This is a genomic window from Streptomyces sp. NPDC020875, from assembly GCF_040641415.1.
Taxonomy (GTDB): domain Bacteria; phylum Actinomycetota; class Actinomycetes; order Streptomycetales; family Streptomycetaceae; genus Streptomyces.
Genome location: NZ_JBFADP010000023.1, coordinates 1 through 54,423, shown reverse-complemented (window position 1 = coordinate 54,423; position 54,423 = coordinate 1). Strand labels below are relative to the sequence as shown.

56 protein-coding genes, 1 tRNA gene, 1 CRISPR repeat array and 2 riboswitches are annotated in these 54,423 nt (G+C 71.6%); of the genes, 17 read left to right on the top strand and 40 right to left on the bottom strand.

Annotated elements, in window-relative coordinates; genetic code table 11:
- Positions 1–8: 8 nt before the first annotated feature.
- Positions 9–87: riboswitch (guanidine-III (ykkC-III) riboswitch) on the bottom strand.
- 77 nt (positions 88–164) lie between these two features.
- The 3 genes from AB0G74_RS15610 to AB0G74_RS15600 all read right to left on the bottom strand — a co-directional run bounded on the left by AB0G74_RS15610 (position 165) and on the right by AB0G74_RS15600 (position 1,780).
- Entirely contained in the window at positions 165–896 is a 732-nt protein-coding gene (locus tag AB0G74_RS15610; protein ID WP_361145883.1) for a DJ-1/PfpI family protein, read from the bottom strand.
- Between the two features lie 131 nt (positions 897–1,027).
- Positions 1,028–1,330: a co-chaperone GroES gene (locus tag AB0G74_RS15605; protein ID WP_361145880.1), complete on the bottom strand. Its 303-nt coding sequence runs from the start codon at positions 1,328–1,330 to the stop codon at positions 1,028–1,030.
- Positions 1,331–1,459: 129 nt separating this feature from the next.
- The gene (locus AB0G74_RS15600) at positions 1,460–1,780 is read right to left on the bottom strand and encodes a DUF3618 domain-containing protein (protein WP_361145758.1); all 321 of its coding nucleotides are present in this window, start codon (positions 1,778–1,780) and stop codon (positions 1,460–1,462) included.
- Positions 1,781–1,939: 159 nt separating this feature from the next.
- On the opposite strand from AB0G74_RS15600, the gene bcp reads away from it, so the two are divergent.
- Complete coding sequence (gene bcp / locus AB0G74_RS15595) at positions 1,940–2,407, top strand: thioredoxin-dependent thiol peroxidase (protein WP_361145755.1); 468 nt, start codon at positions 1,940–1,942, stop codon at positions 2,405–2,407.
- 118 nt (positions 2,408–2,525) lie between these two features.
- A tRNA-Leu gene (locus AB0G74_RS15590) sits at positions 2,526–2,600 on the top strand.
- A 98-nt stretch (positions 2,601–2,698) separates the two neighbouring features.
- Here AB0G74_RS15590 and rdgB read toward each other — a convergent pair.
- The 4 genes from rdgB to AB0G74_RS15570 form a co-directional block, all read right to left on the bottom strand.
- On the bottom strand, positions 2,699–3,301 hold the full coding sequence (gene rdgB / locus AB0G74_RS15585) for an RdgB/HAM1 family non-canonical purine NTP pyrophosphatase (RefSeq protein ID WP_361145752.1): 603 nt from the start codon (positions 3,299–3,301) through the stop codon (positions 2,699–2,701).
- Positions 3,302–3,985: 684 nt separating this feature from the next.
- Entirely contained in the window at positions 3,986–4,369 is a 384-nt protein-coding gene (locus AB0G74_RS15580; RefSeq protein WP_361145749.1) for a hypothetical protein, read from the bottom strand.
- A gap of 189 nt (positions 4,370–4,558) precedes the next feature.
- Positions 4,559–5,299, bottom strand: a complete 741-nt coding sequence (rph, locus tag AB0G74_RS15575; RefSeq protein WP_358824086.1) for a ribonuclease PH — start codon at positions 5,297–5,299, stop codon at positions 4,559–4,561.
- Positions 5,300–5,576: 277 nt separating this feature from the next.
- Positions 5,577–5,888, bottom strand: coding sequence for a PTS glucose/sucrose transporter subunit IIB (locus tag AB0G74_RS15570; RefSeq protein WP_361145745.1), 312 nt, complete (start codon positions 5,886–5,888; stop codon positions 5,577–5,579).
- Positions 5,889–6,037: 149 nt separating this feature from the next.
- Between AB0G74_RS15570 and AB0G74_RS15565 the strand changes: the two genes are divergently transcribed.
- Positions 6,038–7,333, top strand: coding sequence for a PTS transporter subunit EIIC (locus tag AB0G74_RS15565; protein WP_361145742.1), 1,296 nt, complete (start codon positions 6,038–6,040; stop codon positions 7,331–7,333).
- Positions 7,334–7,707: 374 nt separating this feature from the next.
- Positions 7,708–8,979, top strand: coding sequence for a PTS transporter subunit EIIC (locus tag AB0G74_RS15560; protein ID WP_361145739.1), 1,272 nt, complete (start codon positions 7,708–7,710; stop codon positions 8,977–8,979).
- 110 nt (positions 8,980–9,089) lie between these two features.
- Here AB0G74_RS15560 and AB0G74_RS15555 read toward each other — a convergent pair whose 3' ends face one another.
- Positions 9,090–9,842, bottom strand: coding sequence for an MBL fold metallo-hydrolase (locus AB0G74_RS15555; protein WP_361145737.1), 753 nt, complete (start codon positions 9,840–9,842; stop codon positions 9,090–9,092).
- A 324-nt stretch (positions 9,843–10,166) separates the two neighbouring features.
- Between AB0G74_RS15555 and AB0G74_RS15550 the strand changes: the two genes are divergently transcribed.
- A complete protein-coding gene (locus tag AB0G74_RS15550; protein WP_361145734.1) occupies positions 10,167–10,643 on the top strand; it encodes a type II toxin-antitoxin system PemK/MazF family toxin in 477 nt (158 codons plus the stop codon).
- Between the two features lie 330 nt (positions 10,644–10,973).
- Here the strand turns inward: AB0G74_RS15550 and AB0G74_RS15545 are convergent, their stop codons facing one another.
- The 10 genes from AB0G74_RS15545 to clpS form a co-directional block, all read right to left on the bottom strand.
- Entirely contained in the window at positions 10,974–11,924 is a 951-nt protein-coding gene (locus tag AB0G74_RS15545) for a cysteine synthase (protein WP_361145731.1), read from the bottom strand.
- Between the two features lie 6 nt (positions 11,925–11,930).
- A complete protein-coding gene (locus tag AB0G74_RS15540; protein ID WP_361145728.1) occupies positions 11,931–12,218 on the bottom strand; it encodes a MoaD/ThiS family protein in 288 nt (95 codons plus the stop codon).
- Between the two features lie 141 nt (positions 12,219–12,359).
- Positions 12,360–12,464 carry a putative leader peptide gene (locus AB0G74_RS15535; protein WP_358824078.1) on the bottom strand — a complete coding sequence of 35 codons (105 nt, stop codon included), beginning with the start codon at positions 12,462–12,464 and terminating at the stop codon, positions 12,360–12,362.
- Between the two features lie 213 nt (positions 12,465–12,677).
- A complete protein-coding gene (locus tag AB0G74_RS15530; protein WP_361145877.1) occupies positions 12,678–13,448 on the bottom strand; it encodes an ABC transporter ATP-binding protein in 771 nt (256 codons plus the stop codon).
- A 113-nt stretch (positions 13,449–13,561) separates the two neighbouring features.
- Positions 13,562–14,788: an iron ABC transporter permease gene (locus AB0G74_RS15525; protein ID WP_361145726.1), complete on the bottom strand. Its 1,227-nt coding sequence runs from the start codon at positions 14,786–14,788 to the stop codon at positions 13,562–13,564.
- Positions 14,785–15,816 (bottom strand): ABC transporter substrate-binding protein, encoded by a 1,032-nt coding sequence (locus AB0G74_RS15520; protein WP_361145723.1) that lies wholly within the window; start codon positions 15,814–15,816, stop codon positions 14,785–14,787. The genes AB0G74_RS15525 and AB0G74_RS15520 overlap by 4 nt, the downstream gene beginning before the upstream one ends.
- 38 nt (positions 15,817–15,854) lie before the next feature.
- Positions 15,855–16,002: riboswitch (cobalamin riboswitch) on the bottom strand.
- A gap of 5 nt (positions 16,003–16,007) precedes the next feature.
- Complete coding sequence (locus AB0G74_RS15515; RefSeq protein WP_361145720.1) at positions 16,008–16,430, bottom strand: M67 family metallopeptidase; 423 nt, start codon at positions 16,428–16,430, stop codon at positions 16,008–16,010.
- Between the two features lie 206 nt (positions 16,431–16,636).
- Positions 16,637–18,079, bottom strand: a complete 1,443-nt coding sequence (locus AB0G74_RS15510) for an amino acid permease (protein WP_361145717.1) — start codon at positions 18,077–18,079, stop codon at positions 16,637–16,639.
- Positions 18,080–18,561: 482 nt separating this feature from the next.
- Entirely contained in the window at positions 18,562–19,191 is a 630-nt protein-coding gene (locus AB0G74_RS15505) for a DUF2017 domain-containing protein (RefSeq protein ID WP_361145714.1), read from the bottom strand.
- Positions 19,191–19,505, bottom strand: a complete 315-nt coding sequence (gene clpS, locus AB0G74_RS15500) for an ATP-dependent Clp protease adapter ClpS (RefSeq protein WP_358824073.1) — start codon at positions 19,503–19,505, stop codon at positions 19,191–19,193. Before clpS ends, AB0G74_RS15505 begins: the two co-directional genes overlap by 1 nt.
- Positions 19,506–19,671: 166 nt before the next feature.
- On the opposite strand from clpS, the gene AB0G74_RS15495 reads away from it, so the two are divergent.
- Positions 19,672–21,000 carry a nicotinate phosphoribosyltransferase gene (locus AB0G74_RS15495; protein ID WP_361145711.1) on the top strand — a complete coding sequence of 443 codons (1,329 nt, stop codon included), beginning with the start codon at positions 19,672–19,674 and terminating at the stop codon, positions 20,998–21,000.
- A gap of 302 nt (positions 21,001–21,302) precedes the next feature.
- Positions 21,303–21,887, top strand: a complete 585-nt coding sequence (locus tag AB0G74_RS15490) for an isochorismatase family protein (protein ID WP_361145708.1) — start codon at positions 21,303–21,305, stop codon at positions 21,885–21,887.
- A gap of 74 nt (positions 21,888–21,961) precedes the next feature.
- Here AB0G74_RS15490 and AB0G74_RS15485 read toward each other — a convergent pair whose 3' ends face one another.
- Positions 21,962–22,273, bottom strand: a complete 312-nt coding sequence (locus AB0G74_RS15485) for a hypothetical protein (protein ID WP_361145705.1) — start codon at positions 22,271–22,273, stop codon at positions 21,962–21,964.
- A gap of 157 nt (positions 22,274–22,430) precedes the next feature.
- Positions 22,431–24,827, bottom strand: a complete 2,397-nt coding sequence (locus AB0G74_RS15480; RefSeq protein WP_361145873.1) for an immune inhibitor A domain-containing protein — start codon at positions 24,825–24,827, stop codon at positions 22,431–22,433.
- 750 nt (positions 24,828–25,577) lie between these two features.
- On the opposite strand from AB0G74_RS15480, the gene AB0G74_RS15475 reads away from it, so the two are divergent.
- Positions 25,578–25,859, top strand: coding sequence for a hypothetical protein (locus AB0G74_RS15475; RefSeq protein ID WP_361145702.1), 282 nt, complete (start codon positions 25,578–25,580; stop codon positions 25,857–25,859).
- On the opposite strand, the gene AB0G74_RS15470 is transcribed toward AB0G74_RS15475, so the two are convergent.
- Entirely contained in the window at positions 25,852–26,709 is an 858-nt protein-coding gene (locus AB0G74_RS15470; RefSeq protein WP_361145699.1) for an RDD family protein, read from the bottom strand. The two genes, AB0G74_RS15475 and AB0G74_RS15470, sit on opposite strands and share 8 nt — an antisense overlap.
- A 163-nt stretch (positions 26,710–26,872) precedes the next feature.
- Complete coding sequence (locus tag AB0G74_RS15465; protein WP_361145696.1) at positions 26,873–28,180, bottom strand: RDD family protein; 1,308 nt, start codon at positions 28,178–28,180, stop codon at positions 26,873–26,875.
- Positions 28,181–28,537: 357 nt separating this feature from the next.
- On the opposite strand from AB0G74_RS15465, the gene AB0G74_RS15460 reads away from it, so the two are divergent.
- Positions 28,538–29,008, top strand: a complete 471-nt coding sequence (locus AB0G74_RS15460) for an SsgA family sporulation/cell division regulator (protein ID WP_361145692.1) — start codon at positions 28,538–28,540, stop codon at positions 29,006–29,008.
- Positions 29,009–29,072: 64 nt separating this feature from the next.
- On the opposite strand, the gene AB0G74_RS15455 is transcribed toward AB0G74_RS15460, so the two are convergent.
- Together AB0G74_RS15455 and AB0G74_RS15450 are read right to left on the bottom strand one after the other, a co-directional pair.
- A complete protein-coding gene (locus AB0G74_RS15455) occupies positions 29,073–29,462 on the bottom strand; it encodes a VOC family protein (RefSeq protein WP_361145689.1) in 390 nt (129 codons plus the stop codon).
- A 153-nt stretch (positions 29,463–29,615) separates the two neighbouring features.
- Positions 29,616–30,704, bottom strand: coding sequence for an AraC family transcriptional regulator (locus AB0G74_RS15450; protein ID WP_361145686.1), 1,089 nt, complete (start codon positions 30,702–30,704; stop codon positions 29,616–29,618).
- 81 nt (positions 30,705–30,785) lie between these two features.
- Here AB0G74_RS15450 and AB0G74_RS15445 point away from each other — a divergent pair, with 81 nt between their 5' ends.
- The gene (locus AB0G74_RS15445; protein WP_361145683.1) at positions 30,786–31,685 is read left to right on the top strand and encodes an NAD(P)H-binding protein; all 900 of its coding nucleotides are present in this window, start codon (positions 30,786–30,788) and stop codon (positions 31,683–31,685) included.
- 53 nt (positions 31,686–31,738) lie between these two features.
- Here AB0G74_RS15445 and AB0G74_RS15440 read toward each other — a convergent pair whose 3' ends face one another.
- On the bottom strand, positions 31,739–33,229 hold the full coding sequence (locus tag AB0G74_RS15440) for an FAD-linked oxidase C-terminal domain-containing protein (RefSeq protein ID WP_361145680.1): 1,491 nt from the start codon (positions 33,227–33,229) through the stop codon (positions 31,739–31,741).
- 97 nt (positions 33,230–33,326) lie between these two features.
- Between AB0G74_RS15440 and AB0G74_RS15435 the strand changes: the two genes are divergently transcribed.
- Positions 33,327–35,114 (top strand): tetratricopeptide repeat protein, encoded by a 1,788-nt coding sequence (locus AB0G74_RS15435; RefSeq protein ID WP_361145677.1) that lies wholly within the window; start codon positions 33,327–33,329, stop codon positions 35,112–35,114.
- Positions 35,115–35,117: 3 nt separating this feature from the next.
- Here AB0G74_RS15435 and AB0G74_RS15430 read toward each other — a convergent pair whose 3' ends face one another.
- The 5 genes from AB0G74_RS15430 to hppD all read right to left on the bottom strand — a co-directional run bounded on the left by AB0G74_RS15430 (position 35,118) and on the right by hppD (position 41,042).
- The gene (locus AB0G74_RS15430) at positions 35,118–35,744 is read right to left on the bottom strand and encodes a class F sortase (protein ID WP_361145674.1); all 627 of its coding nucleotides are present in this window, start codon (positions 35,742–35,744) and stop codon (positions 35,118–35,120) included.
- Between the two features lie 107 nt (positions 35,745–35,851).
- Positions 35,852–36,295 (bottom strand): hypothetical protein, encoded by a 444-nt coding sequence (locus AB0G74_RS15425; protein WP_361145673.1) that lies wholly within the window; start codon positions 36,293–36,295, stop codon positions 35,852–35,854.
- Positions 36,296–36,852: 557 nt separating this feature from the next.
- Positions 36,853–38,916, bottom strand: coding sequence for a HAMP domain-containing sensor histidine kinase (locus tag AB0G74_RS15420; protein WP_361145869.1), 2,064 nt, complete (start codon positions 38,914–38,916; stop codon positions 36,853–36,855).
- 112 nt (positions 38,917–39,028) lie between these two features.
- The gene (locus AB0G74_RS15415) at positions 39,029–39,763 is read right to left on the bottom strand and encodes a response regulator transcription factor (RefSeq protein WP_361145866.1); all 735 of its coding nucleotides are present in this window, start codon (positions 39,761–39,763) and stop codon (positions 39,029–39,031) included.
- Between the two features lie 133 nt (positions 39,764–39,896).
- The gene (hppD, locus tag AB0G74_RS15410; protein ID WP_361145670.1) at positions 39,897–41,042 is read right to left on the bottom strand and encodes a 4-hydroxyphenylpyruvate dioxygenase; all 1,146 of its coding nucleotides are present in this window, start codon (positions 41,040–41,042) and stop codon (positions 39,897–39,899) included.
- A 121-nt stretch (positions 41,043–41,163) separates the two neighbouring features.
- Here hppD and AB0G74_RS15405 point away from each other — a divergent pair, with 121 nt between their 5' ends.
- Together AB0G74_RS15405 and AB0G74_RS15400 are read left to right on the top strand one after the other, a co-directional pair.
- Positions 41,164–41,640, top strand: a complete 477-nt coding sequence (locus AB0G74_RS15405; RefSeq protein WP_361145667.1) for an Lrp/AsnC family transcriptional regulator — start codon at positions 41,164–41,166, stop codon at positions 41,638–41,640.
- A gap of 73 nt (positions 41,641–41,713) precedes the next feature.
- Positions 41,714–42,523, top strand: coding sequence for a winged helix-turn-helix domain-containing protein (locus tag AB0G74_RS15400; protein WP_361145664.1), 810 nt, complete (start codon positions 41,714–41,716; stop codon positions 42,521–42,523).
- A 330-nt stretch (positions 42,524–42,853) separates the two neighbouring features.
- On the opposite strand, the gene AB0G74_RS15395 is transcribed toward AB0G74_RS15400, so the two are convergent.
- Complete coding sequence (locus AB0G74_RS15395; protein ID WP_361145661.1) at positions 42,854–43,648, bottom strand: S16 family serine protease; 795 nt, start codon at positions 43,646–43,648, stop codon at positions 42,854–42,856.
- A gap of 201 nt (positions 43,649–43,849) precedes the next feature.
- Between AB0G74_RS15395 and AB0G74_RS15390 the strand changes: the two genes are divergently transcribed.
- Entirely contained in the window at positions 43,850–44,410 is a 561-nt protein-coding gene (locus tag AB0G74_RS15390; RefSeq protein WP_361145658.1) for a hypothetical protein, read from the top strand.
- Between the two features lie 26 nt (positions 44,411–44,436).
- Here AB0G74_RS15390 and AB0G74_RS15385 read toward each other — a convergent pair whose 3' ends face one another.
- On the bottom strand, positions 44,437–45,078 hold the full coding sequence (locus tag AB0G74_RS15385; protein ID WP_358824051.1) for a helix-turn-helix domain-containing protein: 642 nt from the start codon (positions 45,076–45,078) through the stop codon (positions 44,437–44,439).
- Between the two features lie 336 nt (positions 45,079–45,414).
- Here AB0G74_RS15385 and AB0G74_RS15380 point away from each other — a divergent pair, with 336 nt between their 5' ends.
- A complete protein-coding gene (locus tag AB0G74_RS15380; protein ID WP_361145655.1) occupies positions 45,415–45,885 on the top strand; it encodes an NUDIX domain-containing protein in 471 nt (156 codons plus the stop codon).
- A 25-nt stretch (positions 45,886–45,910) separates the two neighbouring features.
- Here the strand turns inward: AB0G74_RS15380 and AB0G74_RS15375 are convergent, their stop codons facing one another.
- From AB0G74_RS15375 to AB0G74_RS15350, 6 genes are all read right to left on the bottom strand, one after another.
- Complete coding sequence (locus AB0G74_RS15375) at positions 45,911–46,231, bottom strand: hypothetical protein (RefSeq protein WP_361145653.1); 321 nt, start codon at positions 46,229–46,231, stop codon at positions 45,911–45,913.
- A 9-nt stretch (positions 46,232–46,240) separates the two neighbouring features.
- Positions 46,241–46,405 (bottom strand): hypothetical protein, encoded by a 165-nt coding sequence (locus tag AB0G74_RS15370; RefSeq protein ID WP_361145650.1) that lies wholly within the window; start codon positions 46,403–46,405, stop codon positions 46,241–46,243.
- Between the two features lie 74 nt (positions 46,406–46,479).
- Entirely contained in the window at positions 46,480–47,520 is a 1,041-nt protein-coding gene (locus AB0G74_RS15365; protein WP_361145647.1) for a methyltransferase domain-containing protein, read from the bottom strand.
- Between the two features lie 143 nt (positions 47,521–47,663).
- Complete coding sequence (locus tag AB0G74_RS15360; protein ID WP_361145644.1) at positions 47,664–47,816, bottom strand: hypothetical protein; 153 nt, start codon at positions 47,814–47,816, stop codon at positions 47,664–47,666.
- Positions 47,817–48,157: 341 nt separating this feature from the next.
- Positions 48,158–48,548: direct repeats of the CRISPR family, unit length 24 nt; unit sequence GTGCTCCCCGCGCGTGCGGGGTTG.
- 58 nt (positions 48,549–48,606) lie between these two features.
- A complete protein-coding gene (locus AB0G74_RS15355) occupies positions 48,607–48,801 on the bottom strand; it encodes a DUF397 domain-containing protein (protein WP_361145863.1) in 195 nt (64 codons plus the stop codon).
- Positions 48,802–48,855: 54 nt separating this feature from the next.
- Complete coding sequence (locus tag AB0G74_RS15350) at positions 48,856–49,728, bottom strand: MerR family transcriptional regulator (RefSeq protein WP_361145641.1); 873 nt, start codon at positions 49,726–49,728, stop codon at positions 48,856–48,858.
- A gap of 287 nt (positions 49,729–50,015) precedes the next feature.
- Between AB0G74_RS15350 and AB0G74_RS15345 the strand changes: the two genes are divergently transcribed.
- Positions 50,016–51,695, top strand: coding sequence for an NAD(P)/FAD-dependent oxidoreductase (locus AB0G74_RS15345; protein WP_361145638.1), 1,680 nt, complete (start codon positions 50,016–50,018; stop codon positions 51,693–51,695).
- A gap of 104 nt (positions 51,696–51,799) precedes the next feature.
- On the opposite strand, the gene AB0G74_RS15340 is transcribed toward AB0G74_RS15345, so the two are convergent.
- Together AB0G74_RS15340 and AB0G74_RS15335 are read right to left on the bottom strand one after the other, a co-directional pair.
- Positions 51,800–52,165, bottom strand: a complete 366-nt coding sequence (locus AB0G74_RS15340) for a hypothetical protein (RefSeq protein ID WP_361145635.1) — start codon at positions 52,163–52,165, stop codon at positions 51,800–51,802.
- Positions 52,166–52,179: 14 nt separating this feature from the next.
- Positions 52,180–53,433 (bottom strand): helix-turn-helix domain-containing protein, encoded by a 1,254-nt coding sequence (locus AB0G74_RS15335; protein ID WP_361145632.1) that lies wholly within the window; start codon positions 53,431–53,433, stop codon positions 52,180–52,182.
- A 757-nt stretch (positions 53,434–54,190) separates the two neighbouring features.
- Here AB0G74_RS15335 and AB0G74_RS15330 point away from each other — a divergent pair.
- Positions 54,191–54,355: a hypothetical protein gene (locus AB0G74_RS15330; protein ID WP_361145629.1), complete on the top strand. Its 165-nt coding sequence runs from the start codon at positions 54,191–54,193 to the stop codon at positions 54,353–54,355.
- Positions 54,356–54,423 lie beyond the last annotated feature (68 nt).

Below are 54,423 nucleotides of genomic sequence, written 5' to 3'. Positions count from 1 at the left end.
GTATCCGGGGTGCGTCGTCTTTGCTGAAGTCCCGGTACGGCGCGTCTCGTCGGGGTGATCCCCAGCTTAGCAAAGCAGGGGCAAAGCCCCCGGTGACCTTGGTCACCGGGGGTATTTCGGCCATCCGGGTCCGCTGTTCCGAGGCGATACTCCGGTGCCCAGGACTACCGCCGTAGCGGTCCCGGGGTCCAGACCGTGCCTCGGGCCTCGTACTCCAGCATGGCCTCCAGCTTGGTCGCCGGGTCCGCGCCGAGTTCCCGGCGGGTCAGCCAGAGGGCGAGTTCCAGTCCGGAGGTGACACCGCCCGCCGTGACCAGATCGCCGTCGTCCACCACCCGGGCGTCCTTGAGGATGCCGCCCCGCCGCTCCAGGTCCGCGCGGGCTCCCCGGTGGGTGGTGCAGGGGCGGCCCCGGGTGAGTCCGGCGGCGGCGCAGAGGATCACCCCGGTACAGAGGGCGGCGATCGTGAGCCCGGGGCGGACCGCGCGGGCCAGCGCCCGGGGCAGGGTGCCCCGGGCTATCTCGGTCGCCACCCCGGGCTTGCCGGGCCGCCGGTAGCCGCCGCCGGGGACCACGAGGACATCGGCCTCGTCGGGCTCCCAGGGGCCGATGCCCCGGATCCGGGTGCCGTACGCGCCGGTGACCGAACCGGAGCCGGCCACGGCCGTGTAGCGGACCTCGACCGGGCGGTCGGTGAAGTACCCGGCGGCGGCGAAGACCTCGTACGGCGCGGCGAAGTCCAGCTCCTCCACACCGTCGAACATGACGACCTGGACGCGGAGGGGACCGGTCCCGGCCCGTCCCGACGCGGCGGCCGGGGCCGTACCGGCGGTGGCGCCGAGCGCTCCGACGGCGCCCAGGGCGGTCGAGGTACGGAGGGCGTCCCGGCGGTTCATGGGCGGCATACGGATCTCCTGTCCGGCGCGGTGTCGGTCGCGTCAGGAGTCGGACACCGCGGCCGGGGAGTTCCCCCCGGGCCGGGGCACGTCCCGATCCGAGGGCGATCGGCCCGTACCGCCATCCGGTCCTACAGATACAGACCGGTACTGTCCTCGGAGCCCTGGAAACGGTCGGCGGCCACGGCGTGCAGGTCGCGCTCCCGCATCAGGACGTACGCCACACCCCTGACCTCGACCTCGGCCCGGTCCTCGGGGTCGTAGAGCACCCGGTCACCGGTCTCCACGGTCCGCACGCTCTGACCGACGGCGACCACCTCGGCCCAGGAGAGCCGACGGCCGACCGCCGCCGTCGCGGGGATCACGATGCCGCCGGTGGAACGCCGCTCGCCCTCCGGGATGTCGGTCCGCACCAGCACACGGTCGTGCAGCATCCGGATGGGGAGCTTGTCGTGCTGGGTGCCCGGGTCTCGGGTGGTGTCGGCGCTCACGCGTGCAACCTACCCGTACTCCCGGCGGACGGTGGCCGCCGGGGCCCCGGGAGGCGGCGGTTCACCCCCGGGTCAGCCCCGGCCCCTGCGGGACGAGACGGCGAGCAGTCCGACCACCCCGACCACCACCAGGGCGACCGGCACGACCCGGTCGAGCCGGGCGGCGCCGTCCTCGGTGACGAACCGGGACCGGATGTCGTCCACGGTGCGCTGCACCGCGTCCAGCGCCCGGCCTCTGACCTGGTCCACCTGCGACGCGACCTTGGCCTTGGCGTCACCGACGATGGTCTTGGGGTGTACCCGTACCCCGATCTCGTCCAGCGTCTCGGCCAGCCGGTCGCGCCGCTGGACGATGTCCGCCTCGATCTGCGCTGGGGTCCTCGCGTCCGACACCGCGCCGCCTCCGTGGTTGATTCCTGGTTCGTCCGGTTCCCGTACGGATCCGGTAGCTCCTCGACAGTCTGTCAGCTCTGCCGCCGTCGCACCCCACGGCACCCCCATTACGCTCGACCGCGTACACCACGCACACCTTCCGAGGAGAGCCCGAAGAGCATGAGCGACCGCCTCAAGCCCGGTGACCTTGCCCCCGACTTCACCCTGCCCGACGCGGACGGCAAAGAGGTGTCCCTCGCGGACCACCGGGGCCGCAAGGTCATCGTCTACTTCTACCCGGCCGCCCTGACGCCCGGCTGCACCAAGCAGGCATGCGACTTCACCGACAATCTGGACGTCCTGGCCGGGGCCGGTTACGACGTGATCGGTGTCTCGCCGGACAAGCCGGAGAAGCTGGCCCGGTTCCGGGAGCAGGAGAGCCTGAAGGTGACCCTGGTCGGCGACCCGGAGAAGGAGGTACTGCGGGCGTACGGCGCGTTCGGCGAGAAGAAGCTGTACGGGAAGGTCGTGACCGGCGTCATCCGGTCCACGGTCGTCGTCGACGAGGAGGGCAAGGTCGAACGGGCCCTCTACAACGTCCGGGCCACCGGCCATGTCGCCAAGATCATCAAAGATCTGGGGATCTGACCCGAAACCCAGGCGGGGCAGCCTGCCGGGGCACCCGGCGGGGCATCCGGCGGCATCGATCACGGGCCGATATCCGGCGAGGGCGCGGGCCCGCAGCCAGTAGAGTGAGCTGCGACGGGGGCCCGTACCCCAGCTGGCTAGAGGGCGCCGGTTTAGGTCCGGTGTGTCGTGGGTTCGAGTCCCACCGGGCTCACGGTCGAACACGAGGGCGCGGCCCCCTTTCGAAGGGGAGCCGCGCCCTCGGCGTGTGCCGCGCCGTCGGCGGGTGGTGGCCCTCGGCGGGTGGTCGCCTCAGCCCGCCAGCTCGCGGACGACGGGCACCAGGGCCCGGAACGCCTTGCCCCGGTGACTGATCGCGTTCTTCTCATCCGATGTCAGCTCGGCACAGGTCCGGTCCATGCCGTCGGGCTGCAGGATCGGGTCGTAGCCGAAGCCGTTGGTCCCTGCGGGCACATGGCGCAGTGTGCCGGTGAGCCGCCCCTCGACGACCCGCTCCGTACCGTCGGGCAGCGCGAGGGCGGCGGCACAGAAGAAGTGCGCGCCGCGGTGCTCCGGGGCGATGTCGGAGAGCTGGGCCAGCAGCAGATTCAGATTGGCCGGGTCGTCGCCGTGGGTCCCGGCCCAGCGGGCGGAGAAGATCCCCGGCGCGCCGCCGAGGACGTCCACACAGAGCCCGGAATCGTCGGCGACGGCGGGCAGCCCGGTCGCCTTCGCCAAGGCATGCGCCTTGAGCAGGGCGTTCTCGGCGAAGGTCACCCCGGTCTCCTTGACGTCCGGAACCTCCGGATAGGCGTCGGTACCGACGAGGGTGTGCGGAAGTCCGGCATCGGCGAGGATGGCCCTCAGCTCGACGATCTTCCCGGCGTTGCGGGTGGCGAGAACGATACGGCTCATCCCCCGATTATCGTCCTCCCGACGGGTCCGCCTCACTCGACCCGGGCCACGCGTTGTTCGCCGCGGGCGGCCCGCGTGGGGCTATGCCTTCGGCGATGGGGACCCCAGCGCCTTGGCCCTCCGGCTGAGGCCCACAACCCGGGCCGCACCCAGCGACCCTATGTTGTCGGCGGCCTGCGGACCGTGGCTGGCTGGTCGCGCAGTTCCGCCCCCTATGCCTTCGGCAATGGGGGGACCCCCAGCGCCTTGGCCCTCCACGGCATCGCCGACAGACCCGGGCCGCGCCCGGCGGCCTGATGTAGTTCGCGGTCCGCACCACCGTCGTGGCTTGTCGCGCAGTTCCCCGCGCCCCTAAATGCTCTCCCCGGCACCGCCCTGAAAGGGTTGACGGTCTTGGAGGGCCCGTCTCTTGGGAGGAGCGGTCAGGAGGGCAACCTAGGGGCGCGGGGAACTGCGCGACCAGCGACGGGCGGGCCGCTGACCGCCGACGACATCAGGCCGCCGGGCGAGACCGGGTTGTGGGCCTCAGCCGGAGGGCCAAGGCGCTGGGGGTCCCCCCATTGCCGAAGGCATAGGGGGCGGAACTGCGCGACCAGCCACGACGGTGGCGCGGACCGCGAACGACGCCAGGTCGCCGGGCGCGGCCCGGGTACTTGGGGCGATGCCCCGGAGGGGCAAGGGATGTCAGGGGGTGCAGACCTTGCGGATTTCCTTGCTCGCGTCCTTCAGCGGGGCGATGTCCACCGTGTTCTCGTTGTTCTCGATCGCCCGGCGGATGTTGTCGATGCCCTTGTCGAGGTCCTTGACGGCCTTCTCCAGGTCGGCGTTGTCCGTCTTGTCGTCGAGGGTCTTCAGTTCCTTCTCGATGTCTTCGAGGGACTGCCGCGCCTCGGTCGGGTTGTCCGCGGCGTTGGAGACGGCGCTCTGGAGGTTGTCGAGGCTGCGGGTGATGGTCTCGGCGGTGTCGAGGCAGTCGAGGGCGGTGTCGACGGCGTCGCACCCGGTGACGACGGGCACGGTCAGCGCGGCTGCGGCGAGCGTGACGACGATTCGGCGGCGCGCGGTCATGGTGGTTTCCTCCCCCGGGCGCACCGGGGTCCCTCCCCGGTGTCGGGGCGTACGACCGGTGGCGGTACGCCCGTGCCCCCGAAGACGCCGGGCCGGGCGGTGGGGGTTGCTCGCCGTCCGGCCCGTAGGAGGGGACGGCCGGAACCGTCCGGCCCCGTACGGCCGGACGGCTGGAACCGCCCGTACGGGTCAGGCGTCGGCGCCGGTCTCGTCCAGTGCGGCGCGCTGGAGTGCGGCCAGGTCGGCGCAGCCCCCGGCGGCCAGGTCGAGGAGGGCGTTGAGTTCCTTGCGGTCGAAGGGCTCGGCCTCGGCGGTGCCCTGGACCTCGACGAAGCGGCCGTCGCCGGTGCAGACGACGTTCATGTCGGTGTCGGCGCGGACGTCTTCCTCGTAGCGCAGGTCGAGGAGGGGTACGCCGTCGACGATGCCGACGGAGACGGCGCCGACGGTGCCGGTCAGCGGCTGCCGTCCGGCCCGGATCAGCTTGCGGCCCCGGGCCCAGGTGACGGCGTCGGCGAGGGCGACGTAGGCGCCGGTGATCGCGGCGGTTCGGGTGCCGCCGTCGGCCTGGAGGACGTCGCAGTCGAGGACGATGGTGTTCTCGCCGAGGGCCTTGGTGTCGACGACGGCGCGCAGGGAGCGGCCGATCAGCCGGCTGATCTCATGGGTGCGTCCGCCGATCCGGCCGCGGACGGACTCCCGGTCGCCGCGGGTGTTGGTGGCGCGCGGCAGCATCGAGTACTCGGCGGTCACCCACCCCTCGCCGCTGCCCTTGCGCCAGCGGGGTACGCCCTCGGTGAAGGAGGCGGTGCAGAGGACCTTGGTGTCGCCGAAGGAGACGAGGACGGAACCCTCGGCGTGCTTGCTCCACCCGCGTTCGATGGTGACGGGACGGAGCTGTTCGGCGGTGCGGCCGTCGATGCGAGACATGACCCGAGCCTATCGGGAGCGGGGGACTGCTCCGTCCGGCGTACGGCTCCGGTCCCGGGCGCCGCCCGGCGTACGATCCGGCGCGCTCCGGGCGTACGGATCCGGCCCGCGGTACAGGTCGCCGGACTCGCCCCGGGGCGCCGTCGGCGTACGGCCCGGGTCGCTGCCGGCGTACGGCCCCCGAGCCGCCCCGGGCGTCACCGGCGTACGGCCCCGGACATGCGTACGGGCCCGCTCCGGCTCGGCGGAGGGGGCCCGGGCGTGGTGACCGCGCAGGTCACATCATGTCTTCGATCTCCGCGGCGATCGGGTCCGCGTCCGTACCGATGACGACCTGGATCGCGGTACCCATCTTGACGACACCATGGGCACCGGCGGCCTTCAGACCGGCCTCGTCGACCTTGTCCGGGTCGATGACCTCGGTCCGGAGACGGGTGATGCAGCCCTCGACCTCTTCGATGTTGTCGACTCCGCCGAGCGCGGCGACGATCTTCTCAGCCTTCGTGGCCATGTCTTCTCCCTGGTGTTCCCCGGCGACCTCGACGGGTCGCTCGGCGCTGCGACGGCCCGCGATCGGCCGCTCGGTCACGGTAACGCACGGTTGGCCCAACTTCACGGGCGATGTGCCGCTTCGTACCCAATGATGACGATCACGGTCCGCGCGGCCGTACGGCAACTGGTCTACACCAGTCTGCCCGACCTGCCAAACCAGGCCCGTTCGAGCCGGGAGGAGTGCCGATGGCGTCCGAGAGTGTGGCGGCCCGGGGACGGTCCCCCTGGAGCGGATTCTTCCAGGGGCTCCAGAAGATGGGGCGCAGTCTCCAGCTCCCCATCGCCGTCCTGCCCGCCGCGGGCATCATCAACCGGCTCGGCCAGCCCGATGTGTTCGGCGCCGAGGGGCTGGGCTGGAACGACGTCGCCAAGGTGATGGCGGGGGCGGGCGGGGCGCTGCTCGATCCCGAGCTGGGGCTGCCGCTGCTGTTCTGTGTGGGTGTCGCCATCGGGATGGCGAAGAAGGCGGACGGCTCCACGGCGCTCGCCGCCGTGGCGGGCTTCCTGGTCTACCGGGGCGTACTGCGCCAGTTCCCGATCGACTGTACGCCCGGGTCGAAGGCGGCGGGCGGCGGCTGCGCCCACGCGGACGGCACGTTCAGCCTCTTCCAGTACCAGAATCCGGGGGTGTTCGGCGGCATCGTGATGGGTCTGCTGGCCGCGTACTTCTGGCAGCGGTTCCACCGCACCAAGCTGGTGGACTGGCTGGGCTTCTTCAACGGCCGGCGGCTGGTGCCGATCATCATGGCGTTCGTGGCGATCGCGTTCGCCGCGCTCTGCCTCTGGATCTGGCCGCCGATCGGTACCGGTCTGGAGCACTTCAGCGACTGGCTGGTGGGGCTCGGGGCGTGGGGTTCGGGCATCTTCGGGGTGGCCAACCGGGCGCTGCTGGTGATCGGGCTGCACCAGTTCCTCAATGTGCCGATCTGGTTCCAGCTCGGGAGCTACACCAAGCCCGACGGTACGACGGTGCACGGCGATATCTCGATGTTCCTGGCGGGCGACCCGAACGCGGGCCAGTTCACCAGCGGCTTCTTCCCGATCATGATGTTCGCGCTGCCCGCGGCGGCGCTGGCGATCACACATACCGCGTTCCCGCACCGCCGCAAGGAGGTCGGCGGGCTGATGCTCTCGGTGGCGCTGACATCGCTGGTCACCGGGATCACCGAGCCGATCGAGTACTCGTTCCTCTTCGTGGCGCCGGTGCTGTACGTGATCCACGCCGTGCTGACGGGTGTCTCGATGGCGGTGACCTGGGCGCTCGGCGTCCATGACGGCTTCAGCTTCTCGGCCGGGCTGATCGACTATGTGATCAACTGGAGTCTGGCGACGAAACCGTGGCTGATCATCCCGATCGGGCTCTGTTTCGCGGTGGTGTACTACGTGATCTTCCGGTTCGCCATCACGTTCTTCAAGCTGCCGACCCCGGGCCGGGAACCGGAGGACGTGGGCGAGCAGCAGGAGAAGGACAACATCAAATAGCGCACCGCGAACGGCGCTCGGCCCCGTTCGCCCGGCCCCGGCCCCCGCCCCTTCGGCGGGGGCCGGGGCTTTTCCGGGTTCGGGCGCCCCGGTGCCCGAAATCGGGCCGCACCCCGGCCGACCTCGGGCCCAACCCCCCATCGCGCCCGAATTGTTACGTATGTTCCACGCCACAATATTTGAAGGTTCCTTATCTATCCCCGACCCGCACAGCCGTGCTACAACAGGTCTAAACCACTCAGTGGTGTAGACCAGAGGCACGCTCCTGGTCGGTCCCACTGGGATGGGTCTCCGTCATACCCCGATTCCCCTCAAGGCGTCGTCGTCCCCCCTGCCATGCCGCCGGGCGCCGCCTTGCCCACTGGAGGATGCACATGTCCACGGCGAGTGACGCCCCCGCGGCGCAGAAGAAGAAGGGCGCGGGCGCGATGGCTGTTATGCAGCGCATCGGCCGCAGCCTGATGCTGCCGGTCGCGGTGCTGCCCGCGGCCGCGCTCCTGGTCCGCTTCGGCCAGCCCGACATGCTGGGACGCGAGTCGTTCCCGGAGCTGATACAGAAGATCGCCGGTTATATGTCGGCGGGCGGCAACGCCCTCCTCGACAACATGCCGCTGCTCTTCGCCGTCGGCATCGCGATCGGCTTCGCCAAGAAGTCCGACGGCTCGACCGCCCTCGCGGCCGTCACGGGCTATCTCGTCTTCAAGAACGTCCTGGCCCAGTTCACCGACAAGAACCTGCCCGAGGTCGCCAAGGTCGTCGACGGCAAGATCGTCATGACCGAGGCTCCGGTGGACGCCAAGGTCCTCGGCGGTGTGGTGATGGGCCTCGTCGTCGCCCTGCTCTACCAGCGGTTCTACCGGACCAAGCTGCCCGACTGGGCGGGCTTCTTCGGCGGTCGCCGACTGGTGCCGATCCTTTCCGCCTTCGCGGGTCTGGTCATCGCGATCGTCTTCGGTCTGATCTGGCCGGTCCTCGGCACCGTGCTGCACAACTTCGGCGAGTGGCTGGTCGGCTCCGGCGCGGCGGGCGCGGGCATCTTCGGTGTCGCCAACCGGGCGCTGATCCCGATCGGCATGCACCACCTGCTGAACTCGTTCCCGTGGCTCCAGGCCGGTGAGTACGACGGCAAGAGCGGCGACATCGCGCGCTTCCTGGCGGGCGACCCCGAGGCGGGTCAGTTCATGACCGGCTTCTTCCCGATCATGATGTTCGCCCTCCCGGCGGCCTGTCTCGCGATCGTCCACTGCGCCCGCCCGGAGCGGCGCAAGGTGGTCGGCGGCATGATGTTCTCCCTTGCGCTGACCTCGTTCGTCACGGGTGTCACCGAGCCCATCGAGTTCACCTTCATGTTCATCGCCCCGGTGCTCTACGCGGTGCACGCCGTCCTCACCGGTGTCTCGATGGCCCTGACCTGGGCACTCGGCATGCGGGACGGATTCGGCTTCTCGGCCGGCGCGATCGACTACATACTGAACTTCGGCATCGCCTCCAACCCCATCGGTCTTGCGCTGGTCGGAGTCGCCTTCGGCGCGCTCTACTACGTGGTCTTCCGGTTCGCGATCACCAAGTTCAACCTGCCGACGCCGGGCCGTGAGTCCGACGACGAGCTGGCGGAGCTGCAGAAGGCGGAGTCGGGGTCGAAGTAGGCCACCGGACCCGATCGACGGTACGGCCCCGGGCGCTCGCCCGGGGCCGTACCGTTCTCGCGTTCCGGGCCGGGTGCCGTCCGCCCCGGACGGACCCCGGCGGCACCCGCTCACACCTCGTACGCGACCCCGGCCGCCGCCAGCTCCACCGGACCGGGGTACGTCTCCCGGGCGTCGGCCAGATTCCGCCCGGCGTCGGTCCACGGCGGGATGTGCGTCAGCACCAGCCGCCCCACCCGGGCCCGGTGCGCCAGCTCACCGGCCTCCCGCCCGTTGAGATGGAGGCCCGGGATGTCCTCCTTGCCGTGGGTGAAGGACGCCTCGCAGAGAAAGAGGTCCGCGTCCGCCGCCAGTTCGTACAGCGGCTCGCAGACCCCGGTGTCGCCGGAGTACGCCAGGGTCCGGCCGCCGTGCTCCAGCCGGATCCCGTACGCCTCGACGGGGTGGGCCACCCGCTCGACCCGGACGGCGAAGGGCCCGATGTCGAAGCTGCCGGACTTCAGGGTGTGGAAGTCGAAGACCTCGGCCATCGCGGAGGGCGCGGGTGTGTCCGCGTACGCCGTGGTCAGCCGCTGCTCGGTGCCCTCGGGGCCGTAGACCGGGATCGCCGGGCAGCGCCCGCCGTCATGGCGGTAGTAGCGGGCCACGAAGTACCCGCACATATCGATGCAGTGGTCGGCGTGGAGATGGCTGAGGAAGACCGCGTCGAGGTCGTAGAGACCGATATGGCGCTGCAACTCGCCGAGGGCTCCGTTGCCCATGTCGAGCAGCAGCCGGAAGCCGTCGGCCTCGACGAGGTAGCTCGAGCAGGCCGATTCCGCGGACGGGAACGACCCCGAGCAGCCGACGACGGTGAGCTTCATGGAGCTGGGACCTCCGTTGACGGGGAGGGTGACGGGTGCGGGCCGGGCACCCCCGGGCCCGAAGGCGCGGGGGTGAGGTCCGGGTCGTGCGGTCCGTCGAGCGTAAAGCGCAAAAGAGGTGGCCGCTCCTCCTGCGCCGGGCGTTGTGGGGGAACTCACCTGGGCTGTCACCGATTCGGACGGCACAAGGGCGCGCGTACGGGGCACGGGGCGCGTTTCGTAGCGGTACGGGGCGCGTAATGCGGGCCGCGCCGGGGGCCGGGCCGCGCGCCCGGGGCTCCCCGCCGGGTGCGGGGTCCCGGCGGCGTCGGTACGGTCGGTGCTGTGAACGAGTCGTGGTGGCCGTATCTGGCCGGTGGGGTGATTCTGCTCGCCCTGCTCGTGGCGGTGGCCGAAGCCAGGGGCCGGACCGGCCGCGGGGGCGGGCCGGGCCGTCCGGCTTCCCGCCGCCCGCCGGAGCGCCGCCCGCCGGGCCGGGCCCCGGTGCTGCGGGGCCGCCGCCTCCGCCCGGGGGACATCTGGTGGGCCGATGTGCCCTACGAGGACGGCCCCGGGTCGAAGGACCGCCCCTGTCTGGTGCTCCGGGTCGGCTCCGCCACGGCCCGCGTCGCCAAGATCACCAGCCGCCCCGATCCCCGGCCCGGGGTGATCCCGCTGCCGCCGGGGACGGTCGGCGACGCCCGTGGGCGCGCCAGCTATCTGGAGACGGACGAACTCCGCGACGTCCGGGTCTCCGCCTTCCGCCGCAAGGCGGGCACGCTCCCGCCGGAGCTGTGGGACCGCGTCCGGCACCTCGCCTGATCGCGGGCGCCCGAACGGCGATCGGCGATCCGCCGCGCGGACTCCGCGGTGTAGGCCGGGCTCACCGCGCGGGCGGTACGGCCCGTCACCACGGCCGGCCGCGGCCCGTACTCCGGCCGTTCCGGCCCGGGCGGAGCGATCGAATCCGTGATCGAGCCGACGACCGTCGACGGGGGGACGGAGCGGAGCCGGGGACCCCGCGCGGGCGCCCGATCCGGGTCGCCGCCGTCCACGACGGGCCCATCCCGCCCGTCGCCGCCCTCGCGCACCCTCCGGTGCCGGGGGCCACTCGACACCGGGCACCGGGCGGGCGGTGGGCGATCGCGGGCGTCAGGCCCAGAGCTGGCCCTGGAGCGTCTCGATCGCCGCCTCCGTCGTCGGGGCGGTGTAGACACCGGTGGAGAGGTACTTCCAGCCGCCGTCGGCGACCACGAAGACGATATCGGCGCTCCGGCCCGCCTTGACGGCCTTCGTACCGACGCCGATCGCGGCGTGCAGCGCGGCGCCCGTGGAGATGCCCGCGAAGATGCCCTCCTGCTGGAGCAGGTCGCGGGTACGGCGGACCGCGTCCGCCGAGCCGACGGAGAAGCGGGTGGTGAGGACGGAGGCGTCGTACAGCTCGGGCACGAAGCCCTCGTCCAGGTTGCGCAGCCCGTAGACCAGGTCGTCGTAGCGGGGCTCGGCGGCCACGATCGAGACGCCCGGGACGTGTTCGCGCAGATAGCGGCCGACGCCCATCAGGGTGCCGGTGGTGCCCAGGCCCGCCACGAAGTGGGTGACGGACGGCAGGTCGGCCAGGATCTCCGGGCCGGTGGTGGCGTAGTGCGCGGCCGGATTGGCGGTATTGCCGTACTGGTAGAGCATCACCCAGTCCGGGTGCTGCTCCGCCAGCTCCTTCGCCACGCGGACGGCGGTGTTGGAACCGCCGGCCGCCGGTGACGAGATGATCTCGGCTCCCCACATCGCGAGCAGTTCACGACGCTCCTGGCTGGTGTTCTCCGGCATGACGCAGACGATGCGGTAGCCCTTGAGGCGGGCCGCCATCGCCAGGGAGATGCCGGTATTGCCCGAGGTGGGTTCCAGGATCGTGCAGCCGGGGGTGAGCCGGCCGTCCTTCTCCGCCTGCTCGATCATATGGAGCGCCGGGCGGTCCTTGATCGAGCCGGTGGGGTTGCGGTCCTCCAGTTTCGCCCAGATCCGGACGTCGTCGGAGGGGGACAGCCGGGCCAGCCGGACCAGCGGCGTATTGCCGACGGCCGCGAGCGGGGAGTCGTAACGCATCGTGGGTCAGCGCATTCCGCCGGCGACCGCCGGGAGGATGGTGACGCTGTCGCCGTCGGAGACCTTGGTGGCGATGCCGTCGATGAAGCGGACGTCCTCGTCGTTGAGGTAGACGTTCACGAAGCGGCGCAGCTGGTCGCCGTTCTCCTTGTCCACGATCCGGGCCTCGATGCCCGTGTGCCGGGTCTCCAGGTCGGCGAAGAGTTCGGCGAGCGTCGCGCCGTCGGCCTGGACGGCCTTCTCGCCGCCGGTGTAGGTGCGGAGGATGGTCGGAATGCGGACCTCGATGGCCATGGGGTGGACTCCAGTCGACAGTCGAAGAGGCGGGGGCGCGGCTCGGCCCCCGCGCCGAGGGCGGTGGATCGGATGTTCCGGACGAATCGTCCGGCGGTGCTCGGAACGCGGAACGGGCTCAGGGCACGGATCAGGACACGCTCAGGTACACATCGCGCTGGCGAGACGGCACAGGTCGACATGGAGCCGCGCGACGAGCAGTACGGCACCGCTCCGCGTCTTGTCGCTCATGTCGTGGAGAACCATGCGGTCATCGTAACGATTCCCGATCCGGGGTTCGGAATAGCATCTCGTATGCCGGACGGACAGTGCTCACCTGTCGGACGAATGGTCTTCTCCGGCCACCGGACGGTCCCTCGGAGACCCCGTGAACGGCTGTACGGAGACCCCGCGGACACCCTGCGGACACCCTGCGGACGCCCGTACGGACAGCTTGTCCGTACGGGCGTCGCGCGGGTCCTACGGAAGCCCCGGCGGGAGGTAGGTGATGGTGGGGGCGCCCGTCCTCGGGTGGACCGCCACCTCGGCCGTGACCTGGTACACCTCGGCCAGCAGCTCGGCCGTGAGGACCTCGGCGGGCGGCCCGGCGGCGACGATCCGGCCGCCGTGCAGGACATGGATCCGGTCGCAGTAGTACGCGGCCAGGTTGAGGTCGTGCAGGGCGAGCAGGTTGGTGGTGCCCAACTCCCGTACCAGGCCGAGGATCTCCAGCTGGTACCGGATGTCGAGATGGTTGGTCGGCTCGTCGAGGACGAGCAGCGCCGGGTCCTGGAGCAGGGCGCGGGCGACCAGGGCGCGCTGCCGCTCCCCGCCGGAGAGCGACGGGAAGGCCCGCCCGGCCAGCTCGGTGATGCCGAGCCGGGCCATGGCCTCGTCGGCCGCCCGGCCGTCGGCGGCGCTGTCGGGCTCCCAGAAGCGCTTGTGCGGGGCCCGGCCCATCAGCACGATCTCGCGGACGGTGAGTTCGAACTCGGGCCGGTTCTCCTGCGGTACGGTCGCGACCCGCCGGGCCCGGTCCTTGGGGCCCATGGCGAGCAGATCGGCGCCGTCGACGGTGATGGTCCCGGCGGTGGGGCGCAGGGTGCCGTAGACACAGCGCAGCAGGGTCGTCTTGCCGCTGCCGTTGGGGCCGACGAGGCCGGTGGTCTCGCCGGGGCGGAGGTCGAGGTCGGCGCCTTCGAGGAGCGGGCGGCCCTCCGGGGTGGTGTACGAGAGCCCGCGTACCCGCAGTTCGGCCGGGCCGGGCCCGCGGGCACCGGGTCCGGCGCCGGTCGTGGCCGGGCTCTCGGCCGGGGCCTTCGCCGTGGTCGCGGTCAGGGCCCCGCCCTGGGTCGCGGTCGGGATCACGTCCGGCCTCCTTCGGTGCCGTCGACCGGGCGGCGGCGCATCAGCCACAGGAACAGCGGGCCGCCGATCAGCGCCGTCAGCACCCCGACGGGGACGTCCTGGGGCGCGGCGACGGTACGGGCCCCGAGGTCGGCGACGACCAGCGCGACCGCGCCGATCAGCGCGGCCACCGGGAGCAGGGCCCGGTGGGCGGCGCCGACCAGCAGCCGGGCCGCGTGCGGGACCATCAGGCCGATGAAGCCGACCGCGCCGCTGGCCGCGACGAGGACCGAGGTGACCAGGGAGACCAGGACGAAGACGGCGGCCCGGAACCGGGCGACGTCCAGACCGAGCACGGTCGCGCCCTCCTCCCCCACCAGCAGCAGGTCCAGCGGGCGGGCCAGGGCCAGCAGCAGCGGCAGCAGCAGGCCGACCACGGCGGCGGGCAGCCAGACCGTGTCCCAGCGGGCGCTGCCGAGCCCGCCGAGCGACCAGTACAGGGCCTCGCGGAAGTGCTCGGGGCGGGACGAGGCGACCAGGACGAGGGTGGTCAGCGCCGTGAAGACATAGCTGATGGTGACCCCGGCGAGGACCAGCCGGGTCCCGGTCATCGAGCCGCCGTGCCGGGCCAGTCCGTAGACGAGGACGAGCGCCGCGAAGGCGCCGATGAAGGCACCGGCGGGCAGGGCGACGGCGGTGGTCGCGCCGATGCCGAGGACCAGGACGACGACCGCCCCGGTGGACGCCCCGGAGGAGATCCCGAGCAGGAAGGGGTCGGCGAGCCGGTTGCGGACCAGGGCCTGGAGGACCGCGCCGACGACGCCGAGCCCGGCGCCGACGACGATACCGAGCAGGACCCGGGGCAGCCGGACGTCCAGCACGATCGTCCGGAACGGGCTGGGCTCGGCACCCGGCAGCAGCGCCGCGACGACCTCGCCGGTCGGGATGCGTACGGAGCCCAGCCCGAGGGCCGCGAGGACGGCCGCCGCCAGGGCGGCCAGCAACCCGGCCAGGACGGCCCCGAACCGCAGCCGGGAGGGCGTACCGGGGGCACCCGGCGCGTCGGGGCGCCCGGTCCCGGCGGGGACCGGGGCGACCGCCGTGGCGCCCTTGCGGAACACCATCCGGCGCCCCGGCTCGTCCCCGGACCCCTCGGCACTCTTCGCGTCGGCCCCGCCGGTACCGGACCCGGGCGCGGTGCCGGGGCCCGGCACCGCCCGCCGGCCGTCCGTCGGGGTCGTCATCGGGCGAGCTGGGGGGCCAGCTTGGCGATCGCGTCCGGGGCGCGGACGCCCACGACCGCGTCCGAGAGCGGCAGTACGGCGAACTTCTTGTTCTTGATCGCCGGGACGTCCTTCAGCGCAGGGTCCTCCAGCAGCCGCCGCTTCTTCTGGGCGAGGCTGGTGGCGCCGTAGTCGTAGATCACGATCACCTCGGGCTTACGGGCCACGACCTGCTCCCAGGTCGCGTCGCCGAAGCTCTTGGGAATGTCGGCGAAGACGTTCCGGCCGCCCGCGCGGGCGATCAGCTCATTGCCGATGCCCTTGCCGCCGACGGTGAACGCGGTCTTGTCGCCGCTGTCGTAGACGAATACGGGCACCGGCTCGGAGGTGGTCTTCTTCAACTCCGCCTCGGTCTTCGCGACCGTCGCCCGGGACGCGGCGATCCACTTCTCGGCCCGGTCGCGGACGCCGAAGGTCCGGCCGACCTCCTCGATCTCGCGGTAGACGTCGTCGAGGCCGGTCCGCTTCTCGGTGCAGTACTCCAGATTGAGCCGGGAGTCGATACCGGACTTCTTCAGCTCGTCGCGGGTGCGGCCGTCCTTGGCCTCGAAGGCGCTGGCGTAGCCGCCGTAGACGAAGTCCGGGTTGGCGGCGAGGAGCTTCTCCTTGGAGGGGTACTCCTTGGCGATCACCGGCACCGACTTGTACGCCTCCGCGTAGCGGGGCAGCACCTGGTCGTCCAGGTAGGCGGTGCCGACCAGGGACTTCTCCAGGCCCAGCTCCAGCATGATCTCGGTGACGTGCTGGTTCATGGTGACGGCCCGCTTCGGGGGCGCCTTGTAGGTGGTCTTCACACCGCAGTTGTCGACGGTGTACGGGAATCCGGCGGCCGTGGCCCCGGACTTCCCCGAACCCGAACCCGAGCCCGAACCGGAACCGGAGTCCGAGCCGCCGCAGGCGGTCAGGACGATCGGGAGCAGTGCGGCGGCCGTACCGGCTATGAGGGTACGGCGGCGGGCGGAACGGCGCCCTGACGTGCGTCGGGACATGCTGACGGCCTCCTCCGGGGATTTCCGCGTCCCCTGGGTGGTGGAAGAGGGCGATGGGTCAGTTCCTGGCTGACAGCCGTCGCCACGCGCCCGAGGGCACGTGTCAACGACCGGTAACAGTGGCGGGACCGCGCCGGATTCACACCGGCTTCCTGGGTCCCACCGCCCCGTATGGAATTGAAGCTGCCGGGTCAGTATGCCTCTACTACCCGGACCTCCTCCTCCGTGACCTCTCCGGCGACGATCCGGAAGGACCGGAACTGGAACGGTCCGGCCGCGTCGGAGTCGGCCGTGGAGACCAGGACGTAGTGCGCGCCGGGCTCGTTGGCGTAGGTGATGTCGGTCCGGGAGGGGTACGCCTCGGTCGCGGTGTGCGAGTGGTAGACGATCACCGGCTCCTCGTCGTTGTCGTCCATCTCGCGGTAGAGCTTCAGCAGATCACCGGAGTCGAACTCGTAGAACGTGGGCGAGCGGGCCGCGTTGAGCATCGGGATGAATCGTTCCGGCCGGTCGCTGCCCTCGGGGCCGGCGACCACGCCGCACGCCTCGTCGGGGTGGTCGGCCCTGGCGTGCGCGACGATCCGGTCGTAGAGGTCCTGGGTCAGGGTCAGCATGCGGATCAGGATAAGCGGGGGTCGTCCGGATGGCGGAAGGGCCGGTCCGTACCGTGCCGAGGTACGGACCGGCCCGTCTCGCGATTCGGACAGCCGGGCGGGGAGGCAGGCAGTTCCCCGCCCGCTGCCGATCAAGGGCCCGGCCCTCGGAGGGGCCGGGCGGCCGGTGACCGGTGCGGTCGGGCGGCCGGTGGCGGGCGGCGCCGTCAGCGCTTGGCGAAGGCCGCGCCCTCCGGGTTCTTGGACCGCAGGACGAGATACGAGACCAGCAGCACCAGGGCCCAGACCGGGGCCACGTACAACGAGATCCTGGCGTCCTTGTCGATCCCCATCAGCACGATCACCAGTCCGATGAAGGAGAGGGCGAACCAGCTGGTCCACGGCGCGCCGGGGGCCTTGAAGGAGGACTCGGCGACCTCGCCCCGGGCGACCTTGGCCCGGTAGCGGATATGGCTCACCAGGATCATGATCCAGGCCCACATACCGGAGATGGTGGCGAAGGAGACGATCTTGTGGAAGGCGTCGCCGGGCCACTGGTAGTTGATCCAGACGCCGATCAGCATCAGCCCGGCGGAGAAGGTGGTGCCGATCAGCGGGGTGCCGTGCTTGGTCAGCCGGGTGAAGAGCTTGGGCCCCTGGCTGTTGAGCGCCAGGTCGCGGAGCATCCGGCCGGTGGAGTACATCCCGGAGTTGCAGGACGACAGGGCCGCGGTGAGGACCACGAAGTTGACGATGCCCGCACCGATCTGGAGGCCCATCTGGTCGAACGCGGCCACGAACGGCGAGACGCCCGGCTGGAAGTTGGTCCAGGAGACCACCGAGAGGATCATGATCAGGGCGCCGACGTAGAAGACGGCGATCCGCCACGGCACGGTGTTGATGGCCTTGGGGAGGTTCTTCTCCGGGTCCTTCGACTCTCCGGCGGTGACGCCGACCAGCTCGACCGCGAGGAAGGCGAACATCACGATCTGGAGGGTCATCAGCGTGCCGCCGAGGCCCTTGGGGAAGAAGCCGCCGTCGCTCCAGAGCAGGGAGAAGGAGGCGGTGTCACCGGCGTCGCTGAAGCCGAGGGTGATGATTCCGGCGCAGATCAGGATCATGCCGACGATGGCGGTCACCTTGATCATGGAGAACCAGAACTCCAGCTCGCCGAAGATCTTCACCGAGATCAGATTGGCGAGGTAGAGCACGATCGTGAAGCCGAGCGCCGAGACCCACTGCGGGATGTCGAACCAGTACGTCATGTACTCGGCCGCCGCGGTGACCTCGGTCATCCCGGTGACGACCCAGAACAGCCAGTACGTCCAGCCGGTGGCGAAGCCCGCGAAGGGGCCGACGAACTCGCGCGCGTACTCCGAGAACGAACCCGAGACCGGGCGGTACATCAGCAGTTCGCCGAGGGCCCGCATGATGAAGAAGATGACCACGCCCGCGATGGCGTAGGCGAGGATGAGGCTCGGCCCGGCCTTGGAGATGCCCTTTCCGGCCCCGAGGAAGAGCCCGGTCCCGATGGCTCCGCCGATGGCGATCATCTGGATCTGCCGGGCCCCGAGTGCCCGGTGGTAGCCCTGGTCCTCGGCGGTGGCCGCCGGGGCTCCGGCCGGCTTGCCCGGCCCGTCCTTGCTGTCGTCGACCTGCACCGAGGTCATAAGCTGCTGCGCCCTTCTCTCCATGCCGATCCGCGCGCCCCGCCTCTCGGCGAGCGACCGCGGACCAGTTCCTGATCCCCCCGGATATGGATGGAGTGCCACCGGCGATCCGCCGGCTCAAGCGCCTCCAGGGGCATGGGTGGCGCCCCTGGCGGTCGTGAAGATCTATCACGGTTGCGACAAAGATCGATCCGGCTTCTTGTGCCTTATCCCACATATAGAACCGGACAAAAGACTCCCCGAGGGGTAAACCACCTCGGGGATGTCACGCGATCGTTATTCGGATTTGAGCGTCCGTTGAGCGAACAACCGAACGGACGGACGGGAGGAGGGGCCGAGGGTGCCCCGGCGGCCGGCCGGGACAGGAGAGGCCCGGCCCCGGACGGCGTACGGAACCGGACCGCCGCGGCCCGAGAGCCGGAACCGGCCCGCCCGGCGCGCTCAGCCGGACAGCCGGACAGCCGGACAGCCGCTCGGCCGCCTCAGGGCAGCAGCGTCTCGACCAGGGTCTCCTGGAGGACCCCCAGCCAGAGGTAGGCCATCACCATCGGCTTGCGCGGATCGTCGTCCGGCAGGCGGTAGAGGCCCGTCTCGCCCGCGTCGTCCTCGTCGGAGACCTCCAGCCGGGTGCCGATGGTCAGCCGCAGGTCGTTGAGAGCGCCCAGCCAGTAGCGGCAGTCGTCGGGCGGCAGCTTCAGTACGGCGGCGGAGTCGCCGCCCGGCTCCAGCCCGTCCAGGGCCCGGACGACGGCGAGCGCGTTGGCCCGTTTGCCCGCGCGCAGATCGTTCTCGGTGTAGCGGCGGAACTCGGAGGAGGCCGCGCGGGTCTCCTCCTCGGTCATCCCGGGACCCTGCTCGCCGGGCGGGCGGGGCGCCGGGGTGGGACCCCGGTAGGCGTCGGGGAAGAGCCGGGCCAGCGCCGGGTCGGACGGCGGCTCCGTCGGCCCCTCCGCGAACAGCGCGGCCAGCGGGTCCTCGCCCTCGACCGGCTCGTCGCCGGGCCCGATCAGCTCCAGCAGCTGGATCGCCAGGGACCGCAGGATGGAGATCTCCACGTCGTCGAGCGCGACGGCGGCCCCGCCTCCGGGCAGCGGCTCGAAGTGTCCCGGCATCAGCCGCGGTCCTGGGTGAGGGTCGCCCAGAGGCCGTAGCCGTGCATCGCCTGCACGTCGCGCTCCATCTCCTCGCGGCTGCCGCTGGAGACCACGGCGCGTCCCTTGTGATGGACGTCGAGCATCAGCTTGCGGGCCTTGTCCTTGGAGTAGCCGAAGTACGCCTGGAAGACGTAGGTGACATAGCTCATCAGATTCACGGGGTCGTTGTGGACGAGCGTCACCCACGGCACGTCGGGTTCGGGAACGACGGAACTCTGCTCCGCCGACTCGGGGCGCGTGATCTCAGTGGGGGCGACACTCACCCGATCCATGCTGCCACCCGGGGCGCCGGGGCGCATAAACGACTCCCCATTTCGTCAGAGTGACGAAATGTGAGGTAGCATCTGGCCATGGCTGGATCGCCCGGTTCCCACGGGCGTTCGACGGCGCGCCCCGCCCCGGGCGGGAAACGGCGCAGAAAGCGTGAGGTCGAGTCTCGTGAACACCGCTGACCTGGGGCTCCCGGTCGATGTACCCTCCACGGCCCTCTTCACCGATCAGTACGAGTTCACCATGCTCCAGGCGGCTCTGCGGGCGGGTACGGCCCACCGCAGGTCCGTCTTCGAGGTCTTCACCCGGCGGCTGCCCGAGGGACGCCGGTACGGGGTCGTCGCGGGCACGGGACGGGTCCTGGACGCGGTGGCCAACTTCCGGTTCGACCCGGACGTACTGGCCTTCCTGCGGGAGCGGGAAATCGTGGACGCGCCGACCCTGGAGTGGCTGGCCTCGTACCGCTTCAGCGGTGACATCTGGGGCTATCCGGAGGGCGAGGTCTACTTCCCGGGCTCGCCGGTCCTGCGGGTCGAGGGCAGCTTCGCCGAGTGCGTGCTGCTGGAGACCGTGATCCTCTCGATCCTCAACCACGATTCGGCGATCGCCGCCGCGGCGTCCCGGATGGCGACGGCCGCGGGCGGCCGTCGGCTGATCGAGATGGGCGCGCGCCGGACCCACGAGCTGGCGGCGGTGGCCGCGTCCCGGGCGGCGTACGTCGGCGGCTTCGACTCCACCTCGGATCTGGCGGCCGGGTTCCGGTACGGCATCCCGACCGTCGGCACCAGCGCCCATGCCTTCACCCTGCTCCACGACAGCGAGCGGGACGCCTTCCGGGCCCAGGTCGACTCGCTGGGCCGGGGGACGACGCTGCTGGTCGACACGTACGACGTGGCGGAGGCCGTCCGGACGGCGGTGGAGATCGCCGGGCCCGAGCTGGGCGCGGTCCGGATCGACTCCGGGGACCTGCTGCTGGTGGCCCACCGGGTCCGGCAGCAGCTCGACGAGCTGGGCGCCCGGCACACCAGGATCACGGTCACCTCCGATCTGGACGAGTACGCCATCGCGTCGCTGGCGGCGGCCCCGGTGGACGGGTACGGCGTGGGCACGCAGCTGGTCACCGGCAGCGGCCACCCCACCTGCTCGATGGTCTACAAGCTGGTCGCCAGGGCCCGGGGCGAGGCCCCGGACGCGCCGCTGGAGCCGGTGGCGAAGAAGTCCGTGGGCGGCAAGGCGTCGATCGGCGGCCGGAAGTGGGCGGCCCGGCGGCCGGACGCGGAGGGCACGGCGGAGGCGGAGGTCGTGGGCACTGGACCCGTACCGGAGGAGCTCGTCCCGCACCGGCTCCAGATCGAGCTGGTCCGGGGCGGCGAGATCGTGGCCCGGGAGCCGCTGGACGTGGCGCGCGAGCGCCACCGGGCCGCCCGGGGCGCGCTGCCGTTGTCCGCCACGCAGCTCTCGCGGGGCGAGCCGGTACTGCCGACGGAGTACGTCTGAGGGGACGGCGGCGGCCCCTGCGGGGCGTCCGCGTGAAAGGCGGTGCCCGGGTGGTGTGAGGGCCCGCCGCGCGGGGACGCTCCAGGAAGAGGGGGCCTCGCGGGCGGCTTACCGGGCGGGGTCCGGGGTACGGAACCCCGGGCCGGGCCCGTACGGCGGCCCCGCCCCTATCCGCTGCGGCCCTCCGCGCGGCACGCTTGTCATACCGCTACCGAAACCTTTCTCCGATCCCGTCCGCCCCTCACCGACCCGATTCCCCCGAACGTCGCCCGTTTCCCCGCTCTCCCCGAAGGACACCCGCCATGCACCGCGCGCTGATCGTCGTCGATGTCCAGAACGATTTCTGCGAGGGCGGCAGCCTCGCGGTGGCGGGGGGTGCCGGGGTCGCGGCGGCGATCACCGATCTGATCGGTGAGAGCAGCCCGGCGTACCGCCATGTGGTGGCCACCCGGGACCACCACGTCGACCCGGGCGACCACTTCTCCGACACCCCCGACTACGAGACGTCCTGGCCGGTGCACTGCGTCGCGGGCACGGAGGGCGCGGGCTTCCATCCGAACTTCGCCCCGGCCGTGGCGTCCGGCGCGATCGACGCCGTCTTCGACAAGGGCGCGTACGCGGCGGCGTACAGCGGCTTCGAGGGCGCGGACGAGAACGGCACCGGGCTCGCGGCGTGGCTGCGGGCGCAGGGCGTGACGGAGGTGGACGTGGTGGGGATCGCCACCGACCACTGCGTCCGGGCGACGGCCCTGGACGCGGCCCGGGAGGGGTTCACCACCCGGGTCCTGCTCGATCTGACGGCGGGGGTCTCCGAGGAGCGGACGGCGTGGGTGCTGCCGGAGCTGCGGGAGGCGGGCGTGGAGCTGACCGGGAAGCCGGTGGTCTGACGGTCCCGGGCCGGGCCCGGGATGCCGGGGCCGTGGACCCGTACGGCCGTACGGGTCGGTGCCCGGCCGCTCCCTCAGGCCCAGCCGCCCCGCAGCGGGGTCCGGAAGGGGTGCCAGAGGGCGGAGACGGGGGCCTCGTGGGGCCGCCAGAGCAGTCCGTCGGGGTGGTGCAGTACGGCCGTGATCTCGTCCGGCGTCGGCGGCTCCAGATTCCCCCGCAGATAGACGGCGCGCAGCCCCAGGTTCCGCAGCCTGGTCAGGGCGCGGGCCCGGTTCGCGGCATGGACCAGGAAGCGGGCGGCGCTGCCGTCGTCCAGCGGGCTGGGCAGGCTGAGCGCGACGACGACGCTGCCGTTCGGGAGTCTGCTGAAACCTCCGCCGGGCATGGTGTACCACTCCCCCGTGGGTGCGTAGGCCCGGGGTCCGCCGGTCGGTGCGGGACCCGGGTGTCAATAAGAGGCGGTCACCACGCACCTAAACACGATCGGCCGTCGCCCGCTAGAGGGCGACGGCCGATCACGCTTTGACCTGCGATAACGCTATTTACTTGGTCGACGGACCAACCTTGACGGTGATCGTTTCACCGCTTCTCGGCTCCTTGAGGATCGAGATCTTGGTGTTGGTGTCAGTTACCTTCACGCTGCCGGTCGGGTTCTCGGCGTACCAGTAGACGCCCTTGCGGTCGTCGAAGACGCTCTTGCCGGGCCGGGCCGGGATCTGCGTCGCCACACCGTTCTTGTGCAGCGTGACCGCGTCGTACGGCCGGGTCGAGAAGGTCGAGTCGAAGGTCTGGATGCGGTTGCGCATCACCGTACCGTCGGACCACTTCAGCGGTTCGGGATTCGCGTCGATCGGCAGGATCTGCCCACTTCCGGGGTGCACTCCGGTGTTGTTGTCCCGCTGGAAGGTGTCCCAGTACCAGATCATCAGCCCGTTCTGGTACGGAAAGTGCTCGACCCAGCGGTTCAGCGGCGCGGGGAAGCCGAAGTTGTACGGGCCGACCTTCAGACCGTGGTCGTACGAGACGTACTGCCGGTTCTCGGCCAGGTAGTACTGCTCGTAGTCCTTGGTGAAGGAGTCGCCGATCCGGCTGAAGCCGGCCTTGGTCCAGCCCGCGTCGTCGGTCTCGGCGCCGTCGGTGAAGAGCGGCGCGCCGTCGGCCGTGACCGTGATCCGGTCGGCGGTGAAGCCCTTCTCGGCGGTGGCGCTGTCGGTCCGGTACTGGAACCGGAGGTCGATCTTCTGACCCGCGTAGGCGTCCAGCGGGTAGACCAGCGCGCGGTGCGCCCCGGAGCGGCCGGTGAGGGCCGGGCGGTCGCCCGCGTCGCGGGTGATGGGCCGCCCGTCGGCGGTGCCGTCGACGGCGTTCCAGGTGGCTCCGCCGTCGGTGGAGACCTCGGTGTAGAGGTAGTCGTACCCGGCTTCGATCTGCCACCAGGCCGACAGGCTCAGGGACGCCGACGACTTGCCGGTGAGGTCGACCTTGCGGGTCAGGGTGTTGCGCAGATCGTCGCCCATGTCGCTCCACCACTGGCGGCTGCCCTCGGCGGGCGGGACGACCGGGGTGGTGCCGGGCTTCTTCGGCAGTTCGACGATCAGCGCCTGGGGCCGCCTGGTGTTGTAGGCGGAGACCCCGAGGGTGTGGACGGAGTCGGTGGCGGCCCGCGCCTTGGTGTAGTTGAGCCAGCCGAGCTGGAGCTTGTCCCAGGCGGTCATGTCGCCGGGGAGGTCGCCGATGGCCTCCTTGCCGCGGCCGAGCCACGAGCCGGAGGACATCAGGCTCCAGAAGCCGGTGGAGTTCTCGCCCCGGCCGGAGTAGTCGTAGAGGTCCGGCAGACCGAGGTCGTGACCGTATTCGTGGGCGAAGACGCCGAGTCCGCCGTTCTCGGGCTGGACCGTGTAGTCGCCGACCCAGATCCCGGTGGTGCCGATCTGGGTGCCGCCCGCCCGGTTGTTCGCGGGGCCGGTCCGGCCGTTGTCGTCGCCGTAGGCGTACCAGCGGTGCGCCCAGATGGCGTTGGTGCCCTGGGCGCCGCCGCCCGCCGACTCGTCCTCGCCCGCGTGGACGAACTGGAAGTGGTCGATATAGCCGTCGGGCTCGTTGAAGTTGCCGTCGTTGTCGAAGTCGTAGCGGTCCCAGACGTCGTACTGCTTGAGGTCCGCGGTGATCTGCTCGTCGGTACGGCCCTGCGCCTTCTGGTCGGCGACCCAGGCGTTGACGCCGTCGCGGACCGCGTCCCAGACGCTCTTGCAGGTGCTCTCGCCGCACCAGTTCGAGCCGTAGCGGGCCTCGTTCCACTCGACCTTGACCCAGTCGGAGACCGTGCCGTCGACGGAGTAGCGGCCGGAGGACGCCTTCTCGAAGTACGTCTTCACGGACTGCTTGGTCCGCCCCTGGGCGTCCTTGCCGGTACCGAAGTACAGGTCCTGGAAGTGGGCGCGGTTGTAGTCCGCCTTCCAGTCGGTGGCGTTGTCCTTCGTCCGGTCCGGCTGCTTGATCTTGTTGTGCAGGGGGCCGGGTGTCCCGCCGTACTTCGTCACCGGCGGCTGGGGGCCATCGGGCCCGTCCGGGTCGTGGGTCGTGGTGTCGTCGACCTTGTCGCCGAACTCCAGCAGGATCGTGAAGATCTTGTCGGTCTTCTCCCGGCCCAGCTCGACGTACTTGCCCTTGTCGAGCTTGACGACCTTGGAGGCGCCCCGCCGTTCCACGGTGGACTCGCCGCTGATGACCTGCTCCAGCGCCGTCGCGCGCTGCTGGGCCTGCTGCTTGCTGAAGGGCCCGTCGAGATCGTGGTCGACATGGTCCGGGCCGGGCGCCGGGTCGTGCCGCTGGACGGGTGCGGCGGCCTGGGACCGGGATCCCCGGTCCTCCGCCTGGGCCGTGCCGTACGCCGACGCGGTGGCGGCGGTCGCCGCGAGCGCGACGACGACCGCGGACATTCTGAGGGACCGTCCGCGGCCGTTTCTGGTGGTGGTCACGTGAGCCAAATCCTCCTCCGCGCCCCGGTGCCGCGGATCTGGAAAAGGGGGGTGGTGGGACCGTCCGGGCGGGGGTCGCGTCTCAAGTGACCGCATTCGACCGTACGTACGGAAGAAAAACCAGTCCTTGACTCGGACATCTCAACTGCCCTATGCGGGTGCCGATTTCCGATATCCGGACGGCGACTCTCGGCCATGGGGCCGGTCACGGTACGGCGGACCTCCGGTCCGGATGGCACGGGACCGCCGGTCAGGACGGTTCACGACCGGGATTCCGGTCGTTTTCAGGCCAGCGGTACCGGGGGTATCGGACGGTCCCCGCCGGGTCCGCCGGTGTACGAACCGATGAGGTTTGGCCACCCGGGGTGCGCGGGTACGGAGTCCTCGGCCGCGAGCGCGCCGGATCGAGGCGCGGGCGTACGGCGGCCGGAGCCGCGGCGGGCAGCGGCGTTCCGGGCACCCGCCCGGGAGGCGGGCCCGGGGGCGGCGAGGCCACCGGCAGCGGCCGTACGGGCGGCAAGTGCACCGCGACGGCGGTAAGTCAAGGGGTATGAACCCGTGCGCCCCCTATGCACCGGCGGTGGGGGTGGAGCCACGCTTACCGCCGTTACCCGGAGGGCATCCAGCACCGTAGAGTCTCTCGGCAGAGCGACCGTGTCGAGCGACACCCCCCGACCTGTTCTTCCTTCTGTCGTGAGGACGGATACCGTCATGCCGCGTCCGACTGCCGCACAGCTCGCCTCCGGTTCGGCCACCGTCGTCTTCTCGGCGCTCGCCCTGCTCCTCTTCACCCGTACCTCGCACGCCGTCGGCGTCGCCGCGATCGGGGTGGTCTCGCTGGCCCTCGGACTGCTGGTGGCCACGGCCCTGCCGATGAGCCGGGCGATCCGGGCGGCCCGGGCGAGCCGTACCGCCGCCGCCGTGACCAGCGCGTACCCGGCCGCCCGGCCCCGGGCGCATGCCGGAGCCGGGGCGGATTCCGGCCTCAGGTAGCCCCGCCGGGACCGGCCCCCTGCCCGGGGGTCGTCCCCTCCGGGACGGTGACCACCACGGTCTTGGCCGCCTTGTCGTGCAGGCCCTGCCGATAGGGCTTGTCGGCCACGATCGTGATGATGATGACCAGCCACCAGACGCAGAAGCAGCAGATCAACGCGGGCGCCCACAGCACGGCGGCCCGGGTCAGCGCCGCGCCGGTGTTCGGTGTGCTGCCGTCGTTGAGCATCGCGACCCGCAGCCGCAGCAGCCGTTTGCCGACGGTCTGGCCGTTCCGCTTCACCATCAGGGTGTCGTAGGCGACATAGGCGACGAGGGAGATCAGCGACCAGAGCCACTGGCGGCCGGTGTTGAGGTCGCTGGTGATGTCGTCCCAGTCGTCACCGCCGCCCGAGGTGTCCCAGCCGCCCGCGAGCAGGGAGATCAGGAAGAGCGGGATGAAGACGATCAGCGCGTCGATCACCCGGGCGGCGAGTCTGCGCCCGAAGTCGGCGAGCGGCGGCATGCCCGCGAGGGGATCGGGGGTCCCTCCGTACGGGCCGCCGCCGTAGGGACCGCCGCCGTACGGGGGCGGCGGAGTTCCGCCCGCGCCGCCGTAGGGGCCCGAACCGCCGTACGGACCGCCGCCCTGGCCGGGACCGTACGGCGAACCGGGCGGTGGGCCCTGCGGCGGCGGGGGCGGGGCCTGACCTGGTGGTGGCCCACCGGGCGGCGGGCCGCCGGGCGGCGGGGGCGGTGGTTCGGCACCCCCGCCCGGGCCCGGGGGCGGCTTGCGGAACGGATCGTTCTCGGGCGGGCCGTCGTGCCCGTCGCCGCCCGGTCCGGCGGGCGGTGGCTGATCGTTGCTCATGACGGCAGTGCAACCCGGGGCCGGGATCCCCGCAAAAGGACGCACGCCGTTCGGGGGACACCCGTCTCACCCGGCGGGGCGGGGGCCCGGGGTAGGGACCCGAGGTCGGGGCCGGAGCCGGGAGCCCGGAGTCCGGGGGTCAGGGGTCCGGAGTCCGCCGGGGTCAGCCCTTGACGAAGGTCCGGGCCGCCTTGTCGTGCCAGCACTGCCGCCAGGGCCGGTCGACCAGACACCACAGCACGTTCACCACACCGAGGACGATCAGCCCGAGCCCGCCGTAGACCAGCCAGCGGCGCAGCGCGGCACCGAACGCCGGCGGCTCGTGCGACTCGATGTCCACCACCGAGACCCCGCAGAGCTTCTTGCCGAGGGTCCGCCCCCACTTGGCGGTCGGCAGCACCTCGTAGAGCACGCCGAGCACCAGCAGCGCCGCGAGCACGATCCCGAGCTGGGCGCCGGTGGTGCCGTCGAGCAGCCAGACCGTGACGGTCTCGCCGGACAGCTTGGCCGCCTCGATCTTGCCGTCGATATGGTCGATCGCGGCCGTCACGAAGGGGATGGCGACGGCACCCACCATCGCCCCCAGCACCACGGTGTCGATCAGCCGGGCCACCAGCCGCCGCCCGAGCCCGGCGGGCCGCGCGGCGGCCTGCGCCCGGACGACGGCGAGGAACGGATCCTCCACCGGCGGCTTCCACGGAATGACGGGCCCGTCACCCCCGACGGCCGCCTGCGGCTGGGCCTGAACCTGCGGCTGCGGCTGAACCTGGGGCCGGGGGGTCGGCTGGGGCCGGGGGGCCTGCTGCGGGGCGGGCTGCTGCGGCTGCGGCTGCGGCTGCGGCCAGGGAGTGACGGGTGCCGGAGCGGCCGGTGCCGCGTGCGCCTGCTCGGGTACGACGACCCGGGGCTCGGGCTGCCGTGGCACGGCCGCGGGCGCCGGTGCGGGCTCCTCGGCCACGGGCAGCGGCGACGGCGCGACGACGGTCCGCTCCGAAGGCCGTACGGCCCGAATGGTGACCGTGCCGTCGGTCACGGGCTCGGCCGGAACGGGCCCCTGACTCCCGTCGCTGCCCGCGACGACCGGCGCGGCGGGCTGCGCCGGTACGCGCCCCCCGGCCCCCGGACCACCCCAGGCGACCCGGTCCCCGTCGCCCCCGAAGCCGCCCTGCCGGGCGGAATCCGCCTGCCACACACTCGCGGGCTCGGGCCGGACCGCCGCCTCTTCCTCGGGCACCTCGTCCAGGAACACGGGCCCGGTCTCCTCGACCGCGGGCACGGCCGAAGCGGTCGGAGCGGGCGGCGGGGCGGGCTCGGCGGCGGGCGCGTCACCCGCGTCCCGGGGCGCGGGCCGACTCGTACCCGGCACCCAGGACGCACCGTTCCAGTACCGGACGTATCCGGGAATCGACGGATCGGGGTAGTAGCCCGGCGCGGGACTGCCGTCGCCGCCGTGCGGGGTGGGGGCGCTCATCACCGTGGTCCCGTATCTCCTCGCGAGCCTGGTTTCAACCCTCCACATCTATCAGACGCTTGGCCCCACCCGGGCGTCTCCCACGGTAACGACCCCGAACCGGTGTGTCGGACAAGGCCCCGCGCACCACTGGTTTCACCGCTTCGGAGGACCCGGGGGGACACCCCGCCGGTCTCGCCCGGTCCGTCGCGGTCCGCGGTCCGGCAGTCCGCGTACGCGCACGGAGAAGCGGCCGTCGGGGCAGGTCCGGAGTTCGGGGAAAAAATCTTCGGGAAGTCGCGTAATGAACGGGCGTGGGGCCGCTCTCACCGGTGTGGGCCCGATGAGGGGCCCTTGGTGACGAGGAGAGAAGGACCCATGCACTCCGTGGTGGAACGCGAACTCGAACTCCGGCTGGTGTTGTCGCCGGAGCGGAGCATCCCGGTGCCCGCGCGGCTGACGTACCGGACCGACGACCCCTATGCCGTACACATCACCTTCCACATCGGGTCGGACGCCCCGGTCAAGTGGACCTTCGCCCGGGAGTTGCTGGTGGAGGGGGTGTTCCGGCCGTGCGGGCACGGGGACGTGCGGATCTGGCCGACCAAGGTCGACGGGCGGAACGTGGTGTTGATGGCGCTCAGCTCGCCCGACGGGGACGCCCTGCTGGAGGCGCCGTCGGCGGTGGTGTCGGCGTGGCTGGAGCGGACGTTGCGGGTGGTGCCGCCGGGGTCCGAGGCGGGGAATCTGGATATCGACGACGGGATCGCCGGGCTGCTGGCGCACCACGCGGCCGACGGCGGCTGGGGCGGCGGACCGCAGACGGACGCGGAGGACGGGGATGCGTGACGGGCGCGTCCGCTGTCCGGCGGGCGGGGCGCCGCAGGCGCCCCGCCCCGACCGGACCAGGGGGTCAGGCCGGACCGGTGGTGGTGCCGGGCGGGGTGAGGAACTCCAGCGCGTGGCCGTCCGGGTCGTCGAGGTAGAAGCCCCGGCTGCCGTTGAGGAGGTAGGTGCGGCCCGGCTCCAGGTGCCGGGGGTCGGCCCAGTACGGCAGGCCGCGTTCGACGATCTTGCCGAGGATGGTGTCGAACAGGGCGTCGGGGACCTGGAACGCCAGATGCTGGGAGACGATCTCCCCCTCCACGTCGAGATAGTCGAGGGTGAGGCCGTCCTCCAGGGTGAGGGCCGCGAAGGGGCCGTTCTTCCAGGGCTCCGGGGACTCGATGAGTTCGGCGAGGAAGTTCGCACCCCGGAAGCGGTCGTGGCTCCGGACGATGGTGTGGTCCAGTCGGGCGGACATGGCTGCTCCTACCTCGGGTTCAACGGCTTCGGATGGCGGGCGGTGCTCCGTCGTGGACGTCCCGGCGACCTCTCCACCGTAGGAGCGGCGGCCCCGCCCGGACCATCGGGCCTTCGCCCTAGGGCGGCGGTCCGGGGCACGGGTGCGGAGTACCTACTCCTCCGACTCGCCGTCCTCCGACCGGAGTCGGGCCCGGTAGCGGGTGGGGCTCAGCCCCCGGAGCCGTTTGAACGCGACGCTGAGGGCGAAGGCGTTGGCGTAGCCGACCCGGCGGGCGATCCGTTCCACCGTGTCGTCGGTGCCGAGCAGCAGATCGGCGGCGGTGTCCACGCGCCACGACGCGAGATACGCCATCGGGGGCTCGCCGACCTGTTCGGTGAAGTGGCGGGCGAGGGCCGCGCGGGAGACCCCGGTCCCGGCGGCGAGTCCGGCGACGGTCCAGTGCCGGGCGGGGTGTTCGTGGAGCAGTCGCAGCGCCGGTCCGGCGACGGGGTGTTCCAGGGCCCGGTACCAGGGCGGCGCCCCGGCGCCCGGCCGGTCGAACCAGGCCCGCAGGGCGGCGAGCAGCATCAGGTCCAGCAGCCGGTCGAGCATCGTACGGCGGCCGGGGCGCGGGGTGCCGATCTCGGCGGTGACCAGGTCGAACAGGGGGCGGTCGAAGTCGGCGGCGGGGACGACGAGTACGTCGGGCAGGGCGCGCAGCAGCCGGTCGCTGACGGTGCCCGGGGCGTCGTACGCGCCGCTGAGGAGGACCGTGTCGCTCCGGGCGGGAGCGGAGGCGGTCGTCGGGCCGGGCGGCCCGGTGGTGGCGGGGGGCGTGCGGGGGTCGCGGGGGTCCTCGCACTCGCCGCCGTCCCCGGCCCCGGCCGGGTCCGTACGGCCGGGCGGGCCGACGAGGATCTCCACGCCCTCGCCGCCCGCGCCCGGCGGGCAGTACGCGGCGCCGGTGATCAGGGTGTGCGGGCGGGCCCCCGGGTCGTCGGCGACGGTGTACGCGGCCGGGCCCCGGACCACCGCCACATCGCCCTCGCCGACGGCCACCGGCTCCCCGCTGTCCGGCACGATCCACGCCGTGCCCCGGACCAGCGCCAGCAGGGTCAGCGGCGCGCCCCCGGCCAGCCGGATCGACCAGGGTCCTTCGAGGCAGGCACAGCGGATCAGCGCGCCCCGGGCCCGTACCCCGTCCAGCAGTTCGGCCAGGACGTCCGCGGTGCCCGGCTTCTCCACAGTCTCTGTCCCCATAGGGGCAGGGTAAGACGCTGAGACATGGAACGAAGAGTCTGAGCGATGGATCGTCCAGCCCGGTGGCGGTTGGCTGGGGGCATGGCAGAGCAGACAGCAGAGATGACGCCGGGGGCCCGGCACGTACTGGTCCTCGGCGGTACGGGTACCACCGGGAGCAGGGTCGCCGCCCGGCTCCGCGCCCTCGGGCACACCGTCCGGATCGGCTCCCGGTCCGGCTCCCCCCGGTTCGAGTGGACGGACCGGGCGACCTGGGGTCCGGCGCTGGCCGGGGTCGACGGTGTGTTTGTCGTACCGGTCGACGGCGAGCGGCTGACCCGGCCGTTCCTCGCCCGGGCCGAGGAGGCGGGGGTGACGCGGGCCGTTCTCCTGTCGGGGCGCGGGGTCGACGTACCGGGGTACATGGGGGACGGCAATCCGTCGGGCGTCACCCATATCGACGGGGACGCGGCGATCCGGGAGACCGGTCTGGAGTGGACGGCCGTACGGCCCGCCTGGTTCGCGCAGAACTTCAGTGAGGGGTTCTTCCTGGACGCGGTCCGCTCCGGTGAGCTGCGGCTCTCCGCCGGGGACGGGGCGGTGCCCTTCGTGGACGCGGCGGATATCGCGGATGTGGTGGTGGCCGCGTTGACGGAGGAGGGTCATCAGGGGCGGACGTACGAACTCTCCGGGCCGCGCGCCCTGACCTTCGCGGAGGCGGCGGCGGAGATCTCCGCCGCCTCGGGGCGCGCGGTGCGCTACACGGCCGTGGCTCCGGCGGAGTTCCGGGCCGAGTTGGTCGCCGACGGCTGGCCCGCCGAGGACGCACGGTGGTACGACGACACGCTCTCACCGATCCGGCGGGGGATCGACGCCCATCTCTCGGGCGGCGTACGGGAGGCGCTGGGCCGGGAGCCGCGTGACTTCGCCGCCTTCGTGGCGGACGCGGCGGACTCGGGCGCCTGGGAGCCGGATTCCGGCACCGGCCCGTCCGGGGGATGAGCCGGAAGGGGGAGGGGGCACGTTTCCCCTCCCCCGCGGCAAGGCCCGTACGGTCAGAACAGTTTGCCCGGGTTGAGGATCCCCAGCGGGTCGAACGTCCGCTTGATGCCCTGCTGCAACTCGACACCCACCGGGCCCAGTTCCCGCGCCAGCCACTCCTTCTTAAGGACGCCGACCCCGTGCTCCCCGGTGATCGTGCCGCCCAGTTCGAGCCCGAGGGCCATGATCGCGTCGAAGGACTCCCGGGCGCGCCGGGTCTCGTCCGGGTCGTGGTGGTCGAAGCAGACCACGGGGTGGGTGTTGCCGTCGCCCGCGTGGGCGCAGACGCCGATCGTCAGTCCGTACTTCTCGGCGATCGCCGCCGTGCCCTCCATCATCGCGCCGAGCCGGGACCTCGGTACGCAGACGTCGTCGATCATCGTCGCGGGCTTCAGCGACTCCAGGGCGGGCAGGGCCGACCGCCGGGCCTGGAGGAGGAGTTCGGACTCGGCGGCGGTGTCGGCGGGGACGATCTCGGTCGCCCCGGCGGCGGCGCAGAGTTCGCCGACGGCGGCCAGGTCGGCGGCCGGGTCGGGGGTGTCGAACGCGGCCAGCAGCAGCGCCTCGGTGGTCTCGGGCAGGCCCATGTTGCCCAGGGCGTTGACGGCGCGGATCGTGGTCCGGTCCATCAGCTCCAGCAGGGACGGGGTGTGGCCGGAGGCCATGATCGCGCAGACCGCCTCGCAGGCGGCGGTCGCGCTCGGGAACTCGGCGGCCAGCACCAGCCGCTCCGGGGGCTTCGGCCGGAGCGCCAGGACCGCCTTGACCACGATGCCCAGGGTGCCCTCGGAGCCGACGAAGAGGCGGGTGAGGTCGTATCCGGCCACGCCCTTCGCGGTCCGGCGGCCGGTGGTCAGCAGCCGGCCGTCGGCGAGGACGACGTCGAGGCCGAGGACGTACTCGGCGGTCACCCCGTACTTGACGCAGCACAGCCCGCCGGACGCGGTACCGATGTTTCCGCCGATGGTGCACGATTCCCAGCTGGAGGGGTCGGGCGGATAGGTGAGGCCGTGGGCGGCGACGGCCCGCGCGAGCGCCGCGTTCACCACCCCGGGTTCGACGACGGCGATCCGGTCGACGGGGCTGATCTCCAGGATCCGGTCCATTTTGGTGAGGGAGAGCACGATCCAGCCGTCGGCGGCGTTGGCGGCGCCGGAGAGCCCGGTCCTGGCGCCCTGCGGGACGACGGGGACACGGAGGGCGGTCGCGGTCCGCATCACGTGCTGCACCTGTTCGACGGTGCGCGGCACGACGACGACGGCGGGGGTGCCCGCGTCGCAGAAGCTCGCCATGTCCCGGCCGTAGGCGACGGTGACATCGGGGTCGGTGAGCAGCGCCTCGGGGGGCAGTCCGGCGGCGAGCCGGTCGAGCAGTTCGCCGTACGGCCCGCCGGGCGCCCCGGCGCCGCCCGAGGGGGTCCCGGCCCCGGGGGCGGTACGGGAGCCGGTTCCCGAGGCGGTTCCCGGGGTGGTGTCCGAGGTGGGGACGACGTCGTCGTGATCCATGAATCCAGCCTCGCACCGACGGCCATCGGTGTGAACCCGAGCCGCGCCCCCGGGAAGATCGTCGTACCGGACGGGCCCGCGACGCAGCATGAGCGGTATGAGCACTGTGAGCGGAGCGGACGAACCCGACGGAATCCGTGGATTCGGCGGAACGGGCGATCCGGGCGCGCCGACCGCCCAGGTCACCCCGGCGGACCCGACCGCCCCGGTCACCCCGGTCACCCCGGTCGTCCCGGCCGCGCCGGTCGTCCCGGGCCGCCCAGGGCCGCCCCGCCCCGGCGGCGGCTATGTCTCCTACGGCCCCCACGACCCCGGCGGCCCCGACCGCTTCGACCACTTCGACCGCCGGGGGCTCGGCTCCGTACGGCGCCCGAAAGGCGAGGCCGCGAAGAACGCGGCGGTCGGCGCGCTGGTCGTCGCGACGCTGCTCACCGGTGTGGTGCTGGCGATCCCGGCCGACCCCGCCGGGCCGCCGCCGCTGCCGGGCCCGCTGGCCCGCGCGCAGACGGCGGCGGAAGCGGGCGCACCCGCGACCACCGCCGAGCTGAACGCGCTGATCGCCGACCGCGAGACTTGGCTGCGCGACCATCCGCGCGACGAGGAGTCCTGGGCGGTGCTCGGTTCCGCGTACGTGGAACGGGGCGCGCGGCACGGCGATTGGGCGGCGTACGGGAAGGCCGAGCAGGCGCTGAAACGATCCCTCACCGTTCTGCCGGGCGAACGGGGCAATACGGAGGCCCTGCTCGGACTCGCCCGGCTGGCCAACGCCCGGGGCGACTTCCCGGCCGCCCGGGAGTACGCGGTACTGGCCCGGAAGCAGAAGCCGCGCCGCTGGACCGTGCACCGGGCGCTGGTGGAGGCGTACGGCGGACTCGGCGACAAGAAGAAGGTGGAGAAGTCCCTGGAGTCGGTGCAGAGCCTCTACGAGGGCGCGCAGGCACGCGGCCTCGCGGCCCGGGTCTACCGCGATCTGGGGTGGCGCGAGGACGCGGCGGCCACCGCCCACGACGCGGTGGGCGCGGCGACCGGGACCGCCGAAAAGGCGGCGGCGCTGTGGTGGCTCGGGGAGCTGTCCTGGGAACGCGGCGAGGCCGAAGAGGCCCTGACCGGCTTCGATTCGGCGGTACGGCTGGTGCCCGACCAGCATCAGGCGCTGGCGGGGCGGGCCAGGGCACTGGCGGCGCTGGGCCGGACGGACGACGCGGTACGCGCCTGGACGGCGGTACTGGCGAAGGCGCCGCTGCCGCAGTACGCGCTGGAGTCGGGTGAGCTGTACGAGTCCCTGGGGCGGGACGCGGAGGCGGAGCGGGCGTACGAACAGGTACGCGTCCTGGCGGACCGGGCGGCGGCCCACGGCGCGAACGAGAACCTGGCGCTGGCCCGTTACGAGTCCGACCACGGGGACGCGGGCGACGCGGCGGAGGCCGTCCGGCGGCTGGAGCGGGAATGGGCCCGGGGAGTACGCAGCCCCCGCGCGGCGGACGCGCTGGGCTGGGCCCTGTTCAAGGCGGGCCGGGCAAAAGAGGGCCTGGTTTACGCGGTACGGGCCACAAAAGAGGGCCCGCGCAACGCCACGGCCTCGTACCACCGGGGCGAGATCGAGCGGTCCCTCGGGCTGTACGGCGCGGCCCGCCGCCATATCGGTGAGGCCCTGCGCACCCATCCGGAGTTCTCGCCCCTGCTGGCCCCGGCCGCCCGGTCGGCGCTGACCGCCCTTGGCGACCCCCCGGCGGGCGGGCCCCGGAAGGTGACGGGCCGGGAAGGGCTCGGGACAGGATCGTCGTCGGTACGGCGGCAGGCGTCCGGTACGTCCTCCGGTACGAGCAGCGGCACCGGTACGGGTACGGGTACGGGCGCGTCGGCGGGGGCGGCCCGTACCCGTTGAGCCTCAGGACTCGGGCTCGGCGTAGACGATCAGGTTGTCCACGGTGTGCCCCTGGGCGTCGTACGCGCCGTCGCAGGTGACGAGGCGCAGTTCGGGGCCGTTGGTGGGGCCGTACACGCGCTGCGAGGGGAAGGCGTTCTTCTTCACGGTCTCGACTGCCGTGACCTTGAAGACCCGGGTCGCGCCGCGCGCGTCGCGGATCTTCACCTCGGCGCCCTTGGTGACCTTCCTCAGGTCGAAGAAGACACCGCGCCCGTTACGGGTCTCGTTGTGCCCGATGACGACGGCGGCGCCCTTCTCGCCGGGGATCGCGCCGCCCGTGTACCAGCCCGCCGTCATGCCCTTGTCCGGGGGCGGCACCTCGACGGTCTGGTCGGCGTTCAGGCCGAGCCTCAGCAGGGCGCTGTCGACCCCGATGGCGGGGATGGAGACCCGGACGGGTTCGGCGACGGAGGCGTCGGACGTATTGGAGGTTCTGGGCCCGGTGGGTGAACCGGCGGGCGCGGGCCGCGTATCGGACCCGGTCGGGGCGGACACCGTAGGGGACGGCGGATCGGACGAGCAGCCCGTCAGGACCAGGGCGCAGACCACGCCGACGGCGAGCCGGACGAGCGCGCGCGGACGGCGCATCGGATGACCTCCTGGAGGGTTCGGTGGTACGGCACGGGAGCCCGCGGCGGCACCGCCCGGGACGTCTCCCGGACGGCACCGCCGCAGGTGGGTACGAGTGGTACCGGTCAGCGCGCGTCGCCGTGCGCGGCGCGGCGGCGCAGGACGACGGTGCCCGCGACGGCCAGGCCGAGCGCGCCGATCGCGGAGCCCGCGATCAGCATGGTGGAGTCCGAGCCGCCCTGTCCGGCGGGCCGCTCACCGGCGGCGACACCGCCGCGCGGTACGACGGCGGTGCCCTCGCGGAGCACGCCCGCGGCACGCTTGCGCTCGACGTCCGTCGGCGTGAGGCAGATCCGCTTGACCTCGCCCGCCTTGGCGGGCTGGGGGGTGCAGTCCTTCTCAGCGGCGGCCTTGGCGGCGGCCTCCTTGCTCAGCTCCACCTTGACCGGGGTGGTGGGCGACGGCTTCGCGTCGGCCACGGCGGCCGTACCACCGGCGAGCAGCGCGCCCAGGGCGGCGGCGGTGACGGCGACGGCCCGCAGGGCGCGGCGCGGGGAATGTGCGGTCATACGAAGCTCCGTTTCGGGGTGGGGATCGGGTACGGCCCCAGGCTCGCCAACGGGTATGAAGAACTTGTCAGAGTCCGGTCGCGCGGCTGTCAGCGCGTTACCCCTCCGGGGAGACCCTCAGCTCCGGGCCGCGCCCGGCCGCTTGATGTTGTTCCCCGCCTGCGGACCGGCCGTGGCTGGTCGCGCAGTTCCTCCCCCTATGCCTTCGGCGATGGGGGGACCCCCAGCGCCTCGGCCCTCCGGCTGAGGCCAACTACCCGGGTCTCGCCCGGCGGCTTGCTGTTGTCGGCGGTCCGCGGCCCGCCCGTGGCTGGTCGCGCAGTTCCCCGCGCCCCTGGTTGCCCCTCTTGCCGCCCTCCTGAAGTGACGGGCCCCCTTCCAGGGGCGGTGCTGGGGAGAGCATTTAGGGGCGCGGGGAACTGCGCGACACGCCACGGCCGGTCCGCAGGCGGCGAACAACGCTCGGCTGCCGGGCGAGATCCGGGTAGTTCGGGCGGTGCCCCCAGGGCCGAAGTCTCAGGGGGCGGAACTGCGCGACAAGCCACAGGCGGGCCGGGCTACAAGGGGGCCCGGGCCGGACCGGGGCGGGTCGGGAGGTGGAGGGTGAAGACCGAGCCCTCCCCGACCGTGCTGCGCGCCGAGACCGAACCACCGTGCGCCTCCGTCAGTTTGCGGACGATCGCCAGGCCGAGCCCGCTGCCGCCGGTTCGCCGGTTGCGGGATTTGTCGGCGCGCCAGAAGCGGTCGAAGACGTACGGCAGATCGTCGGCGGGGATGCCGCCGCCGGTGTCGGCGATCTCGATGATCAGCGCGTCCGGCCCGGCCGGGGCGGCTCGCAGGGTGACCGTGCCGCCGCGCGGGGTGTGGCGTACAGCGTTGGAGACCAGGTTGCCCACGGCCTGCCGCAGCCGGACCGGGTCCGCGGTGAGTTCGGGGCCCGGGTCGGGGCAGGTCACGGTCAGCCGGACGCCCGCCGGTTCGGCCCGGGGCGCGTGCGCGGCGGCGACTTGGGCGAGCAGTTCCCCGATCCGTACCGGCGCCGGGTCGAGCCGCAGTTCACCGGCGTCCGCCTGGGCCAGGTCCTGGAGGTCGTCGATGATGTGCTGGAGTTGGACGGCCTCTTCGAGGAGGGACGAGACGAACGCCGGGTCGAGGTCGGCGACTCCGTCCTGGGCGCCCTCCAGCCAGCCCCGGATCGTACTGAGCGGGGTCCGCAGCTCATGGGCGACGTCGCCGACCATCTCGCGGCGCTGGTGTTCCAGCCGGGCGCGGTGGGCGGCCATGTCGTTGAAGGCGGTGGCCAGCCGGCCGATCTCGTTGTCGGCGCGTACTGGGACGGGTACGGGCTCCGCGCTCTCGCCGCCGTCCTTCATCAGCTGGGCGGCGGAGGTGAGGGCCCGCAGGGGGCGGACGAGCCGGGTCGCGGCCAGGACGGACGCGCCGACGGTGAGGGCGAGGACGAGGGCGGCGACGCCCGCGATCCGGGCGGTGTTCTCCGGGGAGAGGTCGAAGCCGGGGACGGTGGCGCCGCCGTCGTGGTCGCCGATGTAGAGGTGGGCGGGGGCGGAGACGTAGGAGCCGAGCTGGTCGCGGCGGGCGGTGTCGACGCAGTTCTCGACGACGCTGTCCACCTTGTGCGGGGTGCGGAGGACGATCCGGCCCAGCTCCACCCGGGCCTTCTCCTCGGAGGGCGTGAGGAACACCTCGCGGTCCCCCTTCCGGAGCCGGGCTTCGGCGGCTCGCGCCTCGGCGGCGGCCTTCTTACGGGCCTCGGGGTCGAAGACCGGCGACGGCTCCGGTTTCTCGGGGCCGCCGCCGACGACGATCCGGGGCTCGCCCTGTGACGCGTGCTCGACGGCGAGGGGGATGTTGTTCCGCCCGTTGCGGCTGAGACAGGCGTCGGAGAGCTTGTTCAGCTCGGTGAGCGCCTTCCGTTCGGTGGGGGTGGGCCGGTTCAGTTCGGTGAAGTCGCAGGGGGTACGGCCGTCGTCCTCGGTACGGAGACCGGTCGCCAGCTCGGTGGTCCTGACGTAGGAGCGCCCGGCGGGGGTGGTGCCGCGTTCGGCGGTGACGGAGTACTCGCGCAGACAGTTCACGATCCGGTCGGCGGCGGCCCGGGAGTGGGCGCGTTCGTCGGCCGTCAGCCGGAAGGGGCCGACGGCGCGCGGGTCGATACCGCCCCGGGTGCCGTCGGCGGGGATGGGGCTGCGGCTGCCGGAGTTCTCGCCGGCCCGGTTCGCGGCCTGGACGAGGGCGATATCGGTGTTGAGGGGGTTGATGACGGCGGCGGGGACCTCGGGGAGCGCGGGCGGCGGCCGTTCGGTCGCGGAGTCGGCGATCACGAGCCCGGTCCGGGGATTGACCAGCGCGATCCGCCGGTCGTACGTCTCGGACAGCTCGGTGATCTGGCGTTCGACGCCGTCCCACTGGGCGTTGGTGGCGGCGTGGCCGAGGAGATCGCGGTAGATCCGGGCGTCGTCGGCCAGGTTGCGGCCCTGTTCGCGTTTGATGGCGCCCGATGTGGTCTGGGCGGCGAGCCAGGCGGTGGCGGCAACGGAGCAGACGGCGACGAGGGCGGAGACAGCGAGCAGCCGCCCCAGCAGGCTCTTGCGCAACGGCAGTCGGCGCGTGTCGCGTACGGGCCGGGCGCGGCCGGGATCGCGTACGGGCCGGTCGCCGCCGGGGCCCTCCCCCGCTGCTCCCGCTTCCCCCGCCGTACGCGCCGCACGCGCCTTACGAGGCACGGTCGCCGTGTCCCGCGACGGCCACCGGGGCGACGAGCTTGTAGCCGACGCCGAAGACGGTCAGCAGCCGTTGCGGCCGCTTCGGTTCGGACTCGACCTTCTTCCGCAGATTCATAATATGAACGTCCACGGTCCGGTCGCCGATGTACCTGGTGTAGCCGTGGAGTTCCTGGAGCAGCCGCTGCCGGGTGAAGACCCGCCCCGGTTCCGCCGCCATCGCGGCCAGGATCCGGAACTCGCCGGGAGTGCACTCGATCCCGCCGCCGTCCACGGTCACCTCGTGCCGCTCGGGGTCCACGACCAGCGCGCCGACGGTGAGCAGCCCCTCGTCGGCGGGCGGGGCCGTACCGCCGCCCGGTCCCCCGGCCCGGGCCCCGGTGCGCCGCAGCAGGGTGCGGACCCGGGCCATCAGCTCACGGGGGCTGTAGGGCTTGGTCATATAGTCGTCGGCGCCGAGGTCGAGTCCGAGCAGCAGATCGTCCTCGGTGGAGCGGGCCGTGAGCATCAGTACGGGGAGTTCGTAGGCCTCCGCCCGCAGGATCCGCAGCACGTCGAGACCGTCGATCCTGGGCATCATCACATCGAGGACCAGCAGATCGGGCGCCCGGTGCCGGACGGCCTCCACGGCCGCGCGCCCGTCGGTCACGAGGGTGACGGTGTGGCCTTCCCGCAGGAGGTAGCGGCGGACCAGCTCGGCCTGCTTCTCGTCGTCCTCGGCGATCATCACATATGCGCACACCCGTCGATCGTATGCAGAGGCGGGGTGCGAACACGGGTGCGGTACGCGGCCGATGGCCCGTACCGCACCCGTTCCCCCCTCCCGCCGCGCGTTTCGCCGCCCGCGCGGCGGGTGGCCGTCAGAGGTTGCCGCGCTTGGCCTGCTCGCGCTCGATGGCCTCGAAGAGCGCCTTGAAATTGCCCTTTCCGAAGCCCATCGAGCCATGGCGCTCGATCATCTCGAAGAAGACCGTCGGCCGGTCCTGGACCGGCTTGGTGAAGATCTGGAGCAGATAGCCGTCCTCGTCCCGGTCGACCAGGATCTTCAGCTCGCGCAGGGTCTCGACCGGTACCCGGGTCTCCCCGGCCCACTCGCCGAGGGTGTCGTAGTACGAGTCGGGGGTGTCGAGGAACTGCACCCCGGCGGCGCGCATGGTCCGTACGGTGGCGACGATGTCGTTGGTGGCGAGGGCGATGTGCTGGACCCCTGCGCCGCCGTAGAACTCCAGATACTCGTCGATCTGGGACTTCTTCTTGGCAATCGCGGGCTCGTTGATGGGGAACTTGACCTTCAACGTGCCGTCGGCGACGACCTTCGACATCAGGGCGGAGTACTCGGTGGCGATGTCGTCGCCCACGAACTCCTTCATATTGGTGAAGCCCATGACCTTGTTGTAGAAGCCGACCCATTCGTTCATCCGGCCGAGTTCCACATTGCCGACGCAGTGGTCGACGGCCTGGAAGGTCCGGCGGGCCGGGGGCTCGACGATCGGCGCGGCGGCCGTGAAGCCGGGCAGGTACGGGCCGTCGTAGCCGGACCGCTGGACGAGGGTGTGCCGGGTGTTGCCGTAGGTGGCGATGGCGGCGAGGACGACGGTGCCGTGCTCGTCCTTCACCTCGTACGGCTCGGTGAGGCCGGTGGCGCCGTGCTCGGTGGCGTAGGCGTACGCGGCCCGGGCGTCCGGGACCTCGATGGCGAGGTCCACCACGCCGTCGCCGTGGGCGGCGACATGGTCGGCGAGGAAGGCACCCCACTCGGTGGACTGCTTGATGACGGAGATGAAGACGAAGCGGGCGGAACCGTTCTCCAGGACGTAACTGGCGGTCTCGCGGCTGCCGTTCTCCGGTCCGGAGTAGGCGACCAGCTTCATGCCGAAGGCGGTGGAGTAGTAGTGCGCGGCCTGCTTGGCGTTGCCTACGGCGAAGACGACCGCGTCCATTCCCTTCACCGGGAAGGGGTCGGCCTCGCGCGCGGTGGTGGGGTGGTGATCGATGGTCTCAGTCATAGTCGCAGACTCCTCCCGTTCCACAAGGTGCGCAATAGTTCGTCATTCCTCTGGGCAATCTGCCTACCCGGGGTCCACCATGAGGGCACTTTCTGTACAGGATGACCATCGGGGAGACCTCATGGCGATCGATCATCTGGACGGCCGGCTCATCGTGCTGCTGGCCCGGGAGCCGAGGATCGGGGTGCTGGAGGCGTCCCGCAGGCTCGGGGTGGCGCGCGGCACGGTCCAGGCGCGGCTCGACCGCCTCCGGTCGAGCGGGGTGATCCGCGGCTTCGGCCCGGACGTGGACCCGGCGGCGCTCGGCTATCCGGTGTCGGCCTTCGCGACGCTGGAGATCAAACAGGGCCAGGGCCAGGACGTCCGGGCCCATCTGGCGTCCGTACCGGAGGTGCTGGAGCTGCATACGACGACGGGCGAGGGCGACATGCTCTGCCGGCTGGTGGCGCGGTCGAACGCGGATCTCCAGCGGGTGATCGACCGGGTGGTGGGGTTCGCGGGGATCGTCCGGGCGTCGACGGCGATCGTGATGGAGAACCCGGTCCCGCTGCGGTTCATCCCGCTGGTGGAGCAGGCGGCGGGGGACGGGGTGGGGTGACGGGCTCCCCGGGCGAGGAGCAGTTGCAAAGAACCCGTTGCATAGGAGTGCTTGCAAAGCTATCTTTGCAAGCATGTCGTCCGATGCGCGGTCCGCGTACGAATCCGGGTCCGAGTCCGAGCCCTCGGCCACCACCCCCGCCGCTCCCGGCGCGGAGACACCCGGCTCCGGCTCCCCGGCCGGTGCTTCCGACGCCCCGGTCACCGGTGCCGAGTCCCCCGCCCGGGACTATCGCCCGCTGGACCCCCGGTCGCTGCGCGGACTGGCCCATCCCCTGCGGATCCGGCTGCTCGCGAGCCTGCGCCACGACGGCCCGGCGACCGCGTCCCGGCTGGCCGAGCGGCTGGGCGAGTCCAGCGGTGCGACCAGCTACCACCTGCGGCAGCTCGCCGCGCACGGCTTCGTCACCGACGACCCGGCCCGGGGCAAGGGCCGGGAGCGCTGGTGGCAGGCGGCGACGACGGGTACCTCCATCGACCAGTCCCTCTTCACCGACCCCGACCCGGCGGTCCGGGGCGCGGCGGACCTCTTCATCCACGAGATCGGCCGGCTGCACGGCGAGGAGGTCGCGACCTGGCTCGGTACGGCGCACGAGTGGCCCGCGGCCTGGCGGCGGGCGTCCGACCTCAGCGACTTCACCCTGCGGCTGACCCCGGAACGGGCCCGGGAACTCCGCGACCGGGTGCATGAACTGATCGAGAGCTACCACGATCCGGCGGCGGAGCCGGTGCCCGGCGAGGAGCCCGTACGGATGCATCTGCATCTGCTCCCCCGCGCGGCCCCCGGCCCCGACCGCGACACCGACCGCGACCCGGCATCCGCGCCCCCATCCGCATCCGGATCCGCATCCGCGCCGACGCCCGCGCCCCGCGAGGAGAAATGATGAGCGACCTCAACCCCGAGATCCGGCTCCGTCTGCACGCCGAACGCGCCGAACGGCTCCGCCGCAGCGCCGACGCCGCGCACCTGGCCGCCCGGGTCCGGGCGGCCGGACCGCCGCCTCCGGCCCTGCGGGTCCGGGCGGGCTGGGCGCTGGTCCATCTCGGTCTCCAGCTGATCCGCCCGGAGGACGAACCGCGGGAGTGCCCGGCACGAACCGCGAGGGCCGCGCGGACGACGGGGACAAAGGGGGCGACGGCGACGAGCGCGGCCCGTAGTACGCGCCGTACCCAGCCGAGGGCGGCCTGCCCCGAGCGGACGGCGGGCGGCCGGGTCAGCAGGCGGGAACCCGCTCCCCCTTCGCCAGAGCGCGCAGGGCGTCGACCGCGCCCTTGAGGCTGGCCACGGGGACGAGCCGCAGCCCCTCGGGCCGTTCGGCGACGGCGTCGGAGCACTCGTCCTCGGGCACGAGGAAGACGGTGGCGCCGTCCCGCTTCGCGGCCTGCGTCTTCAGCGACACCCCGCCGACCGGGCCGACCTTCCCGTCGGGGTCGATGGTCCCCGTTCCGGCGATCGTACGGCCGCCGGTGAGATCGCCCCCGGCGCCGTCGCCGTCCAGCTTGTCCACGATCCCGAGGGAGAACAGCAGCCCGGCGCTGGGCCCGCCGATGTCCTCCAGTTCGAGGGAGACCTTCACCTTGGCGGGGTCTTCGCCGAGATAGCCGAGCGCGGCCTCGGCGGCGTCGTTCTGCGACTCCTCCATGGCCTTCTGGTTGATCTTCTCGATCTGCTTGTCGGACTTCCCGGAGGGATAGACCGCCTCCTTGGGCAATACGGTCCGGTCGGTCCTGAACCAGCTGTCGACGAGATCGCCGACGCCGATGTCGGTGGAGGGCCCGGTCGCCAGGATGGTCGTCATCCGCAGCTCGCCCGAGGTCTTGCGGACCGGGGCGCCCTCGATGGAGATCACCGGCTCGCCGTTGCGCTCACCGAGTACGTCGGCGGTCGTCCCGGGCTGTGCGACCACGAACGGCAGCGGGGCAAACGCGGCGGTGACGAGCAGCGCGACGACGGGTACGGCGCTGAGGGCGACGGCGCGGGTCCGGGTGCGGACGAGGCTGGAGATCACCCCGCCAATCTATCCGGGCGGGAAGGTGTCCCGTACCGCTCCCGTCGCCGGGACGGGTACGGACGGCGGCGGTACGGATACCGGCGTACGTCGGGCTCCGCCCGAGGTCGCGCGCCCCTCCCCCGTGCGGCGGAGGGGACGGCCAGAGGTCCGGCCCGGGAGCTGATCTCCGGGCGGCCGGAACGGACCAGGATTCCTGTCATGGCCCTGAAGCTGATCCACACGCCCCCGCCCACCGACGACACCGAGCACCCGGTGCCCCGCTGGGCGGTCCGCCTGGCGTACGCCCTGCCGCTGCTCCTGCTGCCGTCGTGTCTGTGGCGGCTGCCGTTCGCCGCGCACTTCGCGATGGGCCAGATCCAGGCGCTGGACCATCCGCCGTACTGGGTGAGCGTGCCGTACGTCCTGACGCTCAGCCTGCTCACCGAGGTGATCGCGGTGCTGACGATCGGGCTGGTCAGGGGCTGGGGCGAGACGGCGCCCGGCTGGATCCCGGTGATCGGCGGCAGACCGGTCCGGCCGCTGGCGGCGACGGTCCCGGCGGTCGTCGGCGGCGCGATCCTGACCGTACTGTTCACCAGTGTCCCGGTCGGCGACAACCGCAGGCTCACGTTCTTCGGCGTGGTCGACGGCGTCGACTACACCAACGCGGCGTGGGACGCGCTCGCGACGATCTGCACCGCTCCCCTCGCCCTGTGGGGACCGATCACCATCGCGCTGGGAATCGCGTACTACCGCCGCCGGACGACTCCGACCGGCTGACGGCGGTACGCGTCCCCGCCCTCGGGTCACCGCAGGGCGTCGGCGACTTCCCGCGCGGCGTCCACGACCCGGGGCCCGACGCGCTCCGGAATGGTCTCCGCGAGCAACACCACCCCCACGCTCCCCTCTATCCCCGTCACCCCCACGAGCGGTGCGGCGGCCCCGCTCGCACCGGCCTCCAACTCGCCGTGCGTGAGGGTATAGCCGGGCCCGTCACCGGGCCCCTGCCGGGCGGCGAGAATCGCCTTCCCGGCGGCCCCCCGGTCCAGCGGATGCCGGAACCCGGCCCGGTAGGCGACGTGATAGTCGGTCCAGGTCGGTTCGACCACGGCTACGGCCAGGGCCTCGGCGCCGTCGACGAGGGTGAGATGCGCGGTCGCCCCGATGTCCTCGGCGAGCGCCCGCAAGGCGGGCATGGCGGCCTCCCGTACCAACGGGTGCACCTGCCGCCCCAGCCGCAACACCCCGAGCCCGACCCGGGCCCGCCCGCCGAGATCACGGCGGACCAGGGCATGCTGCTCCAGGGTGGCGAGCAACCGGTACACAACGGTGCGATTAACACCGAGCCGGGCGGACAGTTCGGTGACGGTCAGCCCGTGATCGGTATCGGCGAGCAGTTTGAGGACACGCAGTCCCCGGTCGAGCGTCTGGGAGGTCTCCGCGGTCACGAGGCCCTCTCCTTCGGAGTGAGTGACGGCGAGAACCCCCCGGCTGACGCGACACCGTCCCGCCGGCGACGCACCGAAAGGCCCGCCGGCAGGCCATGGCACACCGGATGGGCTCCGTGGCTCCACTGCCACGGGGCGCATGATTTGGTGACGCGGACAGTAGCGAGCGGGTCCGCTGAGCGGAAGACCTCGTCCAGAATCCGGTCCCGGGAGGCCGTTCACCGCCCGGTAACGAATCATTTGCCGCTTCCTCGCAGGGGCGTCGCGGTGTGTTCACCCACGGCGCGCTCCGTGGAAGCCGAGCACGGAGGGCCGAACCCGTGGAACGCTGAACCCGTGGCACGGACCGAGTACTACGACGACCCGAACGCCCCCGAGCCCAACAGCATGGTGGTGGCGGCCTCCGCCGTCGTCACGGACGACCGGGGCCGGATCCTCCTCCAGCGGCGCCGGGACAACGACCTGTGGGCGCTGCCGGGCGGGGGGATGGATCTCGGCGACTCGCTGCCGGGGGCGGCGGTCCGCGAGGTCGAGGAGGAGACCGGGCTGAAGGTCGAGATCACCGGCCTCGTCGGCACCTACACCGACCCGCGCCACATCATCGCGTACGCCGACGGGGAGATACGCCGACAGTTCAATGTGTGCTTCCGGGCCCGGGTCGTCGGCGGATCGCTCGCCATCTCCGACGAGAGCACGGAACTCCGCTTCGTCCACCCCGACGAGTTGGACGCGCTGCCCATGCACCACACCCAGCGGCTACGGCTGACGCACTTCCTGGCACACCGCCCGGCCCCCTACCTGGGCTGACCGCGACCGCCCCCGCCGCCGCCGTTCAAAAAAGCCTGCTCCGCGCCGACCCGGGCCCGGCCGCCGCCCGCCCGCCGCGCGCCCGCCGGACCGACGACCGAACCGGCTGCGACTCGTCCCCGTCGTCGCCCCCTCGATCCGCCGCGCGCGCCGCCGCCAGCGCCATCCGCCGGAACACCTCCGGGGGGATGCCCGACGTCTCGATGACCGACTCGGCACGCTTCTCGCACTCCCGCGCGCCGCAGTGAACGGGACTCGCCGCCAGATCCGGCAGGGACGGATAGCTCAGCGACTCCGGCGGCAGATACTCCGCCCCGCACCCCACGCACCCGAACCATGTCCGCATCAGCCACTCCTACTCATGGATGTGGATCTTCCCGGCCCCGGCACAGCCACTGCACGCCCCGGTCCACCGGTGGGTGACGGGGTTCTGATGCCCGTTCTCGTCCAGATCTATCGTGTGCAGCTCATGCTCCGTCAGCCCACTGCCACCACACGCCGTACACACCCGCTCACTCACGGCCCCAGCATGCCGGACTCCCCGGTTCCGGCACCACCCCGCCTCACTGCCGAGCCCGGGCGCCCTACGGGCCGTCAGGGCCGCGAGACCCGCAGGACATTCGCCGGGTCGTCGAACCAGGTCGCCGTAGCCGTCTCGGTCACGGTCAGCCCGAAACGTGTCGGCCCGGGACGACCCCATGCCGTCCAACGCCCGTACGCGGCGGTCAACTCGTCCCAGAGGCGGCGGGGGCCGGATTGGTAGACCGTGGACTCCGGGGAATCGTCGTGAAGCACCGTCGCCGCCCACGACTGGTCCGTCAGGCCGTACAGCCATGCGCTGAGGGCGGTGCCGCGGCGATCGGTCAGAAGAGTGCAGCCGTCGAGCAGCAGACCGGCCACGGCCGCGAACGGATGCCTCAACCGGTCGGCCAGCCCGAGTTCCGTGGCCGTGAGACCGGTGGTCGATGTGACGGCGTCACCGGGGAATCCGGCCGGGAGATACGCCGCCTGGTCGATCCGGTGCCGCTGGGAGCGGATCTTCATGAACTCCACCGTGCCGGTGAACGTCCCCGAAGCGCCTCGGCCGTCGGCGGCCACTGCCAAGTCCGCCACGCAGTCGACATTGCTGAAGCGCGTTCCCCAGGGGGCGACGACGCGCCCGCCGGGCCGGGTCTGCCGCACCCAGGCGTAGGGCAGCCGCCGTACGCCCGCCGTAACGATGACACGGTCGTACGGCGCCCCGGCGGGATGGCCGAGCAGCCCGTCCCCGGTGACCACCTCGACCGGGAAGCCGAACGCGGCGAGCCGGGCCCGGGCGGCATCGGCGACGGCAGGATCGATCTCCACGGAGACCACGTTCGCGGCACCCAGTCGATGGGAGAGGAGGGCGGCGTTCCACCCCGTACCCGTACCGATCTCCAGGACGCGGCCATCGGGCCGGACGGCCAAGTCGCGGAGCATACGGGCGACGACGCTCGGCATCGACGCCGACGAGGTGGACAGCCTCCCGGGGCCGGGGCCCGTATGAGCGCCGTCGTCCCATTGCGTGACCACGGGAACATCGGCGTCCGCGTACGTATGCCAAGCCTCGGGGGCGTCTCGCCGCGAGACCCGGACACTCGTGCCCGTATCCATGTCGAAAGGCCAGATCTCGTCCGGCAGAAACGCGGATCGCGGCACGGCTTCGAACGACGGGACCCAATCCGATGTGAGCGCGCCGGAGTCGAGGAGCCTACGGAACAGGTCAGTCCGCGCGGCTCCGGATGGGCGGGAGTCCGTCACTTCCGGTGCTTACCGTCCCCTTCGGGCGTACTGCCGTCGGGGCTCGGCGGTTCCTGTGGCGGCGTCCACGGCTGACCCGGCAGATTGTCACCACCACCGTCGCTCTCGCCTTCGCCGCCGCTCTCGCCGCGCGTGACCGGCTGAACCATCACAACCTCCAGGACGTGAGGTGCGGACGCACACGAAGAACGTAGGGCAGCCCGAGGGGCCGCCAGAAGCCCGGAAATGAGACCTTTCGTGGAATCCCTCGCGTGGGTGACGCCCTGTTCGGCCACGCCGCGCGAAGCGATAACGACCGGTGGGCTCAAGGCTGATGCTCTGACGCTGTGTGGTTCTCCGCCGAGTATCGTCAACGTTCGAAGCTCGCGGTCGACAGCGCCAAATCACACCGAGGACGGGTGCAATCCTTGCCCCCATTCGCCACTTATGCCGGAGTCGACACTAGTGATGAAAAACAGCCCTCCCGCCTGAGAAACCCGCAGGTGGGGAAGGTGCTCCCCGCGCGTGCGGGGTTGATCCCCTCCCCCGCAACTACGCCCACTTGGGCACATGGTGCTCCCCGCGCGTGCGGGGTTGATCCCGCGTCCTCGCTCGGGAAGGCGTTGAACCGCCGGTGCTCCCCGCGCGTGCGGGGTTGATCCCGTGCGCCAGCTCCGGGCGAAAGGCGCCGGAGTGTGCTCCCCGCGCGTGCGGGGTTGTTCCTCCGAGCGATATCGAGGACTACGTCGTCTTCCTGTGCTCCCCGCGCTTGCGGGGTTGGTCCCTGGCCGGTCCCGGCGATCTGTACCTGCCGAGTGTGCTCCCCGCGCGTGCGGGGTTGGCCCCTCGGCGTCGAACGACTCGGCGATACCGGGCCGGTGCTCCCCGCGCCTGCGGGGATAGTCCCCAGCCGTGCCCTTGGGACTTCACAGGCTCAAAGCTGCCGCCGTGGGTCGAAGATCATTGCTGGCTGTAGGCGGTGAGGAACAAACCCCAGGCCCGGGCGGAAATGTTCAAGGGGCGCCGGGACCGGCTCTTGGAGTCGCGGACCTGGACTCCTTCGCCAATGACGAGCGCGGCTCTGACCTCCACGCAAGCGTCCTCGAAATCGCCGCTGTACGTGCTCTTCCGCCATGTGCTCGGTGACAGTGTCATGGAGACCTCCCGAGTAGGAAGATGCGGCAGCTCGCTCACCGCCCTCATCGAAGTTTAGGAGGCTCCTGCGGTGTCGTCGTCCTGATCGGCCTCGTGGAGCAGTTCGATGACGCGTTCCTCGTACCGGACGCGGGCCGGGGAGAATTCGTACGGCATCTTGCCGATGGCCTCCATCAGGCTCATCCCCGCTTTCCCTTCCGCCTCCGACTCCCCCTCGGCGCCGACGCGTTCGTCCTCCTGGTCGAAGAGGTCGTCAAGGGCCTCGTCCAGGCCCGATGCGGCGATCGCAGCGAGCAGGGCCGTCTCATGAGCGCATCGCCGGGCGGCCAAATCCTCGATGCGGGGGTCGTCGAGGGGCATCGTGTCGTCCAGGGCCGTCTCCGCCTCGGCCAGGCGGTCTTCCTCCGCCCTGAGGTCGGGGTGGGTGGCCAGGGCGATGAACCGGTCGGATTGGGCGGCGGCTCCCAGGGGGCCCAGGACGCGTTCCGTGACCAGCAGGGCGTCGAGATCGGCCGGGCGCAGGGATCCCGGCGGCAGGTCGCGCAGGCGATCCCCGACCAGGGGGGAGAGCAGGCCCAGGGGGCTGCCCACCTCGCGGAGGCGGCGGACGGCGGCCCGCTGGGCTTCGACGGCCGCCGCCTTGGCGGTGAGGGTCTCCTCCAGCAGGGACAGGGACTGGTCGATGTCGGTGGTGCCCTCGAAGCCGGTCCGGATGTCGTCCAGGGCGATACCCGCGTCGGCCATTTTGCGGATCCACAGCAGGCGGATCATGTCGTCGTGCCCGTAGCGGCGGCGGTCGTCGCCGCCGCGTTCCGGTTCGGGGAGGAGCCCGATGGCGTGGTAGTGGCGGATGGCGCGGGGCGTCGTACCGGCGAACGCGGCGGCATCGCCGATCTTGACCCGGCGGGGGATGGCGGGCAGGGGCATGCGGGAAACCTCTCCATGACGTGCTCGCCGCCTACTGGACCATATGCCGCTACGTCAGGTGCAAACCCCGGTGGCGAACCGGCAGGTCGGCCCGGTGGCCACCCGGGGAGAGCCGTGCCTCTTGAGACGATCGCGCCAACTCTCCATGATTCCGCGCCGTACTCCCCCGTACCGCTGGCGGTGAAAGTCCCGGCGGGTCGAACATCGCGGCGCGCCCTCCCGTAATCCCCTCTGCGGGCTCCCCCGCCCGCATACGGAATCAGGGCATTCCCGTCAGGAGACCCCCCATGGACATCGGCTCCATTTCCCCCTCCCCCGACCGGGTCGACGCCGTCGTCGTCGGTGCCGGGGCCGCCGGGATCTACCAGCTCCACCGGCTGCGCGAGCAGGGCCTGCGCACCCGGGTGTTCGAGGCCGGTGACGATATCGGCGGTACCTGGTTCTGGAACCGCTATCCGGGTGCGCGGTGCGATATCGAGAGCCTGTCGTATTCGTACTCCTTCTCCCCCGAACTGGACCAGGAGTGGGTGTGGAGCGAGAAGTACGCCACGCAGCCGGAGATCCTGCGCTATCTCCACCATGTCGCCGACCGGTTCGGGCTGCGGAGGGACATCACCCTGCGGACCCGGGTGACGCGGGCGGTGTACGACGAGGAGAGCCGCCACTGGGAGGTGTTCACGGACACCGGGGAGCGGGTGATCGCCCGGTTCGTGGTGATGGCGGCGGGCTGCTCGTCGACGCCCAAGGATCCGGGGGTTCCGGGCGCGGCGTCGTTCGCGGGCGATACGTACCACACCGCGCGCTGGCCGCGTGAGGACGTCGACTTCGCGGGGCGGCGGGTCGCCGTGATCGGCACGGGGTCGTCCGGGGTACAGCTCATTCCGGAGATCGCCGGGCGGGCCGCCGAACTGACGGTCTTCCAGCGCACGGCCGCTTTCACCCTGCCTGCCCGGAACCGGCCGATCGGGGCGGCGGAGCTGGCGGAGCACAAGGCCCGCTATCCGTGGTTCCGGGCGGAGCAGCGGCGCTCGAAGGGCGGCAGTGTGGTGGAGCTGCCGACGCTTTCGGCGCTTGAGGTGAGTGCGGCGGAGCGTACGGCGGCGTACGAGTCGGCCTGGCAGGCAGGGGTGCTGAGCGCGATGCTCCGCTCGTACACCGATCTGCTGGTCGACGAGCGGGCCAACGAGACGGCGGCGGAGTTCATCCGGGCCAAGATCCGGGCGGCCGTGGCCGATCCGGAGACGGCGGAGCGGCTGAGTCCGCGCGGCTTCGCGTTCGGCACCAAGCGGCCTTGTCTGGACACCGACTACTACGCCACGTTCAACGAGCCGCATGTACGGCTGGTCGATCTGAGCCGGACGCCGATCGAGGAGATCACGGCGAAGGGGGTACGGACCTCGGAACGGGAGTGGCCGGCCGACGCGATCGTCTTCGCCACCGGGTTCGACTCGTTCACCGGGTCGCTGACGGCCGTCGACATCGTCGGCAAGGGCGGGGCGCGGCTGAAGGACCGGTGGGCGGCGGGTCCACGGAGCTATCTGGGGCTGATGTCGGCGGGGTTCCCCAATCTGTTCACCGTGACGGGGCCGCTGAGTCCGTCGGTGCTGACGAACATGATGGTCTCGATCGAGCAGCACGTGGAGTGGATCACCGACTGCGTCGGATACCTGCGCGAGCACGGGGTGGCGGAGATCGACACGACGCCCGAGGCGGAGGAGGAGTGGGGCGCGCATGTCGCCGAGCTGGCGGCGGGGACGCTCTATCCGACGGCCGCGTCCTGGTACACGGGGGCGAATGTGCCGGGGAAGGCGCGGGTCTTCATGGCGTACGTGGGCGGGCTGGACCGCTATCGCGCGAAGTGCGCGGCGGTGGCGGAGGCGGGTTACGAGGGCTTCGTGCTCTCGGGCCGGACCGGCGGGGCGGCCAGTGAGTCGCGCGTCGCCGGGTCCGGGGCCGTACGCCCCTGAACCGTAGGCCCCGGTCGGCGGCGGGCCCATCGCCGACCGGGGGTACGCCTCCCCTCGCGCGGCACGCGATACGCATCCCGCCCCGCCCCGTCACGTCGGCCGCGTCACCCCAGCGACTTCTCCACGGCTTCGAAGATGTCCGCGTCGGTCTCCTGCTGCCACTTCGGCAGGTCGGGCCAGTCCGCCACGTACCCGGGCTTCGGGTCCTCGAAGTTCTTGAACATCTGGGCGGTCCAGCAGACGGCGACGAAGCGGCCCTTCTGTGAACGGGAGAGGCGGGCGGCGTGCCCGTCACTGATCTCGACGAACTGCCGGACCTGTTCGTAGACGGCACGCGCCGCCTGCCGCTCCCACTCGGGGGTGTCGTCCCAGGGGGTGACGTACCCGGGCTTGGGCTCGCCCGGGAAGTGCCGCCGTACGCCCGCGATCCACGCCTCGCGGAACAGGCGTGCGCCTTCTGTCTGTGACATGTCGCTCCTTGTCATCACGGAGAGCCCAACGCGGCGATCTCCGCCCTTAACTCCGCCAAACGGTGGTCATCGGCCAACGGTCCGAACTCGTCGCACAGGTTCCGAAGTCTACGGATGACATAGCCGGAGGACGAAGATCGGGCCAGTTCAAGTGCTTCCCGGCCGTGCAGGACAATTTGCTCCGGATCGCGGCGTCTCGCTCCGATGACGGCGAGGTCCGTCAAGGCCGCGCCCTTGCGTCGACAGGATGGTCCGGAGGCCAGTGCGGCCTGTTCCAACGCCCCCTTGAGGGTCTTCTCCGCCAGATCGAGACGTCCTAGTTGGACGTAGCGGGCGCCTCGTTCCTCAATCAATCGATCGCCGTCGAACCGAAGCCACCCGCCGTTGGCAGAATCGCCCGTCAGGTACCGGATCTCGTCCGCCTTGTCCAACGCACGCTGGCAGGAGCCAAAGTCACCAACCCCCGCATACGCTTCCGCCTGCGCCGCAGCTACCCAATGCCGGGTCGCGAGCCCGCTGTCCCCTCGGACGGCCAGTCTTGCAGCCGCTTCGAGCATCTGTACTGCCTGAGGGAAACGACGCTCCGAAATATCGATGTACGCATGCCGCACGAGAGCACATGCCCAGAGGTCGTAAGCCTGTGCGTCCTTACTCACCGCAGCCGCGAGAGCATACGAAGCGCTGGCGTCGGCGTACCTATTGGCGTCGAAGGCTACTTCGCCAGCTAGTTGGAAGAGATCCGCTGCGGCACGAAGCAGCGAGCGGGCGCTGCCGCCGTGGCCGGACAGAGCCTCGTTGAGACTCGCCATTTGATCCCGAACGATCGGGTAGACGGAACTTTTCGAACGGGCCAGCTGGTAGACCTGCCAGAGGTGGCTATTCATACGGGCGAAGTCACTCGCCCCCTCATAGCGAACTTCCTCGGCCAGCGCCTCTGCCTCGTCGGGCGGCAGAGAGGTCAGCGCACCGCTTACAGTCAGTATGCGGAGAAACTCGCGGCGGATCATATCGTCATGGTCTCCCACCTTCAGAGGTTCGGTGGCTCGATACTCGGTGGATTCCGAGTTCGTGTCCTGCGGCGCCCCCAAGAGGGAGTCAAGCTCGTGGAAACCAAGTTCTAGGGCAGCAGCCAGGCTTCGGCGCTGGGGCGGCTGAGGGCTGAACCTGCCGTTCTCCCACCTTCCGATCGTTGTGCGATCCACACCGAGCAGCTGAGCCAGTTTCTCCTGACTGTAGCCCAGCATCCTGCGTCGCTCCGCCAGTCCCATGCACCCATCCTTCCCCACGACTTGGGGCCTTCGAGGGGTGTGCTCCTAAGTGCATCAAGACTGCCGCATCAACGCTGTGGAGATGCGCAACTCCACTCGGTTTCCTAGTGCTGGCGCAGAGAACTCAGCTGCAGCTGCACGAAGGGACACATGCATGCCTGCGCAGAACACCGGCCGACGTCAGCGAGACCTGGGCACCGGAACAGAACCCTCCGACAACGGATCTCGGGTCCTGATGACGATCCGGGTCTCTTATGACTCGGGACGTACCTGGAGTCCGGTCACGGTCGTACGCGGCAACAACGCGTCAAGAGAGCTTTCGCCAGATCCGCTGCGGTTTCCGCCGTGTACATGCTTGCGTTGCGGTCGTCTGGACAGCAACCCCAAAGCGAGACCGCCATCGTGAGCCATTTGCACTACAAGCCCTATGTGCGGCGATGCCGGCTTGATCTCGCATGTGGCCTCAGGGCACCGACACCCCCTGGCGAAGATGTCAGCCCTTCCTCCCGGGTTGATCGTGAGACCAACAACCGAGCCCTGGAGTTCAGGCAAGGGCAGGACAACCACCTCACCATCTGCTCTCCGTAGACAAGAACCGAGCGACAACAGAGACGCCCCGGGGGATCGCCTAGGAACGATCCCCCGGGGCTGGACCGAGCAGCTTTCCGAAGGAGCTGATCAGCCGTATGCGTGACTCTATCGTCCGTCCGTTCGCCCGAGTGGTGCGCGGGACACCGTGGCAGAGGGGGTGCCTGCGGTGACTCTGGAGAGTCTGCTCGCCGAGCCCCGCCCCCTCGCCGAGACCCACTTGTGCAGGGTCTGCGCGCGGGAGACCGCCGCGCCCGTCGAGGTGCGACCGGGTCTGACCACCTGCCCCGAGCACATCCTCGACGTCTACGAGAACCGGGCGGTGGCCCGATGAACGGGACCGAACTGCCCTCATTCCGGGGGCGCGTCGTCCCCTGGATCACCCCCTGGTCCGACGCGCCG

Bases quoted from the DNA above. Each gene is read 5' to 3' on its own strand.
- AB0G74_RS15610 (WP_361145883.1), bottom strand. From the start codon at position 896: ATGAACCGCCGGGACGCCCTCCGTACCTCGACCGCCCTGGGCGCCGTC.
- AB0G74_RS15605 (WP_361145880.1), bottom strand. From the start codon at position 1,330: ATGCTGCACGACCGTGTGCTGGTGCGGACCGACATCCCGGAGGGCGAG.
- bcp (WP_361145755.1), top strand. From the start codon at position 1,940: ATGAGCGACCGCCTCAAGCCCGGTGACCTTGCCCCCGACTTCACCCTG.
- rdgB (WP_361145752.1), bottom strand. From the start codon at position 3,301: ATGAGCCGTATCGTTCTCGCCACCCGCAACGCCGGGAAGATCGTCGAG.
- AB0G74_RS15580 (WP_361145749.1), bottom strand. From the start codon at position 4,369: ATGACCGCGCGCCGCCGAATCGTCGTCACGCTCGCCGCAGCCGCGCTG.
- rph (WP_358824086.1), bottom strand. From the start codon at position 5,299: ATGTCTCGCATCGACGGCCGCACCGCCGAACAGCTCCGTCCCGTCACC.
- AB0G74_RS15565 (WP_361145742.1), top strand. From the start codon at position 6,038: ATGGCGTCCGAGAGTGTGGCGGCCCGGGGACGGTCCCCCTGGAGCGGA.
- AB0G74_RS15560 (WP_361145739.1), top strand. From the start codon at position 7,708: ATGTCCACGGCGAGTGACGCCCCCGCGGCGCAGAAGAAGAAGGGCGCG.
- AB0G74_RS15555 (WP_361145737.1), bottom strand. From the start codon at position 9,842: ATGAAGCTCACCGTCGTCGGCTGCTCGGGGTCGTTCCCGTCCGCGGAA.
- AB0G74_RS15545 (WP_361145731.1), bottom strand. From the start codon at position 11,924: ATGCGTTACGACTCCCCGCTCGCGGCCGTCGGCAATACGCCGCTGGTC.
- AB0G74_RS15540 (WP_361145728.1), bottom strand. From the start codon at position 12,218: ATGGCCATCGAGGTCCGCATTCCGACCATCCTCCGCACCTACACCGGC.
- AB0G74_RS15535 (WP_358824078.1), bottom strand. From the start codon at position 12,464: ATGGTTCTCCACGACATGAGCGACAAGACGCGGAGCGGTGCCGTACTG.
- AB0G74_RS15525 (WP_361145726.1), bottom strand. From the start codon at position 14,788: ATGACGACCCCGACGGACGGCCGGCGGGCGGTGCCGGGCCCCGGCACC.
- AB0G74_RS15520 (WP_361145723.1), bottom strand. From the start codon at position 15,816: ATGTCCCGACGCACGTCAGGGCGCCGTTCCGCCCGCCGCCGTACCCTC.
- AB0G74_RS15515 (WP_361145720.1), bottom strand. From the start codon at position 16,430: ATGCTGACCCTGACCCAGGACCTCTACGACCGGATCGTCGCGCACGCC.
- AB0G74_RS15510 (WP_361145717.1), bottom strand. From the start codon at position 18,079: ATGACCTCGGTGCAGGTCGACGACAGCAAGGACGGGCCGGGCAAGCCG.
- AB0G74_RS15505 (WP_361145714.1), bottom strand. From the start codon at position 19,191: ATGCCGGGACACTTCGAGCCGCTGCCCGGAGGCGGGGCCGCCGTCGCG.
- clpS (WP_358824073.1), bottom strand. From the start codon at position 19,505: ATGGATCGGGTGAGTGTCGCCCCCACTGAGATCACGCGCCCCGAGTCG.
- AB0G74_RS15490 (WP_361145708.1), top strand. From the start codon at position 21,303: ATGCACCGCGCGCTGATCGTCGTCGATGTCCAGAACGATTTCTGCGAG.
- AB0G74_RS15485 (WP_361145705.1), bottom strand. From the start codon at position 22,273: ATGCCCGGCGGAGGTTTCAGCAGACTCCCGAACGGCAGCGTCGTCGTC.
- AB0G74_RS15480 (WP_361145873.1), bottom strand. From the start codon at position 24,827: ATGTCCGCGGTCGTCGTCGCGCTCGCGGCGACCGCCGCCACCGCGTCG.
- AB0G74_RS15475 (WP_361145702.1), top strand. From the start codon at position 25,578: ATGCCGCGTCCGACTGCCGCACAGCTCGCCTCCGGTTCGGCCACCGTC.
- AB0G74_RS15470 (WP_361145699.1), bottom strand. From the start codon at position 26,709: ATGAGCAACGATCAGCCACCGCCCGCCGGACCGGGCGGCGACGGGCAC.
- AB0G74_RS15465 (WP_361145696.1), bottom strand. From the start codon at position 28,180: ATGAGCGCCCCCACCCCGCACGGCGGCGACGGCAGTCCCGCGCCGGGC.
- AB0G74_RS15460 (WP_361145692.1), top strand. From the start codon at position 28,538: ATGCACTCCGTGGTGGAACGCGAACTCGAACTCCGGCTGGTGTTGTCG.
- AB0G74_RS15455 (WP_361145689.1), bottom strand. From the start codon at position 29,462: ATGTCCGCCCGACTGGACCACACCATCGTCCGGAGCCACGACCGCTTC.
- AB0G74_RS15450 (WP_361145686.1), bottom strand. From the start codon at position 30,704: ATGGGGACAGAGACTGTGGAGAAGCCGGGCACCGCGGACGTCCTGGCC.
- AB0G74_RS15445 (WP_361145683.1), top strand. From the start codon at position 30,786: ATGGCAGAGCAGACAGCAGAGATGACGCCGGGGGCCCGGCACGTACTG.
- AB0G74_RS15440 (WP_361145680.1), bottom strand. From the start codon at position 33,229: ATGGATCACGACGACGTCGTCCCCACCTCGGACACCACCCCGGGAACC.
- AB0G74_RS15435 (WP_361145677.1), top strand. From the start codon at position 33,327: ATGAGCACTGTGAGCGGAGCGGACGAACCCGACGGAATCCGTGGATTC.
- AB0G74_RS15430 (WP_361145674.1), bottom strand. From the start codon at position 35,744: ATGCGCCGTCCGCGCGCGCTCGTCCGGCTCGCCGTCGGCGTGGTCTGC.
- AB0G74_RS15425 (WP_361145673.1), bottom strand. From the start codon at position 36,295: ATGACCGCACATTCCCCGCGCCGCGCCCTGCGGGCCGTCGCCGTCACC.
- AB0G74_RS15415 (WP_361145866.1), bottom strand. From the start codon at position 39,763: ATGATCGCCGAGGACGACGAGAAGCAGGCCGAGCTGGTCCGCCGCTAC.
- hppD (WP_361145670.1), bottom strand. From the start codon at position 41,042: ATGACTGAGACCATCGATCACCACCCCACCACCGCGCGCGAGGCCGAC.
- AB0G74_RS15405 (WP_361145667.1), top strand. From the start codon at position 41,164: ATGGCGATCGATCATCTGGACGGCCGGCTCATCGTGCTGCTGGCCCGG.
- AB0G74_RS15400 (WP_361145664.1), top strand. From the start codon at position 41,714: ATGTCGTCCGATGCGCGGTCCGCGTACGAATCCGGGTCCGAGTCCGAG.
- AB0G74_RS15390 (WP_361145658.1), top strand. From the start codon at position 43,850: ATGGCCCTGAAGCTGATCCACACGCCCCCGCCCACCGACGACACCGAG.
- AB0G74_RS15375 (WP_361145653.1), bottom strand. From the start codon at position 46,231: ATGCGGACATGGTTCGGGTGCGTGGGGTGCGGGGCGGAGTATCTGCCG.
- AB0G74_RS15365 (WP_361145647.1), bottom strand. From the start codon at position 47,520: ATGGATACGGGCACGAGTGTCCGGGTCTCGCGGCGAGACGCCCCCGAG.
- AB0G74_RS15360 (WP_361145644.1), bottom strand. From the start codon at position 47,816: ATGGTTCAGCCGGTCACGCGCGGCGAGAGCGGCGGCGAAGGCGAGAGC.
- AB0G74_RS15355 (WP_361145863.1), bottom strand. From the start codon at position 48,801: ATGACACTGTCACCGAGCACATGGCGGAAGAGCACGTACAGCGGCGAT.
- AB0G74_RS15350 (WP_361145641.1), bottom strand. From the start codon at position 49,728: ATGCCCCTGCCCGCCATCCCCCGCCGGGTCAAGATCGGCGATGCCGCC.
- AB0G74_RS15345 (WP_361145638.1), top strand. From the start codon at position 50,016: ATGGACATCGGCTCCATTTCCCCCTCCCCCGACCGGGTCGACGCCGTC.
- AB0G74_RS15340 (WP_361145635.1), bottom strand. From the start codon at position 52,165: ATGTCACAGACAGAAGGCGCACGCCTGTTCCGCGAGGCGTGGATCGCG.
- AB0G74_RS15335 (WP_361145632.1), bottom strand. From the start codon at position 53,433: ATGGGACTGGCGGAGCGACGCAGGATGCTGGGCTACAGTCAGGAGAAA.